This is a genomic window from Pantoea sp. C1E2 (assembly GCF_056491465.1).
The window spans coordinates 3,444,209-3,500,016 of sequence record NZ_JBSZHT010000002.1 but is presented as its reverse complement, the minus strand read 5'-3'; the positions used below and the strand labels follow the sequence as shown (position 1 = coordinate 3,500,016).

General features: G+C 53.7%; 55 protein-coding genes and 1 other RNA gene (2 of these 56 running past the window's edge). 32 read left to right on the top strand and 24 right to left on the bottom strand.

Annotation, left to right across the window (positions count from 1 at the left end; all coding sequences use genetic code 11):
* The 5 genes in view from ACXI0A_RS16720 to ACXI0A_RS16700 are tightly spaced (each overlapping or abutting the next) and all read right to left on the bottom strand, a layout consistent with a single transcriptional unit that may run on beyond the window.
* A protein-coding gene (locus ACXI0A_RS16720; RefSeq protein ID WP_476147613.1) for an ATP-binding cassette domain-containing protein crosses the window boundary here: on the bottom strand, positions 1-74 show its 5' portion. Its footprint begins 601 nt before the window's first position; the window shows 74 of its 675 coding nt (coding positions 1-74); the start codon lies at positions 72-74; its stop codon lies off the left edge, out of view.
* Complete coding sequence (locus ACXI0A_RS16715) at positions 67-900, bottom strand: ATP-binding cassette domain-containing protein (protein ID WP_476147615.1); 834 nt, start codon at positions 898-900, stop codon at positions 67-69. Before ACXI0A_RS16715 ends, ACXI0A_RS16720 begins: the two co-directional genes overlap by 8 nt.
* Positions 890-1,747, bottom strand: coding sequence for an ABC transporter permease (locus ACXI0A_RS16710; protein ID WP_224930424.1), 858 nt, complete (start codon positions 1,745-1,747; stop codon positions 890-892). The genes ACXI0A_RS16715 and ACXI0A_RS16710 overlap by 11 nt, the downstream gene beginning before the upstream one ends.
* Positions 1,744-2,796 (bottom strand): ABC transporter permease subunit, encoded by a 1,053-nt coding sequence (locus ACXI0A_RS16705; RefSeq protein ID WP_476147616.1) that lies wholly within the window; start codon positions 2,794-2,796, stop codon positions 1,744-1,746. The genes ACXI0A_RS16710 and ACXI0A_RS16705 overlap by 4 nt, the downstream gene beginning before the upstream one ends.
* Positions 2,796-4,364, bottom strand: a complete 1,569-nt coding sequence (locus ACXI0A_RS16700; protein ID WP_224930429.1) for an ABC transporter substrate-binding protein — start codon at positions 4,362-4,364, stop codon at positions 2,796-2,798. Before ACXI0A_RS16700 ends, ACXI0A_RS16705 begins: the two co-directional genes overlap by 1 nt.
* A gap of 763 nt (positions 4,365-5,127) precedes the next feature.
* On the opposite strand from ACXI0A_RS16700, the gene mgtA reads away from it, so the two are divergent.
* Positions 5,128-7,851 carry a magnesium-translocating P-type ATPase gene (gene mgtA / locus ACXI0A_RS16695; RefSeq protein WP_476147618.1) on the top strand — a complete coding sequence of 908 codons (2,724 nt, stop codon included), beginning with the start codon at positions 5,128-5,130 and terminating at the stop codon, positions 7,849-7,851.
* A gap of 118 nt (positions 7,852-7,969) precedes the next feature.
* Here the strand turns inward: mgtA and ACXI0A_RS16690 are convergent, their stop codons facing one another.
* The gene (locus ACXI0A_RS16690) at positions 7,970-8,437 is read right to left on the bottom strand and encodes a hypothetical protein (protein WP_476147619.1); all 468 of its coding nucleotides are present in this window, start codon (positions 8,435-8,437) and stop codon (positions 7,970-7,972) included.
* Positions 8,415-8,633: a hypothetical protein gene (locus ACXI0A_RS16685; protein ID WP_476147621.1), complete on the bottom strand. Its 219-nt coding sequence runs from the start codon at positions 8,631-8,633 to the stop codon at positions 8,415-8,417. Before ACXI0A_RS16685 ends, ACXI0A_RS16690 begins: the two co-directional genes overlap by 23 nt.
* A 220-nt stretch (positions 8,634-8,853) precedes the next feature.
* Between ACXI0A_RS16685 and ACXI0A_RS16680 the strand changes: the two genes are divergently transcribed.
* Positions 8,854-9,531, top strand: coding sequence for an SDR family oxidoreductase (locus ACXI0A_RS16680; protein WP_476147622.1), 678 nt, complete (start codon positions 8,854-8,856; stop codon positions 9,529-9,531).
* 39 nt (positions 9,532-9,570) lie between these two features.
* Here ACXI0A_RS16680 and ACXI0A_RS16675 read toward each other — a convergent pair whose 3' ends face one another.
* Positions 9,571-10,227: an epoxyqueuosine reductase QueH gene (locus ACXI0A_RS16675; RefSeq protein WP_476147623.1), complete on the bottom strand. Its 657-nt coding sequence runs from the start codon at positions 10,225-10,227 to the stop codon at positions 9,571-9,573.
* A 116-nt stretch (positions 10,228-10,343) separates the two neighbouring features.
* Positions 10,344-10,700 (bottom strand): hypothetical protein, encoded by a 357-nt coding sequence (locus ACXI0A_RS16670; RefSeq protein WP_224930440.1) that lies wholly within the window; start codon positions 10,698-10,700, stop codon positions 10,344-10,346.
* A 402-nt stretch (positions 10,701-11,102) separates the two neighbouring features.
* Here ACXI0A_RS16670 and ACXI0A_RS16665 point away from each other — a divergent pair, with 402 nt between their 5' ends.
* Positions 11,103-11,333 (top strand): hypothetical protein, encoded by a 231-nt coding sequence (locus tag ACXI0A_RS16665; RefSeq protein ID WP_476147625.1) that lies wholly within the window; start codon positions 11,103-11,105, stop codon positions 11,331-11,333.
* Between the two features lie 90 nt (positions 11,334-11,423).
* Here the strand turns inward: ACXI0A_RS16665 and ACXI0A_RS16660 are convergent, their stop codons facing one another.
* The 3 genes from ACXI0A_RS16660 to smpB form a co-directional block, all read right to left on the bottom strand.
* On the bottom strand, positions 11,424-12,278 hold the full coding sequence (locus tag ACXI0A_RS16660) for a PA4780 family RIO1-like protein kinase (protein ID WP_224930442.1): 855 nt from the start codon (positions 12,276-12,278) through the stop codon (positions 11,424-11,426).
* A 201-nt stretch (positions 12,279-12,479) separates the two neighbouring features.
* Positions 12,480-12,841, bottom strand: a transfer-messenger RNA (tmRNA) gene (ssrA, locus tag ACXI0A_RS16655).
* A 44-nt stretch (positions 12,842-12,885) separates the two neighbouring features.
* The gene (gene smpB, locus ACXI0A_RS16650) at positions 12,886-13,368 is read right to left on the bottom strand and encodes an SsrA-binding protein SmpB (protein WP_224930445.1); all 483 of its coding nucleotides are present in this window, start codon (positions 13,366-13,368) and stop codon (positions 12,886-12,888) included.
* 158 nt (positions 13,369-13,526) lie between these two features.
* Between smpB and ACXI0A_RS16645 the strand changes: the two genes are divergently transcribed.
* The gene (locus tag ACXI0A_RS16645) at positions 13,527-13,961 is read left to right on the top strand and encodes a type II toxin-antitoxin system RatA family toxin (RefSeq protein WP_034825580.1); all 435 of its coding nucleotides are present in this window, start codon (positions 13,527-13,529) and stop codon (positions 13,959-13,961) included.
* The gene (locus tag ACXI0A_RS16640) at positions 13,954-14,244 is read left to right on the top strand and encodes an RnfH family protein (protein ID WP_224930449.1); all 291 of its coding nucleotides are present in this window, start codon (positions 13,954-13,956) and stop codon (positions 14,242-14,244) included. The genes ACXI0A_RS16645 and ACXI0A_RS16640 overlap by 8 nt, the downstream gene beginning before the upstream one ends.
* 54 nt (positions 14,245-14,298) lie before the next feature.
* Here ACXI0A_RS16640 and bamE read toward each other — a convergent pair whose 3' ends face one another.
* The 3 genes from bamE to nadK all read right to left on the bottom strand — a co-directional run bounded on the left by bamE (position 14,299) and on the right by nadK (position 17,456).
* Positions 14,299-14,646, bottom strand: a complete 348-nt coding sequence (gene bamE, locus ACXI0A_RS16635) for an outer membrane protein assembly factor BamE (protein WP_224930451.1) — start codon at positions 14,644-14,646, stop codon at positions 14,299-14,301.
* 184 nt (positions 14,647-14,830) lie between these two features.
* Positions 14,831-16,492, bottom strand: a complete 1,662-nt coding sequence (gene recN, locus ACXI0A_RS16630) for a DNA repair protein RecN (protein ID WP_476147628.1) — start codon at positions 16,490-16,492, stop codon at positions 14,831-14,833.
* Between the two features lie 85 nt (positions 16,493-16,577).
* Complete coding sequence (nadK, locus tag ACXI0A_RS16625; protein ID WP_476147630.1) at positions 16,578-17,456, bottom strand: NAD(+) kinase; 879 nt, start codon at positions 17,454-17,456, stop codon at positions 16,578-16,580.
* Between the two features lie 122 nt (positions 17,457-17,578).
* Here nadK and grpE point away from each other — a divergent pair, with 122 nt between their 5' ends.
* Positions 17,579-18,157 carry a nucleotide exchange factor GrpE gene (grpE, locus tag ACXI0A_RS16620; RefSeq protein WP_476147632.1) on the top strand — a complete coding sequence of 193 codons (579 nt, stop codon included), beginning with the start codon at positions 17,579-17,581 and terminating at the stop codon, positions 18,155-18,157.
* A gap of 46 nt (positions 18,158-18,203) precedes the next feature.
* Here grpE and ung read toward each other — a convergent pair whose 3' ends face one another.
* The gene (gene ung / locus ACXI0A_RS16615; RefSeq protein WP_476147634.1) at positions 18,204-18,884 is read right to left on the bottom strand and encodes a uracil-DNA glycosylase; all 681 of its coding nucleotides are present in this window, start codon (positions 18,882-18,884) and stop codon (positions 18,204-18,206) included.
* Positions 18,885-19,148: 264 nt separating this feature from the next.
* On the opposite strand from ung, the gene grcA reads away from it, so the two are divergent.
* The gene (grcA, locus tag ACXI0A_RS16610; RefSeq protein WP_224930463.1) at positions 19,149-19,532 is read left to right on the top strand and encodes an autonomous glycyl radical cofactor GrcA; all 384 of its coding nucleotides are present in this window, start codon (positions 19,149-19,151) and stop codon (positions 19,530-19,532) included.
* 196 nt (positions 19,533-19,728) lie between these two features.
* On the opposite strand, the gene srmB is transcribed toward grcA, so the two are convergent.
* A complete protein-coding gene (gene srmB, locus ACXI0A_RS16605; RefSeq protein WP_224930466.1) occupies positions 19,729-21,057 on the bottom strand; it encodes an ATP-dependent RNA helicase SrmB in 1,329 nt (442 codons plus the stop codon).
* Positions 21,058-21,194: 137 nt separating this feature from the next.
* Between srmB and trmN the strand changes: the two genes are divergently transcribed.
* A complete protein-coding gene (gene trmN / locus ACXI0A_RS16600; protein ID WP_476147637.1) occupies positions 21,195-21,944 on the top strand; it encodes a tRNA(1)(Val) (adenine(37)-N(6))-methyltransferase TrmN in 750 nt (249 codons plus the stop codon).
* Here the strand turns inward: trmN and nadB are convergent.
* Entirely contained in the window at positions 21,929-23,548 is a 1,620-nt protein-coding gene (gene nadB / locus ACXI0A_RS16595) for an L-aspartate oxidase (protein WP_224932004.1), read from the bottom strand. The genes trmN and nadB overlap by 16 nt on opposite strands.
* A gap of 443 nt (positions 23,549-23,991) precedes the next feature.
* On the opposite strand from nadB, the gene rpoE reads away from it, so the two are divergent.
* From rpoE to acpS, 11 genes are all read left to right on the top strand, one after another.
* Positions 23,992-24,570, top strand: coding sequence for an RNA polymerase sigma factor RpoE (gene rpoE, locus ACXI0A_RS16590; protein ID WP_007886161.1), 579 nt, complete (start codon positions 23,992-23,994; stop codon positions 24,568-24,570).
* Positions 24,571-24,597: 27 nt separating this feature from the next.
* On the top strand, positions 24,598-25,257 hold the full coding sequence (rseA, locus tag ACXI0A_RS16585; protein ID WP_476147640.1) for an anti-sigma-E factor RseA: 660 nt from the start codon (positions 24,598-24,600) through the stop codon (positions 25,255-25,257).
* Positions 25,257-26,213: a sigma-E factor regulatory protein RseB gene (gene rseB / locus ACXI0A_RS16580; protein ID WP_224930473.1), complete on the top strand. Its 957-nt coding sequence runs from the start codon at positions 25,257-25,259 to the stop codon at positions 26,211-26,213. The genes rseA and rseB overlap by 1 nt, the downstream gene beginning before the upstream one ends.
* Positions 26,210-26,674 carry a SoxR-reducing system protein RseC gene (gene rseC, locus ACXI0A_RS16575; RefSeq protein WP_224930476.1) on the top strand — a complete coding sequence of 155 codons (465 nt, stop codon included), beginning with the start codon at positions 26,210-26,212 and terminating at the stop codon, positions 26,672-26,674. The genes rseB and rseC overlap by 4 nt, the downstream gene beginning before the upstream one ends.
* A gap of 218 nt (positions 26,675-26,892) precedes the next feature.
* A complete protein-coding gene (gene lepA / locus ACXI0A_RS16570; protein WP_224930478.1) occupies positions 26,893-28,692 on the top strand; it encodes a translation elongation factor 4 in 1,800 nt (599 codons plus the stop codon).
* Between the two features lie 9 nt (positions 28,693-28,701).
* The gene (lepB, locus tag ACXI0A_RS16565) at positions 28,702-29,673 is read left to right on the top strand and encodes a signal peptidase I (protein WP_224930480.1); all 972 of its coding nucleotides are present in this window, start codon (positions 28,702-28,704) and stop codon (positions 29,671-29,673) included.
* Between the two features lie 132 nt (positions 29,674-29,805).
* Positions 29,806-30,486: a ribonuclease III gene (gene rnc, locus ACXI0A_RS16560; RefSeq protein WP_200577600.1), complete on the top strand. Its 681-nt coding sequence runs from the start codon at positions 29,806-29,808 to the stop codon at positions 30,484-30,486.
* A 54-nt stretch (positions 30,487-30,540) separates the two neighbouring features.
* Positions 30,541-31,443 carry a GTPase Era gene (gene era / locus ACXI0A_RS16555; RefSeq protein WP_224930484.1) on the top strand — a complete coding sequence of 301 codons (903 nt, stop codon included), beginning with the start codon at positions 30,541-30,543 and terminating at the stop codon, positions 31,441-31,443.
* Between the two features lie 3 nt (positions 31,444-31,446).
* The gene (gene recO, locus ACXI0A_RS16550) at positions 31,447-32,175 is read left to right on the top strand and encodes a DNA repair protein RecO (RefSeq protein WP_224930487.1); all 729 of its coding nucleotides are present in this window, start codon (positions 31,447-31,449) and stop codon (positions 32,173-32,175) included.
* A 70-nt stretch (positions 32,176-32,245) separates the two neighbouring features.
* Positions 32,246-32,977 (top strand): pyridoxine 5'-phosphate synthase, encoded by a 732-nt coding sequence (gene pdxJ / locus ACXI0A_RS16545; RefSeq protein WP_224930490.1) that lies wholly within the window; start codon positions 32,246-32,248, stop codon positions 32,975-32,977.
* On the top strand, positions 32,977-33,357 hold the full coding sequence (acpS, locus tag ACXI0A_RS16540) for a holo-ACP synthase (protein WP_034825626.1): 381 nt from the start codon (positions 32,977-32,979) through the stop codon (positions 33,355-33,357). Before pdxJ ends, acpS begins: the two co-directional genes overlap by 1 nt.
* Here the strand turns inward: acpS and ACXI0A_RS16535 are convergent.
* Both ACXI0A_RS16535 and ACXI0A_RS16530 read right to left on the bottom strand, forming a co-directional pair.
* On the bottom strand, positions 33,354-33,602 hold the full coding sequence (locus ACXI0A_RS16535) for a YfhL family 4Fe-4S dicluster ferredoxin (RefSeq protein ID WP_476147644.1): 249 nt from the start codon (positions 33,600-33,602) through the stop codon (positions 33,354-33,356). The genes acpS and ACXI0A_RS16535 overlap by 4 nt on opposite strands.
* A gap of 412 nt (positions 33,603-34,014) precedes the next feature.
* Positions 34,015-34,854 (bottom strand): MurR/RpiR family transcriptional regulator, encoded by an 840-nt coding sequence (locus tag ACXI0A_RS16530; RefSeq protein ID WP_224930499.1) that lies wholly within the window; start codon positions 34,852-34,854, stop codon positions 34,015-34,017.
* A gap of 203 nt (positions 34,855-35,057) precedes the next feature.
* Between ACXI0A_RS16530 and yfhb the strand changes: the two genes are divergently transcribed.
* Together yfhb and tadA are read left to right on the top strand one after the other, a co-directional pair.
* Positions 35,058-35,696, top strand: a complete 639-nt coding sequence (gene yfhb / locus ACXI0A_RS16525) for a phosphatidylglycerophosphatase C (protein WP_224932005.1) — start codon at positions 35,058-35,060, stop codon at positions 35,694-35,696.
* A 56-nt stretch (positions 35,697-35,752) separates the two neighbouring features.
* Positions 35,753-36,247: a tRNA adenosine(34) deaminase TadA gene (tadA, locus tag ACXI0A_RS16520; RefSeq protein ID WP_224930502.1), complete on the top strand. Its 495-nt coding sequence runs from the start codon at positions 35,753-35,755 to the stop codon at positions 36,245-36,247.
* Here tadA and mltF read toward each other — a convergent pair.
* Complete coding sequence (gene mltF / locus ACXI0A_RS16515) at positions 36,244-37,701, bottom strand: membrane-bound lytic murein transglycosylase MltF (RefSeq protein WP_224930505.1); 1,458 nt, start codon at positions 37,699-37,701, stop codon at positions 36,244-36,246. The genes tadA and mltF overlap by 4 nt on opposite strands.
* 269 nt (positions 37,702-37,970) lie before the next feature.
* On the opposite strand from mltF, the gene purL reads away from it, so the two are divergent.
* From purL to glnB, 5 genes are all read left to right on the top strand, one after another.
* A complete protein-coding gene (gene purL / locus ACXI0A_RS16510; RefSeq protein WP_476147646.1) occupies positions 37,971-41,861 on the top strand; it encodes a phosphoribosylformylglycinamidine synthase in 3,891 nt (1,296 codons plus the stop codon).
* A gap of 698 nt (positions 41,862-42,559) precedes the next feature.
* On the top strand, positions 42,560-43,987 hold the full coding sequence (locus ACXI0A_RS16505; RefSeq protein ID WP_476147648.1) for an ATP-binding protein: 1,428 nt from the start codon (positions 42,560-42,562) through the stop codon (positions 43,985-43,987).
* A gap of 3 nt (positions 43,988-43,990) precedes the next feature.
* Positions 43,991-44,662: a two-component system QseEF-associated lipoprotein QseG gene (qseG, locus tag ACXI0A_RS16500; protein WP_476147650.1), complete on the top strand. Its 672-nt coding sequence runs from the start codon at positions 43,991-43,993 to the stop codon at positions 44,660-44,662.
* 2 nt (positions 44,663-44,664) lie between these two features.
* Positions 44,665-45,996 (top strand): two-component system response regulator GlrR, encoded by a 1,332-nt coding sequence (gene glrR / locus ACXI0A_RS16495; RefSeq protein ID WP_224930515.1) that lies wholly within the window; start codon positions 44,665-44,667, stop codon positions 45,994-45,996.
* Positions 45,997-46,200: 204 nt separating this feature from the next.
* The gene (gene glnB, locus ACXI0A_RS16490; protein WP_039329891.1) at positions 46,201-46,539 is read left to right on the top strand and encodes a nitrogen regulatory protein P-II; all 339 of its coding nucleotides are present in this window, start codon (positions 46,201-46,203) and stop codon (positions 46,537-46,539) included.
* A 49-nt stretch (positions 46,540-46,588) separates the two neighbouring features.
* On the opposite strand, the gene hmpA is transcribed toward glnB, so the two are convergent.
* Positions 46,589-47,773: an NO-inducible flavohemoprotein gene (hmpA, locus tag ACXI0A_RS16485; protein ID WP_476147652.1), complete on the bottom strand. Its 1,185-nt coding sequence runs from the start codon at positions 47,771-47,773 to the stop codon at positions 46,589-46,591.
* Between the two features lie 337 nt (positions 47,774-48,110).
* On the opposite strand from hmpA, the gene glyA reads away from it, so the two are divergent.
* Together glyA and ACXI0A_RS16475 are read left to right on the top strand one after the other, a co-directional pair.
* Positions 48,111-49,364, top strand: coding sequence for a serine hydroxymethyltransferase (glyA, locus tag ACXI0A_RS16480; protein ID WP_224930521.1), 1,254 nt, complete (start codon positions 48,111-48,113; stop codon positions 49,362-49,364).
* A 151-nt stretch (positions 49,365-49,515) separates the two neighbouring features.
* Complete coding sequence (locus ACXI0A_RS16475; protein ID WP_476147654.1) at positions 49,516-50,652, top strand: 3-phenylpropionate MFS transporter; 1,137 nt, start codon at positions 49,516-49,518, stop codon at positions 50,650-50,652.
* Here ACXI0A_RS16475 and csiE read toward each other — a convergent pair.
* On the bottom strand, positions 50,649-51,917 hold the full coding sequence (csiE, locus tag ACXI0A_RS16470) for a stationary phase inducible protein CsiE (protein ID WP_476147656.1): 1,269 nt from the start codon (positions 51,915-51,917) through the stop codon (positions 50,649-50,651). The two genes, ACXI0A_RS16475 and csiE, sit on opposite strands and share 4 nt — an antisense overlap.
* A 156-nt stretch (positions 51,918-52,073) precedes the next feature.
* Between csiE and ACXI0A_RS16465 the strand changes: the two genes are divergently transcribed.
* Entirely contained in the window at positions 52,074-52,700 is a 627-nt protein-coding gene (locus ACXI0A_RS16465) for a DUF1007 family protein (RefSeq protein WP_476147658.1), read from the top strand.
* On the top strand, positions 52,691-53,674 hold the full coding sequence (locus ACXI0A_RS16460) for a HoxN/HupN/NixA family nickel/cobalt transporter (protein WP_476147659.1): 984 nt from the start codon (positions 52,691-52,693) through the stop codon (positions 53,672-53,674). Before ACXI0A_RS16465 ends, ACXI0A_RS16460 begins: the two co-directional genes overlap by 10 nt.
* A 41-nt stretch (positions 53,675-53,715) precedes the next feature.
* Here ACXI0A_RS16460 and suhB read toward each other — a convergent pair whose 3' ends face one another.
* Positions 53,716-54,519 carry an inositol-1-monophosphatase gene (gene suhB / locus ACXI0A_RS16455; RefSeq protein WP_224930534.1) on the bottom strand — a complete coding sequence of 268 codons (804 nt, stop codon included), beginning with the start codon at positions 54,517-54,519 and terminating at the stop codon, positions 53,716-53,718.
* A gap of 121 nt (positions 54,520-54,640) precedes the next feature.
* Here suhB and trmJ point away from each other — a divergent pair, with 121 nt between their 5' ends.
* Together trmJ and iscR are read left to right on the top strand one after the other, a co-directional pair.
* Positions 54,641-55,384, top strand: coding sequence for a tRNA (cytosine(32)/uridine(32)-2'-O)-methyltransferase TrmJ (gene trmJ / locus ACXI0A_RS16450; protein ID WP_224930537.1), 744 nt, complete (start codon positions 54,641-54,643; stop codon positions 55,382-55,384).
* A gap of 135 nt (positions 55,385-55,519) precedes the next feature.
* Positions 55,520-55,808, top strand: partial view of a Fe-S cluster assembly transcriptional regulator IscR gene (iscR, locus tag ACXI0A_RS16445; RefSeq protein WP_224930540.1) — the 5' portion only. The gene runs 209 nt beyond the window's last position; 289 of the gene's 498 nt are visible here — the first part of the coding sequence; the start codon lies at positions 55,520-55,522; its stop codon lies beyond the right edge, outside the window.

Sequence of the window (55,808 nt, the reverse complement as noted above, 5' to 3'; positions counted from 1 at the left end):
GATACGTCGTGCACTACAGTGCGCAGTTCATAGCCCTGTTTATGCGACACGCTCAGATTGTTTAACTCAATCATTGCTGGCCTCCAGCGCAGCGCGATCCAGCACCGGTAAACGTTCACCGTGCGTGGATTTGCTCGGGCGACAGGACCACAGCGTGCGGGTGTAAGGATGGGTCGCATTGGAGAGTTGTGCCGCAGGTAGCGTATCCAGCAATTTGCCTTTGTACATTACCATCACGCGGTCGCAGTGCTCCGAGACCTGTTGCAGATCGTGGCTGATCAGCAGTAAGCCCATATTGCGTTGTTCTACCAAACGGCGAATCAGCGCCAGCACCTGATCGCGCATTGCATGATCGAGCGCCGAGGTCGGTTCATCGGCAATCAGCAGTTCAGGATCGGTGATCAGGGCAATCGCCAGCATCACGCGTTGTCCCATGCCGCCAGAGAGTTGGTGAGGATAACGTTTCATCAGCTGGCGTGGCTCGGGCAAACCCACTGCATCCAGCATCTCGCACACTTTCTCTTTGCGTTCGGCACGGCTCATTTTGCGGTGCAGCACCAGCGGCTCTTCCACTTGCCAGCCGATAGTACGCGTCGGATTCAGGGCATATTTCGGGTCCTGCATCACCATCGCCACTTTGCCGCCGCGCAGGGCGATCCAGTCACGTTCACGCAGGCTGAGGGCATCGGCACCCACCACCTGCAAGCGATCGGCCTGCAACTGCAATGCTGGCGACAGCAAGCCCATCAATGTACGTGCAGTCAGTGATTTACCCGAACCGGACTCACCCACCAGCGCCACGCGCTCGCGGCCAATCTGGAAGGCGATATTATCCACCAGCAGCGCATCTTCGCTGCGAATGGTCAGTCCTTGCGCATCAATTAACAGATCATTTGGCATGACGGGTATCCAGTCGGTCGCGCAGGCCATCGCCTGTCAGGTTAAACGCCAGGCTGGCGAACAGAATCGCACCGCCCGGTGCAGCGGCGACCCACCATTGGTCGAAGATCACTTTACTGCCTTCTGCCACCATCGAACCCCATTCAGCTGTCGGCGGTTGCACGCCCATGCCGAGGAAGCCGAGTCCCGCTGCAGAGAGAATGATGCCGCCGAGACTCAGTGCCGCACGCACTACGGCCGTCGGCAAGCACAGCGGCAGAATATGGCCGAACATCAAGCGCAGGCCGGTGATGCCCTGCATACGCGCAGCCGCCAGATAGTCACTGCGGCGCAGCGCTAAGGTTTCCGCACGCGCCTGACGGGCAAACGGTGGCCAACTGGTTAAGGCTAGCGCCAGCGCGCCATTCATCAATCCCGGACCGAGCATGGCGACCAGCGCTAACGCGATCACCAGATTCGGCAGCGACAGGAAGATATCCGTGATGCGCATCAGCACGCGTTCGGTCCAGCCGCCAACGTAGCCAGCGGTAATCCCGATTAGCAGACCCACCGGAATGGTCAGCACCAGAATCAGAGACACCAGCAGCAGCGTCGGGCGTGCACCGTAGATCACGCGTGACAGCAAATCACGGCCAAAGCCATCAGTGCCGAACCAGTGCAGTGCGGAAGGGGCCTGCAAACGCTGGGCGATTACTTGCGCGTTAGGGTCAAAGGGTGCCAGCAGCGGGGCAAACAGCGCCATCGCCACTACAATCACCACCAGCGTCAGGCCGATGGTCAGTGAAGTCACGCGCGCGCGGCGGCGACGCGGACGAACTGTTTCCAGTTCAGAGAGTTGTTGAGTCATCGGGTTCTCGGATCGGTTAACCAGGTGAGAGCATCGGCCACGGCGTTGAGCAGAATAAAGCAGCTGCCAATCAGCAGGGTCGAGCCGAGAATCGCTGGTGTATCAGAGGAAAACAGCGCGTTGGTCATATAGCGCCCGACACCCGGCCAGGCAAATACCGTCTCTGTTAACACCGAACCTTCCAGCAGCGTGGCGTAGGAGAGGGCGATCACCGTGATCAGCGTACCCAGCACGTTGGGGAAGATATGGCGCAGCAGGATGCGGCTGCGGCTTGCACCTTTGGCACGCGCCAGAATCACATACTCTTTGCTGCTCTCTTCCAACAGCGCGGCACGCAGCAGACGCGTAATACCGGCCATCGCCAGTAAACCAAGGATCACCACCGGCAGCCACAGATGGGCAATCGCATTTCGGAACATCTCAGGATCGCCGGACAGCCAGCTATCAATCAGCACGAAACCGGTTTTCGGCTCCAGTGTGTAGATCCAGATATCGTCCAGCTGTCCCGGCCCAGCAGACCAGTGCAGCACGGCGTAAAACAGCAGCAAGCCCAGCAAACCCAGCCAGAATACCGGCACCGAATAGCCAAGCAGCGAAATAAAACGTGCGACGTTATCGATAATGCTGCCCGGTTTCCACGCAGCCAATAACGCTAAGGCAATACCAAACACCGCGGCAAAGATCATCGCACAGGTGGCGAGTTCAATGGTGGCGGGGAAGGTGCGCATCAAATCAGCGCTGACGGGCTGATTGGTCAGATGCGAAAGCCCTAAATTCCCCTGCGCCAGATGGCTGATATAGCGACAGAACTGCACCAATACCGGCTGATCCAGACCCAAATCGTGACGCACCTGCGTGTAGGTGGCTTCGCTGGCATGATCGCCCGCGATCTGTTGCACCGGATCAACCGGTGACAGGTGCGACAACATGAAAGTGAACGCTAACAAACCAATCAAGGTCACCAGCAGCGATAACAGGCTGGTGACCAGGCGGCTGAAGCGTTGCCAGAGCGGCCGGGCGAACCCGGCCTGTGAAGCAGACACTGCCATTACTTAGAAACCTGCGAGTAATACACCATGTCTGGGTTAATCCCCTGCACATAGCCTTGCAGGTTATCGCGCAGCGCAATCAGGTTGCGTGCCTGCAAGCCAATCACATACGGCGAGTTCTTCAGTACTTCACGCTGCATGGCTTGATACAGCTCAACGCGTTTGTTGCTGTCGGATTCGGCGGTGGCGGCCAGCGTCTGCTTGCTCAACTCGGGAATGTGCCAGTCAGAGCGGTAAGCGATGGTTTTGCTGCCATCTTCCGGGTTGTAGGCGAACGATGCGGCGTTGGTATTCGGATCGAAGTAATCCGCTCCCCAGGCGTTCAGCGTGGCTTCGTACTGATGCGCTTTCACGCGAGTAGAGACTTCAGAACTCAGGCCCGGCTGCACTTCTACCTTCACGCCACCTTTGGCAAAACTGCCCTGCAGCGCTTGCGCGATGTCGAGGTACGGCGGCTGGTTGCTGGTCGAGAGTTTAAAGCTAACGTTGGTTAATCCTGCTTTCTTCAGAATCGCTTTGGCTTTTTCCGGATCGTAAGTGAACGGCGTGTCGTTAAGCGCACCGAGGAAACCTTTTGGCAGGAAGGTCTGATGCACTTCAAACTGGCCTTTCAGCAAGTCGTTAGCAATGCCTTTATAGTCGAACAGGTATCGCGCTGCTTCCCACAGGGCTGGATTCTTCAGCACGGGATTTTCACCGACGTTGAACTGAATGTAGTACAGCGAAGCCATCGGAATCGCTTCGGTCTTCACGCCCGCTTTGCCTTTCAGCGCTGCAATTTGGTCCGCGCCAAGGTTACGGGCGATATCCACATCGCCCTGTTCCAGCAGCAGACGGCGCGCAGCTGGCTCTGGCACGTTCTTGATCAGGATATTCTTCAGCTTCGGTGCGCCCGCCGGTGAGGTCGGGTTCGCGGTCAGCAGCACCACTTCATGCAGCACCACTTTACGAATCTGATATGGGCCGCTACCGGCTGAGTTGGTGCCTAGCCAGGCGTGGCCGAAGTCGCCGTTTTTAGCGTTCGCCTGCGCGGTTTTCTCATCCACAATTGAAGAGACTGGGGCCGATAGCAGGCTCAGTACGTAGGCCGGGCTGACGTTGGCGCTCCAGCTGATCTGCACATGGTTGTCATCGACTTTCTTCAGGAAGGTATCGACGTTGTCTTTATTCCAGCCGAGCTGCGTCAGGATAAAGGAAGGATCAAGGTTAAGTTTCACCACGCGACCCAGCGAGAAGATCACATCTTCCGGACGCAGCGGATTGCCGCTGGCGAATTGCGCGCCTTTGCGCAGTTCAAAGGTCAGGCTGCGGTTATCACTGCCTGGTGTCCACGAGGTGGCGAGCGTCGGCTTCAGATCGGTAGGGTTGGTAGGATCCGACTGAACCAAACGCTGATAGATGTTGGTGAATGCTTGCACTGTGGTGAGTTCAAAGCCCTGCGCCGGATCGAAGCTATCAGCATCATCAGTCGACTGCGCAATCACCAGCGTATCCTTGGGTGTTGCGGCCTGAGCGGAGAAGGCGGCTACCAGCGATAACGCCAGCAGTGAGGGAATAATTTTTTTCATGTTGTTTCCTTGCCTTAAAAAAGTAACGCGAGTTTACGAGAGCGCCGTAATGAAGAATAGTCAATTTATGGCTATGCATATGCTTTACGGTTCTAAGCGCGGTGGTTCGGTTATAAGCCTGTTAAATATGCAGTTATTGTTATCGCACTGTGCTGTGTTACAGACTCGCTAATTTTGGTCCTTACATCAACCAAATCACAACGGAAATTAAACTCGTTGCTGAACGGAAATAATTAACTTTACTTCAAATTCTTCAGGAATATAATGGCGCCAACTTCAAACAGGAGAATTCAGTTGGACAGTCACCCTTTTAGATGGCAACACAAGGCAAGCTGACGCGCGAATTCTTTTGTCGCTGCTTGCCAACACGGCGGGCAGCAATCCTCTCTCCTTTCTGATGATTGTTCCCCTTTAAACGACAGTAGCGGGTTGATGCCCGTGGGGATCTTATCATGCACATGATTTTAAACGCACTTTTCCCTCCGCCTCGATGCGCGCGCTGATCTTCAGCGTGCAGAATTTTGCTGCGCGTTAAACGGATGACCTCCGCATAACTGCGCACGTCTGAACATCGAATCTGTTATTCACTCGTTATATTAACGAGCGATTTTCTTCGCGCTTTATTTCCGGGAGGTGATATGGAAATTCCCGACAGGCTATTTTTAATAAGCTAACGCTAAACCGTTAATTAAGTTTCTCCCTGAATGTGTGCTTAACGTGCAGGGATATTTATTGCCGTAAAAAAGAATAGAGGAATGTCATTATGACTGACATGAAACTCAACCAGGACAAAAAAGCCTGGAGCAACGCACGCCCGCAGCGTCAGAAAACGCCGCGCTATCTGATTGAAGACGAAGCGGGTTTCACCGCCGATGAAACCCTGGTTCGCCTGCGCAGTGACGCACTGGGCCTGAGCGAACGTGAAGCCGAAGCGCGTCTGGAGGTTTATGGCCGCAATCAGGTGGCTCATGATAAAGCGCCGCACGCGCTGATTCAGCTGATTCGGGCATTTAACAACCCGTTCATTTATGTGTTGATGGCGCTGGCGGCGGTGAGCTTTTTCACTGATTACGTCCTGCCGCTGCGTAAAGGCGAGGAGACCGATCTGACCGGTGTCATCATCATTGTGACGATGGTAACGCTCAGCGGTTTGCTGCGCTTCTGGCAGGAGTTCCGTACCAATAAAGCCGCGCAGGCATTGAAATCCATGGTGCGCACGACCGCCACCGTGCTGCGCCGGGAATCTGCGCAGCAGCCACCGGCTAAACAGGAAGTGGATATTGCCACTTTAGTGCCCGGAGACATTATCTATCTGTCTGCTGGCGATCTGGTGCCTGCCGACGTACGTTTGCTGGATTCGCGTGACTTGTTTATCAGCCAGGCGATTCTCACCGGTGAATCTCTGCCGGTAGAGAAATATGACGTCACAGGTAACGTGACCAGTAAGGGCGCAGGCACCAGCGAGCAGGGCACCTCTCTGCTGGAACTCGGCAGCGTATGTCTGATGGGCACCAACGTCTCCAGCGGCAGCGCCAAAGCCGTGGTGGTGGCAACCGGTGGCGAAACCTACTTCGGCAGTCTGGCGAAATCGATTGTCGGCAACCGTACCCAAACCGCTTTTGATCGCGGTGTGAACAGCGTGAGCTGGCTGCTGATCCGCTTCATGCTGGTGATGGTGCCGGTAGTGCTGCTGATTAACGGGCTAACCAAAGGTGACTGGCTGGATGCTTCGCTGTTTGCGCTGGCGGTGGCGGTGGGTTTGACGCCGGAAATGCTGCCGATGATTGTCAGCTCGAATCTGGCGAAAGGCGCGATTGCCATGTCACGCCGCAAAGTGATTGTGAAACGGCTGAACGCGATTCAAAACCTCGGTGCGATGGATATCCTGTGTACCGATAAAACCGGCACGCTGACCCAGGACAACATTATTCTTGAGCATCATCTGGATTGCGCTGGGGTAGAAAACTCTCGCGTGTTGATGCTGAGCTGGCTCAACAGCCACTATCAGAGCAGCACGCCAAACCTGATGGATCGCGCGATTTTGCGGTACGGCAAGGATCGTGTAACGGCGGACATGGGCGACTATTACGCCAAAGTGGATGAGCTGCCGTTTGATTTTGTGCGTCGCCGCGTTTCTGTTGTAGTGCGCGATCGTCGTCTGAATCAACAAATGCTGATCTGCAAAGGCGCCGTGGAAGAGATGCTGAGCATCGCTACGGCTGAGCGTGAAGGAAAACTGGTTCAGCCGCTGGATGAAAAGCGCCGCGCTGAATTGTTAGCACTGGCCCACCAGTACAACGAGCAAGGCTTCCGTGTATTGCTGGTGGCGAGTCGTGTACTGGAGGAGCCGGGCTTGCAGCAGGCGCTGAGCGTCGCAGATGAACAAGGGTTAACCGTGGAAGGGCTGCTCACTTTCCTCGATCCGCCTAAAGAGAGTGCCGCCAAAGCCATCACCGCGCTGCGGGACAACGGCGTCAGCGTCAAAGTGCTGACCGGCGACAATCCGGTGGTCACCGCACGTATTTGCCAGCAGGTGGGCATCGACAGTGGCGATATCGTGACTGGCGATCAGATCGCGATGATGAGTGACGAGCAACTGGCTGAGGCGGCTGCGCACAGCGCGGTGTTTGCCAAACTGACGCCGCTGCAGAAATCACGCATTCTACGTGCGCTGCAGCAGCAGGGACACACCGTGGGCTTCCTCGGCGACGGGATTAATGATGCGCCTGCACTGCGAGATGCAGATGTGGGGATTTCAGTCGACAGCGCGGCGGATATCGCCAAAGAGTCTTCTGACATCATCCTGCTGGAAAAGGATCTGATGGTGCTGGAAGAGGGGGTGATGAAAGGGCGCGAGACCTTCGGCAACATCATCAAGTATCTGAACATGACCGCCAGCTCCAACTTTGGCAACGTGTTCTCGGTGCTGGTGGCGAGCGCCTTTATTCCGTTCCTGCCAATGCTGGCGATTCATTTGCTGATTCAGAACCTGATGTACGATCTGTCTCAGCTGGCGCTGCCATGGGACAAAATGGATCGTGAGTTCCTGCGCAAACCGCGCAAATGGGACGCACGAAATATCAAACGCTTTATGCTGTGGATTGGGCCTACATCATCGATCTTTGATATCACGACTTTTGCCGTGATGTGGTACGTGTTTGCTGCCAACACACCGGAAATGCAGTCACTGTTCCAGTCAGGTTGGTTTGTTGAAGGATTGCTGTCCCAGACGCTGGTGGTGCATATGCTGCGCACACAAAAAATTCCGTTCATCCAGAGCCGTGCTGCACTGCCGGTGCTGCTGACTACGGCGTGTGTGATGATTGCCGGCATTCTGCTGCCATTCTCCCCATTGGGACACATGGTGGGATTGACGCCGTTGCCATGGGCTTATTTCCCATGGCTGGTCGCGACCTTGTTAGGTTACTGCGTAGTCGCACAGGGCATGAAAATGCTCTACATCAAACGCTTCGGCCAGTGGTTCTAACCCCATGGAGGCATTATGCGGAATCGGAATCTTAATAAAGTGGTGTGCCATCTGCTGTTAATGATGGTGGTGATTGTCGTGCTAACGTTGGTGTTTCGTTAGTGAAACCAAGGGCAGGTTATCCTGCCCTTTTTTCATGAGACGTGATGAGCAGTTGCTTTTTGAATCCGGGGCTACGTTTAACGAATTGAGGATCGCCAATGAAAGGTAGTGCAAATTTGGGCGCATCTGCCACTTCCAGCGACCAGCGTGCTCCTCCGAGAAATTTAAATTCGATGTGATCCTGATGAATTGCGCACTGCTCGAAAAATCCTGAGCTGTAGGCATTCTCGATGTGAATGATTTCTTGCACTCCTTCACCGCGTTGATAAAGCACGATGCTCAGCGACTCTTCATACGAGATACCATCCGTGACAAACAAAACAAACCTTCCGGCGTTAATTTCAACGGCCGCCTCCAGCACGGATCCGGGAATCACGATGCCGCAGGGCTGTTGATCAATAATTAATTCACTTCGCGCCTGCGCGGTTTCAGCCGCCGGATGTTGTGGTGCAAGAGAAAGATTAAATACCTGCTTCATCTTCACCAAATTGCTCCCATTTGGTTGGCAATCGTAAGTCATCGGCCATTTTCTTAATCAGTTTCGAATACTCAATTCGCAGGCGGGGATCGATAGACAGGCGGGCGGCGATAGTCGATATATCGCCCTGCAAAGCACTGATTGCTTCATCAAATTTTTCACGCCCGTTAATATCAAGCGACTGCAACAGGGCAACATCCATGCGCATTCCTCACTGTGAACATAAAATGCACTCTAACAAAGTCGTAAACAGTGATGCAAGAATGAACAATCCTTAATTGTGAGCGTGCTAAGGCAGACCAGTTTTGTCTTAACTACATGATAAAATTATAGAATATTGAACATGAATCAACGGTTATTTGACTTAATTCAAAGGCTGTTGATTATCCACTGATTGGTTATCAGAAAGTTCTGAGGTGAAAATGAGCCAAACAAAACGCGCGTTGATTATCGGTGCTTCAAAGGGGATTGGACTGGCGGTGGTGCAGCAACTGCTGGCCGATGGCTGGGACGTAACCGCCACTTATCGCAGCACCACCGTTTCCTATCAGCATGAAAAACTGCGCTGGCTGCCACTGGATATCACTATTGCCACACAGAGTGAGCAGTTACTCCAGCAACTCAAAGGTGAGCAATTTGATCGCGCGCTGATCAATGCCGGTATTCTCGGCCCTGATTCGATGGAATTGATCGCCACCTCAGATGATGAACTGATACAGCTGTTTATGACCAATAGTGTTGCGCCCGTGCGCATGGCGGAAGGTCTGTTACCGTTACTGACGGAAAAACAGGGTGTGCTCGGCATCACCACATCTCGTCTCGGCAGCCTGACGGAAAACGCGGAAGCGCTTCGCCCTTACTACTCAGCCAGCAAAGTGGCGCTGAATATGCTGAGCCGTGCACTGCTTCAGCAGATGGATTCGCGTGGTACAACTTTGCTGTCACTGCATCCGGGTTGGGTGAAAACCGATATGGGTGGTGATGATGCGGATATCACTGCGGTGGAAAGTGCTCAGGGATTAGTGGCGCAGATGAACCGTTTTGCCGGGCAGGGCGGACATCACTACGTTGATTTCAGCGGCAGGCAATTAGCCTGGTGATAGTAAGCGCCTGCTGACCGATGCCAGCAGGCGATATCCTTATTCGTCTGGCTGATAATATTGCACGCCAATCTCAATACGTTCACGCCCGCTGGCCACGCGATGGCGATTGCTGTCGCGCAGTGAGTAGATGCAGCCGCAGTACTCCTGCTGATAGAAACGCTCGCGCTTGCTAATTTCGATCATGCGCGATGATCCACCACCTTTACGCCAGTTAAAATCCCAATACAGCATATCGGGATAGTGCGCTGCCGCACGCACGCCGCAGTCATTGATCTGCTTCATGTCCTTCCAGCGCGAAATGCCCAACGAGCTGGTGATCACCGGGAAGCCATTTTCATGCGCGTAAAGTGCAGTACGTTCAAAGCGCATATCGAAACACATGGTGCAGCGAACGCCACGCTCCGGTTCCCACTCCATGCCACGCGCCCGATCAAACCAGTTGTCTTTATCGTAATCGGCATCCACGAAGGGCACACCAAACTGCTCGGCAAAGCGGATGTTCTCCTCTTTACGTAGCTCATACTCTTTCAGCGGATGAATGTTTGGGTTGTAGAAAAAGATGGTGTAATCGATACCGGAAGCCAGCATCGCTTCCATCACTTCACCCGAGCACGGCGCGCAGCATGAGTGCAACAGCACTTTGTTCTGGCCGTTAGGTAATGGAATAGGTTGGCGTTTGAAGGTGTCAGACATGAGAGAAAATGGTTAATGAGTGTTGGGCGAAGTGTAAGTCGATATCGCGCCGGACGCAAAGTGGTAAAAACAAAAAAGGCCGCAATCGCGGCCTTTCTGGATGACTTCAGAAGAAATTATTCAGTCACTTTCTTCTTCAGATCGCTGGCACCTTCTTTGGTTTTATTCCAGCCTTTGTTGGCACCTTCTTTGGTGGCATCCCAACCTTTTTCAGTGCCTTCTTTGGTGTTGTTCCAGCCTTTCTGTGCGCCTTCGCTCACCTTACTGCTGGTGCTGTCGCTTTTACCTTGAACAGCGTGTTTAGCTTTCAGCTGCTGCTCTTCGCCTTGATGCTGCGCCTGATGCAGCTTCTCTTTGGCGGTATTGGCGCCCGCTTGCGCGTTCGCTACGGTTTCGTCAGTTGCATGTGTAGTGGCGGCAAAAGCCGAAGAAGCCAGCAGCAGGGCAGATACAGCAATAATTGTCTTTTTCATAAATATTCCCTCATCAATCGCTCTATGAGTTGTGAGCGTAGTTAACAATGGCACGCTCAACTCGAATTGGCTCCAGGAATAACCTTAATTGAATCATCGGGTTTGGATGGCGCGAAAAATGAGCATTTTAAGTCATGCTGCTATGTGCACAGCCTGGAGGCCCTAAAGGCAAGCCGATGAAAGTTGTGAGTCGCCTCTGTTTTAATGGATATGACACTGTATCTTTTTCTGGTAGCGGGTATTTTTTAGTACCGCTATCACCACAGAAAATGTCTTAAGGATGAGAGATGAAAAGTCGAGTTGTTGAAATACTGCAATATAGGTTGTAAACAGGCACAGGCAGAACTTTCCATCGAATCATGCGAGATATCAGTGTTCCTCTGCACGTCGAGCAGGGAATTGATGTCGTCGCTTACGGTTGTTCTCGCCATGATGCTGATAGCTATTTTCTTCTTCGTGCATTTGAAAATGAAGAGGAAATGCACGGTGTCCTGGAAGGATTTTATGCCAGCGAGGCGTTCAGGCCCGAGAGAAGCCATCGTTGAACGTATTGAGCTGAGTCTTAAATCTGTGCTGCTGCTTTCACCCAGCGCAATTGATGAGATGAGAAACAGCTTTTCAGCCAGTCAATGAGAGTGACGGGCTGCACATGTATCTGTTTAGCAGGCGAAATTTGAATAATGGGTTCACTATAACTAAAAGCCAGTGAATCAGGCTGGCTGACTATTCTTCATCCCGCTCTTTAGCCGCTCGCTGGCGATCGTAATACTCATCTTCCGCAGAAATAATTTCATCCAGCAATGAGTTCATATCTACATCATGGACTTCTTCCACAAACAGGCCGGTCAACACGGTTTCAGGCGTTAACTTGCCGTCTTCAAATAGCTGCCAGATTTCCTTCGCATAACGCGTTTCTAAAATCTGCGGGGCAAACTGACCGTAATATTCGGTGATGTTATTCACATCGCGCTCGAACATCGATTCGGCGTGGTTGTTTGCTGAAGCATCTACCGCTTGAGGCAGGTCGATGATCACTGGGCCATGTTCATCTTGCAGCACGTTAAACTCTGACAGATCGCCATGCACAATGCCGGCACACAACATGCGCACGATATTGCGAATCATAGTGGCGAAATCAGTCAACGCTTCCTGTTCTGACAACATCACATCGCTCAGTCGCGGAGCTACTGCGCCATCTGCATCAGTGACCAGCTCCATCAACAGCACACCGTCGAGGCACATATAGGGCTCAGGCACGCGAACGCCGGCTTTGGCCAGACGGAACAGCGCGTCGACTTCTGCGGTATGCCAGACTTCCTCTTGCTGCTTACGCCCGAATTTGGAGCCTTTCTGCATCGCACGCGCGCTACGGGAGTTGCGAACTTTACGCCCCTCCTGATATTGAACGGCTTGCTTAAAGCTGCGTTGCGAGGCTTCTTTGTAGACTTTGGCACACTGGACTTTGCCACCGCACATGACAGTGTAAACGTCAGCCTCTTTGCCGCTCTTCAAGCGCTGAAGCACGTTATCGATTAGGCCATCATCGACCAGCGGTTGGATTCGGTTTGGAATTTTCATGCGGCTTTATACCTTATTTAAGAGGCTTTCCGCATCAAGAACATGGTGAGTTACATGGGAAAAACCAAACGAGCATCGATAGTTGCAGAGGCCTGGTACATCATCCCACAAAACCACTTGCACAAAAAAGCCCGTAAGGCTTTAACCTTACGGGCTCTTAGGACTTCATCGAATGGCTCTGGTGCCATCGATGGAGAATTTTGGTGGAGCTGGCGGGAGTTGAACCCGCGTCCGAAATTATTACACCGTCGGTACTACATGTTTAGTCAGTCTTTACATTCGCCGGCCAGCTGCGGACAGACACGCCACTGACAAACTAGCCTGATTAGATTTAGTGCTTCAACCCCAGGCAAGGCATCCACACGATCTCTTTTGGGTTTGACTTCTCTTGATCCCCGTCTTAAGAGCGGAAGCTAGGGAGAGAAGGCTCTTGGCAGGTTATTAAGCTGCTAAAGCGTAGTTTTCGTCGTTTGCGACTATTTTTTTGCGGCTTTTTACGAGGCAAACCGCCCCTCGACATGCACCTAAGGCTTCACAATCCCGTCGAGTCCAGAATCAGCCCCAAGAACTTCTAATACTACAGAATAATGACGGATGAATCCAGTGCTTAACGCTTTGAATTCTTCATAATACGTGCTTTATCCATTTGCCATTCACGATCTTTCACATCGTTACGCTTGTCGTGTTCTTTCTTACCGCGCGCCACGCCGATTTTCAGCTTGGCCCAGGCGTTTTTCCAGTACATCGACAGTGCAACCACAGTAAAGCCTTCGCGATTGACACGACCGTAAAGCGAATCGAGTTCACGCTGCTTCAGCAACAACTTACGGCTGCGCGTAGGATCGCAAACAACGTGCGAAGAGGCGACCGCCAGTGGCTGGAACGTGGAACCGAACAGATAGGCTTCGCCATCGCGCAGCAGAATGTAGCTGTCGCTGATGTTGGCTTTACCGGCGCGGAGTGATTTAACTTCCCATCCCTGCAGCGACATCCCCGCTTCGAACTCTTCTTCAATGAAGTATTCGTGGCGAGCGCGTTTATTGAGGGCAATAGTGGCTGAACCGGGTTTGTGAGCTTTTTTCTTTGTCATAGTGCGGCGTAGTCTACATCACTCAGTCTGTGGGCGCATCCCCCTGTCCTGGGGGCGGTAAAAAACACTCTATTTTAGCACAGCTGGCAAACCCGTGAATTTTGTTTGGTGTCCGAAAATGGTATTATTCAACGGTTTTGTGATGAACAGGAACCATTATGGCCCAGATTAGCCGTTCGGCGTTGGTCCCCTATAGCGCTGAGCAGATGTATCAGCTCGTGAATGATGTGGACGCTTATCCTCAGTTTCTTCCGGGCTGCACCGGCAGTCGCGTGTTGGACAACAGCGGAAATCAGATGACGGCTGCGGTAGATGTCTCGAAGGCGGGCATCAGTAAAACCTTTACCACGCGAAATACCCTGATCAGCAATCAGAGCATTTTAATGCAGCTGGTTGATGGTCCGTTCCGTAAGCTGACCGGTGGATGGCACTTCACGTCTTTAGGCGATGATGCCTGCAAAGTTGAGCTGAGCCTCGACTTCGAGTTCACCAACATGCTGGTAGAAATGGCCTTTGGCCGTATCTTCAAAGAATTAGCCAATAGCATGGTGCAAGCGTTCAGCCAGCGCGCGAAAGAGGTTTACCGTGCCTGATATTAGCGTTGAGATCGTTTATGCGCTGCCTGAAAAGCAATATTTGCGTTCGGTAACCCTGGAAGAGGGCGCGACCGTAGAGCAGGCGATTAAAGCTTCAGGCTTGTTATCACTGCGCAAAGATATTGACCTGGCAAATAACAAGGTGGGTATTTTCAGCCGGCCAGTAAAATTGGGTGATGTGGTTCAGGATGGCGATCGCGTGGAGATTTATCGCCCATTGATTGCGGATCCCAAAGAGATGCGCCGTCAGCGTGCGGAGCGTTCCGCGACCAACAAATAGCGAAATAGCACACACAAAAAAAGGCGCTTAAGCGCCTTTTTTGTTGCCGCTCACTTAGCCTTCTTTGCCAGTGAGTTTCGGTTTGTTGTCGATATTGGTCAGCGTACCGTTGCTGTCGAAGGTCAGCGTCAGGGTTTGCTGCTTCACGCCTTCATGACCTGGTTCCTGACGGAACACGTAATACCAGACATTGCTGCCAAACGGATCGCGCATCATTGGTGTGCCGAGGGTGTAGGCAACCTGCTGCTGCGTCATGCCGGTGTGAATCTTCGAAACATCGTTGGCGACCAGGTAATTCCCCTGATTGATATCCGGACGATATACAACACGCTCAAGGGTGGAACATCCGGCGGTCATCATCAACATTACCACTGCCGCGGCAGTCAGCGTTTTACAGCGCATCTATACATTCCTTTTCTGGGGCCAAACGCCTTTCATCAGGCAGTTTTGTTGCCATCAAATTCTGAACTCTGCTTACGGCAGGATTTATTATGGCGATATGACTGCCGATGATAATAAACCTTTGTCCTATTGGAAACCTCTACAGAGCAAGCATATGACCACCAGGCCAGAAAAAAGTGCGGAATCAGGCTGCTAAAAGTTCTTTTGCGTTTGCCAGCGTGTTGCGTGTGACTTCGCTACCGCCTAACAGACGCGCCAGTTCCTGTAGACGTGCACGTTTATCCAGCGGCTGCATATGGGTTTCGGTCATCTCACCATTGGTCTCTTTGCTGACGTAGAAGTGTTGATGTCCGCACCCAGCGACCTGCGGCAGGTGCGTCACACACATTACCTGGGTGGATTCGCCGAGCTGACGCAACATCTGACCGACTACCGCAGCCGTTGGGCCGCTGATACCGACATCCACTTCATCAAAGATCATGGCCGGCGTTTCCATTTTCTGTGCAGTGATCACCTGAATCGCCAAAGCGATACGTGACAGCTCACCACCCGAAGCCACTTTGCCTAAAGGCTGCAACGGCTGGCCGGGGTTGGTGGTCACACGGAAATCGATGCGTGTCGCGCCATCCACCGAGAGTTGATCGGCTTTGAACTCCAGCTCAATGGCGAACTGGCCATGCGGCATGGAGAGGGTACGCATACTTTGGGTAATCAGCTGGCTCAACTCCTGCGCCGATTGTTCACGCAGCTGGTGCAATTGCTCAGCACAGGCAAACGCCGCCTGATGATGAGCCACCACTTCCGCTTGCAGCGTTTCCTGATCGCTCTCTTGCTGCGATAGCTGTTCTGCTTCGTCCAGCAACTGCTGATACAGCACCGGCAAGGTTTCAGGCGATATGTGGTGTTTACGCGACAGTGCAATCTGGCGTGACAGGCGTTGTTCCAGTTCATGCAGGCGATTCGGATCGAGATCCAGACGTTCACAATAGTGGCGCAGCTCATCGCTGGCCTCACTCAGTTGAATCGCTGCCTCTTCCAGCAAATTAAACACGCCGCTGACTTTGTCATCCAATGACACTAATTCACCCAGCATATTGCGCGCGCTATACAGCAAGCTTTGCAGGTTGGTGTCATCACTGTCGGCGAGGATTTGCAGTGCCTGCTGACTGGTCGAAAGCAGTTGGCCGCTGTTAGCAAGACGTTTGTACTCTTCATCAATCTGTTCAAATTCACCCGGCTGCGGGGCAAATTCGTTGAGTTCTTTCAGCTGATATTGCAGCAGTTCACGGCGCGCTTCACGCTCCTGTGATAGCTGTTGATGTTGTGCCAGCGCGCGGCAGCTCTGATGCCAGCGCTGGTAATGCTGACGCATCTCATCAAGCAGACCATCATGAGCCGCGTAAGCATCCAGCAGATGTTTCTGGTGATCCGGCTTGAGCAGCAGTTGATGCGCATGCTGACCGTGGATTTGTATCAGCAATTGACCGAGTTCACGCAGCTGTGACAGCGGCACCGAAGTGCCATTGATAAAGCCACGAGAGCGGCCATCGGCACTGATCACGCGGCGCAGCAGGCATTCGTTGCCTTCATCGAGCTGATTCTCCACCAGCCAGCGCTGTGCGGAAGGTGAGGCTTTGAGCTGGAAGCGCGCGCAGATATCGGCACGACTGGCACCCTGACGCACCATATCTGCTTCAGAGCGACCGCCCAGGCACAGGCCCAGCGCATCAATTGCGATGGATTTACCTGCGCCGGTTTCCCCTGTGATCGCTGTCATTCCACGATGAAAGTCGATCTCCAGTTCGCGAACGATAGCAAAGTTACTGATGGTCAGTTGTGCCAGCATGAAATCACCTGTATGTAAAAACAGCTATGGTTTTTCATACAGTATAAACTGGTTTTTTATACAGTAAAGTGGCTGGCGGTGATTTTCAGAACAATTTTTTTGACCAGCCTAACTTCGAGCTTAACGTATTAAAATAATTGTAATTTTTAGGATGGATTAGATTGAGGTGATGCGCGCTGCGGCGAATCAACACGTCTTCTCCTTCCTGTATTGGCAACGCAATCTGGCTATCACAGCTGATCTCCAGGTCGCTGCGCAGAGATGAAAAACGCAGGCGAATGGTACTGCTGCTGTTAATCACCAACGGGCGTGCGGAAAGCGTATGCGGGAACATCGGCACAATGGCGATGGCATCCAGCGATGGCGTCAGAATCGGTCCGCCCGCTGAGAGGGAATAGGCCGTTGAGCCGGTAGGCGTCGAGATGATCAAGCCATCCGAACGCTGAGAAAACGCAAAGACCTCATCGATATACACCTCGAATTCAATCATGTGTGCCACTTTTCCGGGATGCAGCACGACTTCATTGATGGCACTTCCAATCCTCGGCGAGCACGATTCTTTGCACACCTGCGCCTCCAGCAGGAAACGACTTTCGATAAAGTATTCACCCTGCAGCACATCGTCTAACTGTTGCTGTGCATTATCCGGGTCGAGATCGGTGAGAAAACCGAGGTTACCGCGGTTGATACCAATCACTTTGATGTCATAACGTGCCAGCACGCGCGCGGCGCCCAGCATATTGCCGTCACCGCCCACCACCACAGCTAAATCGGCGCGTTGACCAATCTCGGCCAGGCTGCCGGTTTCCACATCTTTCAAATTCAGTTCGCGCGCAATTTGCTGCTCGACGATCACCTCATAGCCTTTTGCTGTCAGCCAGCGCCAGAGCATTTCATGGGTGGTTAACGCAGTAGGATGGCGCGGATGGCCGACAATCCCAATGCAGTTAAAGTGTTTGTTCATTTAGCAGGTGTTCCTCATAAGCCAAAACGGCCAGGCAATGTGATGGGTTCACTTGAAACCTTCAAACTGATCCCCATAATAAGCCAACCAGCGAGATGAATGTGCAAAACGCGGAGAAATTCATGAGTAGTAAAGAACAGAACACCCCTAACGAGCAAGTCTCAGACGAAATTCAACAGGATCAGCAGCACGTGGATGCAGAGACGGCAACTGAGGTGGATCCGCGTGATGAGCGAATCGCGCAACTGGAAGCGGAATTAGCCCAGTCGCAAGGCGGCGTGCGTGAAGCACAGCTGCGCGCTCAGGCGGAGATTGAGAACATCCGTCGCCGTGCCGAAATTGATGTGGAAAAGGCGCACAAGTTTGCGCTGGAAAAATTTGCCAACGAACTGCTGCCAGTGATTGATAGCCTGGAGCGCGCGCTGGAAGTGGCTGATAAAGAGAACACCGAACTGGCTTCGATGATCGAAGGCATTGAGTTGACGCTGAAATCCCTGCTGGGTGCCGTGCGTAAATACGGTGTTGAAGTGGTCGGTGAAACTAACGTGCCGTTCAACCCGGATGTGCATCAGGCGATGTCGATGATTGAATCAGAAGACATGGCGCCGAACCATGTGCTGATGGTGATGCAGCGTGGTTATACCCTCAATGGTCGCCTGTTGCGTCCAGCGATGGTGGCAGTGACCAAAGCCAAAGGCTGATTGCCCTGCTGAATATAAAAACGGCCGCTGATTGCGGCCGTTTTTATTACTGCGGCAGAACAGGCATCCAGTCGATCGGTGTCTGGCCAGACTGGCTTAACAGCGCATTCGCTTGTGAAAAGTGTTTGCTGCCGAAAAAACCGCGGTGGGCAGAAAGCGGAGAAGGGTGCGGCGCTTTCAAAACATGGTGACGCTGGGTATCGATAATGCTCCCTTTCTTCTGAGCATGCGAACCCCAGAGCAGGAAAATCACCCCTTCACGATGTTGATTGATTGCGCTAATCACATTGTCCGTAAAGGTTTCCCAGCCGAATCGCGCGTGGGAATGCGCTTTGCTGGCTTCTACCGTCAGCACCGTGTTCAGCAGCATGACACCTTGTGTGGCCCAGCTCTCAAGGAAGCCGTGCTGTGGACGTGTAAAGCCTGCGATATCCTTCTCTAATTCTTTGTACATATTCAGCAGTGAAGGTGGAGTGGGCACGCCAGGAAGTACGGAGAACGCCAGACCGTGCGCCTGATTTGGGCCGTGATAGGGATCCTGACCCAGAATCACCACCTTAATGTCGCCCAGTTCCGTCAGACGAAAGGCATTGAACACGTCTTTCTGCGGCGGATACACGGTCACACCTGCTGCGCGCTCGTTGGCTACCGCTTTTAACGTTTCGACGAAGTAAGGTTTTTCTTTCTCTTCAGCCAGCACGTCGTGCCAGGTCAGCTTCTCAGCCATCTTTAACTCCCTGCAAAAATTTGCGCCTAGCTTAGCGTGTCGCACGCGGCAGCAGAAGGGTAAAAATAATTTGAAAAAATACAGAAAAAGTTTTCAGTCGTAATGGTTGTAAATCAATTTGTTAGCGATGAAGCGCATTTTGCTGGCCAGCATAATTGATACAGGTCAAAACGGCGATAAACCCTCGGTGATATATCAATGTGTCAGATCAATGGATACACCGCGTGATAGGAAACATCGCGCATTTAAGCCCTGGAGGTCACTATGATTACCGGTATTCAAATTACTCAGGCCAATAACCCACAGCTGTTGAACTCATTCTGGTTGCTGGATGATGAGAAAGCGGAAGCCCGTTGCCTGTGTGCAAAAGGCGATTTCACGGAAGATCAGATCGTTGCAATTAGCGATCTGGGCGAGATTGCTTACCGCGAAATCCCACTGGAGCAGAAACCCGAGGTACGTATTGAAGGGGGCCAGCACCTGAACGTCAACGTGCTGCGTCGCGAAACCTTAGAAGATGCGGTTAAGCATCCGGAAAAATACCCGCAGCTGACTATTCGTGTTTCTGGTTATGCGGTGCGCTTTAATGCGCTTACCCCTGAACAGCAGCGCGATGTGATTACCCGTACTTTCACTGAAAGTCTGTAATTGATCGGCTGACGAAAAGTCACACAGCAATACAGGCCGCGCTGATACCTTTCGGCGCGGCCTTTTTATTTTTAAACACTCTATAAGGGATAGCAGAGTAGGCCCTTGCCGGGAAAAATATAACCGAAGCGCTATTTTACCGAGCTAAAGACAAAAAAACGCCTCATCAGAGGCGCTTTATTGAGTGGGTGCTGATTTATTCTGCACCGCTCTCTGGTGTGCTGCTACCGCTTGCCTTACGACGTTTACCGACATTTTTGGTGTCGCGATGGCGTTGTTTAACGCGCGGTTTTTCAGCTTCTTTCTCTTTGCGCTCTTGACGCTTCGCAAGGGCTTTTTTCGACGGTTTACCCGTCACTTTGGCACTCGGTGCACGTGATTCAGGACGCAACTCATCAATTATGCGCGCTTTGATCGGCTCGTTGATATAACGGGTAATTTTACCCAGTAACACATGGTCATGTGCCTCAACCAGCGAAATCGCCGTGCCTTTACGGCCAGCACGCGCAGTACGACCAATACGGTGCAAGTAGATATCGGCAGTAAGTGGCAGGTCATAGTTGATGACGTGAGTGACGTCATCAATGTCGATACCGCGTGCCGCAACATCTGTCGCAATCATCACGTTGACGCGATTTTCGTTGATACGCTTAATCGCTTCATTGCGGTTTACCTGCACCATCTCACCTTCAAGATAGCTGGTGCGAATACCGGCTTCGTGCAGCCAGGTCACCAGTTCATGCAGACGTTCACGCTTACGCACAAACACAACCACGCGCTTGGCTTCAGGCTGTTTTAACAGGTGCACCAACAGCTTGGTTTTGTGCTCAAGGTTGTCAGCACGATAAAACCACTGTTGAATCTTCTTGCGTTCGCTTTTGCTGGGATCCGCTTCAATTGATACCGGATCGTTCAGCAGACGCTCGGCAAAATCCTTGATGTTTTCGCCTTCCAGCGTGGCGGAGAACAGCAAGGTCTGTTTACGCCAGCGGGTTTCCGCAGCGATGGTTTCGATATCCTGTGCGAAGCCCATATCGACCATGCGGTCGGCTTCATCCAGAATCAGCGTTTCTACGGCGCGACAGTCAAAGTTTTCTTCTTTGATGTACTGCAGCAGGCGACCGGTGGTGGCTACCACGATGTCCTGGTTTTCGCTGAACACTTCGGCGTGGTTCATATAAGCCACACCACCGGTGATGGTGGCGATATCCAGGTGCGTATGTTTGGCCAACTCACGTGCGTGATCGGCAACCTGCATCGCCAGTTCGCGGGTTGGCGTGAGGATCAGAATACGTGGCGGGCCCGATTTTTTGCGCGGGAAGTCGAGCAGGTGCTGTAAAGCGGGCAGCAGAAAAGCAGCGGTTTTCCCCGTTCCGGTTGGCGCCGAACCCAGAACGTCACGGCCTTCCAGCGCGGCAGGAATGGTCTCAGCCTGAATGGCAGTGGGGCGCGTGAAGCCTTTTTCCTGCAGCGCTTGCAGCAGGCTTTCGTCTAGTTCGAGTTCGGAGAATGTGGTTACGGTCATGGTCTACCTCAGTTTGGGGCGCTGATTATAGACAGAACAGACATAATCTTCATCTGTTTGTGTGCAGCAGGTGAAGGTGAATTCCCTTCACGACCACGTTACACTCCTCGCAGTAGATAATTCAACGGTAGTGAAGTATGTCTCAGGACCAGCCGCAGACGCGGGCAATGTTAAGAAAAGATGGTTTTACCTTTAAGCAATTTTTCGTGGCTCATGACCGCTGTGCAATGAAAGTTGGCACCGATGGCGTGTTACTCGGTGCCTGGGCGCCGGTGGCGGGCGCACGACGTATTCTGGATATTGGCTGCGGCAGCGGATTGATTGCGTTGATGCTGGCTCAGCGTACGCCACAGCAGGTGATGCTGGATGCGGTCGAGTTGGAAGCCAGCGCGGCCAACCAGGCCGAAGAAAACGTGCAGGCTTCTCCCTGGGCCGATCGAATCACGGTACATCAACAAGATATCGTCAGCTGGAGCGATCAATCGGAAAAACGTTACTCCCTTATCGTCAGCAACCCGCCTTTTTTTGCGCCGGGAACAGCATCAGCCAGCGCAGAGCGTGACAGCGCGCGCAGTACCACCACCCTGGATCACCCTACGCTATTGCGCTGCGCCGCTCAGTTAATCGAAGAAGAGGGGATTTTTTGCGTGGTGCTGCCCGAGGATGCGGGAGAAAATCTCATTCCGCTGGCGATGGCTGAAGGCTGGCATCTGCGATATCGCTACGATGTGGCGGCTTATGCGCATCGTCCGCCAAATCGTTTGGTGTTAGGTTTCTCGCCCACTGCTGGCGAAACGTTGCTGGAACGTCTCGCCATTCGTGATGAAGATAAGAGCTACTCGGCCGACTGGCTGAGTCTGGTCAGTGATTTTTATCTGTTCCGATAGCTATCTGGCTGGAGCTGCGTTGGTAACGCTTCAGGCAGTTGATCGGGAAAATCAGGCGTATAGTGCAGGCCACGGCTCTCTTTGCGTTCCAGCGCACAGCGCACCATCAACTCCGCCACCTGCACCAGGTTGCGGAGCTCCAGCAGGTTGTTGGAGAGACGGAAATGCGCGTAATACTCATCGATCTCCTGCTGCAGTAAATTAATCCTGCGCAGTGCGCGCTGCAGACGTTTGGTGGTGCGCACAATCCCCATGTAATCCCACATGAACAGACGCAGTTCATGCCAGTTATGCTGAATCACCACGCGCTCGTCCGCATCATCCACGCGGCTTTCATCCCAGGCCGGCAGTTGATCAACAGCGGCAACCTCCGGCAAGCGGCGAATCATGTCTTCAGCCGCCGACCAGCCATACACCAGACACTCCAGTAGTGAATTCGATGCCATTCGATTGGCACCGTGCAGGCCGGTGTAACTCACTTCGCCAATGGCATACAGCCCATCAACATCGGTGCGGCCTTGCTGATCCACCATCACGCCGCCGCAGGTGTAGTGCGCGGCAGGCACGATCGGAATGGGCTGCTTTGTCAGATCCAGCCCAAAGGTCAGCAATTTCTCGTAGATCATTGGGAAATGGGCACGCACAAAGCTTTCGGGCTGGTGGCTGATATCCAGATACATGCAATCGACACCCAGACGCTTCATTTCATGGTCGATGGCGCGTGCCACGATATCGCGCGGGGCTAACTCGGCGCGCTCATCGAAATCGGGCATAAAGCGGGTGCCATCCGGGCGCAGCAGCCATGCGCCTTCACCGCGCAGCGCTTCCGTCAGCAGGAAGTTCTGTGCCTGAGGATGGAATAAACAAGTGGGATGGAACTGATTGAACTCCAGGTTAGCGACACGGCAGCCAGCACGCCATGCCATCGCGATGCCATCGCCTGAGGCCACATCCGGGTTAGTGGTGTATTGATAAACCTTTGCCGCACCGCCGGTGGCCAGTACTACAGCACGAGCACGACAGGTTTCCACCTGCTCGCGATTACGGTTCCAGATCCACGCGCCCACCACCCGACGCTGACCCGGCAGGCCCAGTTTGTCGGAAAGAATTAAATCAACGGCGTTGGTGCGTTCAATGATGCGGATGTTGGGATGGCTCAGCGCCTGGCTTACCAGCGTGGTTTCTACCGCGCGACCAGTGGCATCGGCGCTGTGCAGAATCCGACGATGGCTGTGCCCACCTTCACGCGTCAGGTGGTAGCGCGCTTCGCCGTCACTTTGCGGTTCTTTGTCAAAGGCCACGCCATTATCAATCAACCACTGCACGCAATGGCGTGCATTACTGGCGATGAAGCTCACGGTTTCGCGTTCACACAAGCCGGCGCCAGCAATCAGGGTGTCTTCAACATGGGATTCAATGCTGTCAGTTTCATCAAACACCGCAGCGATGCCGCCCTGAGCATACAGCGTCGAACCTTCGTTAACCTGGGCTTTGCTTAACACAGTTACCTGGTAATAGGGTGCCAGACGCAGCGCCAGAGAGAGGCCTGCTGCACCGCTGCCCACAATCAACACATCACACTGGTAATCAGGAATTGACGTCATGGTGTTTAATTTACTAAACAGAAGGTTTCCCGAGCATAAGCCTGGAAGCCGGTTCTGTGAAGTATTTTGAACAAATCACGCGGTAAAATTATCCAGAGAGGCGATATAATCACGCGATTTCAGTAAGTTATGTCCGAAAATGAGCGCATCGTGTTTTTTATACCAAACACTCTGAAAATTCAGGTAATAAAGGTGAAAATTAGGGCGTCATAGGGTACTCTCCCAGCGATTATCGGTGCCGCAAAAGACACCAACGGCGTGGCAAGTCGCTACACTGAAAGACAATCAACAACAATGATGTCGTGGTTCCGATACGGAAATTATCTGGTCGTAGTGAACTTCAGGCCAACATATGACTCTAAGCGCATGCTTGCTCAGAACAATGAGATGTGCTGGCAGTTCACTTACGCATAAAAAAGAGATTTGGGGAGACATTACCTCGGATGAGCGAGCAGTTAACGGATCAGGTTCTCGTTGAGCGGGTTCAGAAGGGAGATCAAAAGTCATTTAATTTACTGGTTATTCGATACCAGCATAAAGTGGCGAGCCTGGTTTCACGCTATGTCCCTTCAGGCGATGTGCCTGATGTGGTTCAGGAATCTTTCATTAAAGCGTATCGCGCACTGGAATCTTTCCGTGGCGATAGCGCCTTTTATACATGGCTGTACCGTATTGCGGTAAATACAGCAAAAAACTATCTGGTGGCTCAGGGGCGTCGTCCGCCATCCAGCGATGTGGATGCCATTGACGCAGAAAATTTCGAAAGTGCAGGTGCGTTAAAAGAAATTTCGAACCCTGAGAACTTAATGTTGTCAGAGGAACTGAAACAAATTGTTTTTCGGACCATTGAGGCGCTTCCCGAAGATCTGCGTATGGCCATCACCCTCAGGGAATTGGATGGTTTAAGTTACGAAGAGATTGCCGTCATCATGGATTGCCCGGTCGGTACAGTACGTTCACGTATCTTCCGCGCCCGAGAGGCCATTGATAATAAAGTTCAACCGCTTATCCAACGTCAGTGATAACGGCTACTGGAAGGGTACCAAAGCATGCAGAAAGAAAAACTTTCCGCTTTAATGGATGGTGAAACTCTCGATAACGAGCTGTTGGGATCGTTGTCGAAAGACGTAGATCTTCAAAAAAGTTGGGAGAGCTACCATCTAATCCGCGACACCTTACGAGGTGATGTGGGTGAAGTGCTGCATTTTGATATCTCCGCGCGTGTTGCAGCGGCCATTGAAAATGAGCCATTGCGCAAAGTGACTCCGCTGATTCCTGAAGCGCAGCCTGAGCCATCACGCTGGGAGAAAATGCCGTTCTGGCGCCGTGGCGGCACCTGGACAGCACAACTGGCACAAGTTGGTGTGGCTGCCTGCGTATCGCTGGCGGTGATTGTGGGTGTTCAGCACTACAATACTCAGCCTGGTGGCAGCGCGACGGAATCTTCAGATTCGCCAGCGTTCAATACGCTGCCGATGATGGGTAAAGCTTCACCGGTCAGCCTTGGCGTCCCTTCTGATGCCTTTGACACCAACAGCTCTAACCAGCAGGTGCAGGAACAGCGTCGTCGTGTGAATGCCATGCTGCAGGACTATGAGCTGCAGCGCCGTCTGCATGCAGATCAGGTTCAGTTCGATGAAAAGAACGATCCTCAGCAGGCGCAAGCTAATGTTCCCGGAAATCAGTCGTTAGGAACTCAACAGCAGTAATGAAGCAACTTTGGTGTGCCGTTAGCCTGCTGGCAGGCAGCCTGCTTTGGTCCTCCACCGCCCCGGCGCAGACATCTGCTTCCGGGGCGTTGTTACAGCAGATGGAGCAGGCAAGCCAGAACCTCAACTACGAATTCGCCTACATCAATGTCTCCCGTCTTGGCATTGAATCTCTGCGCTATCGTCATGCAGTCATTGATAATCGTATCTTTGCCCAACTGTTGCAGATGGATGGACCGCGTCGTGAAGTCATCCAGCGCGGTAATGACATCAGTTATTTCGAGCCAGGACTTGATCCCTTCTCGTTACCGGGCAATCACATTATTGATGCGCTGCCTGCATTGATGTTTGCTGACTTCTCTCGTCTTGGCGATGCCTACGATTTTATTCCGGTAGGGCGTTCGCGCATGGCCGATCAAATGTGCGAAGTGGTGCGCATCGTGTCGCGTGATGGTACGCGCTACAGCTATGTCGTATGGCTGGATGTCGATACTAAATTGCCGCTGCGTATTGATTTGCTGGACCGTGATGGTGAAACGCTGGAGCAGTTCCGCGTCATCAGCTTTGCGGTGGATGAAGGCGTGCGTAATTTGATGCAGGGGCTGGAAAAAGCCAACCTGCCCCCAACGCTGTCATTACCGGCGGGCGATAAAGTGCAGCTCAGCTGGCAGCCTGGCTGGTTGCCAGCAGGTATGTCACTGATTTCGCAAAGTCGCCGCGATATGCCGGCCATGAATAAAACCGTAGAATCCCGTCTGTACAGCGATGGCTTATTCAGCTTCGCCATCAACATTACGCCTGCTGATAAAAGCAGTGTGTCGCAGTCATTGCGCACTGGGCGTCGTACGGTGCAGACAGAAGTGCGCGATAATCGTGAGATTACTGTGGTGGGCGAATTACCGCCTGCGACGGCCAAACGTATCGCGGACAGCATAGATTCAGGTGCACAAAAATGATGAGAGAATGGGCCACCGTGGTGGCGTGGGATAAAGGTATTGCCACGCTGCACTCGGAAGCAAAAACCTCCTGTAACAGCTGCTCAGCCCGCAAAGGCTGCGGCAGCCACGCGCTCAACCAACTCGGGCCGAAAAATGCCCATGTGATGACCATTGCCAGCCCGGAGCCTTTACAGCCCGGACAGCGCATTGAATTGGGTATCCGTGAAAGCAGCCTGTTAGGTTCAGCGCTGCTGGTTTACATGACGCCGCTTCTCGGTCTGTTTTTAGTGGCAGGTCTGTTTCAGATGCTGTTCCACAGCGATCTGGCGGCGGCTTGCGGTGCGCTGTTAGGCGGCATCGGTGGCTTTATTGTGGCTAAAGGTGTTTCCGGCGTGTTCGGCCATCGGGAAGCCTTTCAGCCGATCATTCTCAGCGTTGCGTTACCGCCCGATGCCATACGCGTGGAAAATGAAGGTTGATCCCTGCCAGGGCCGCGCAATGCGCGGCTTTTTCATTTAAGCTTACCCGCTGAATTCTGTTGCGATTCCCCACAGTTCCATTCTTTAACGCGCGGCGTTAACAGTGTAATATGCGTCGTCATTAATGAGGCTGACAGGGTTCCGGGTAAAGCTCACTTTCCTGAATGTGTCTGTGCTCAAGTTTTCCACTGATTTTTTACGTGAAGATATTCATATAAATGAAGCACATACGAAATTTCTCTATCATCGCACACATCGACCACGGCAAATCAACGCTCTCTGACCGCTTGATTCAGATTTGTGGTGGCCTCAGCGATCGTGAGATGGCGGCGCAGGTTCTGGACTCTATGGATCTGGAACGTGAGCGCGGCATTACCATTAAAGCGCAGAGCGTGACGCTCGATTACAAAGCGCTGGACGGTGAAACTTACCAGCTCAATTTTATCGACACCCCTGGCCACGTTGACTTCTCGTACGAAGTTTCCCGCTCATTAGCGGCTTGTGAAGGGGCATTGCTGGTGGTTGATGCAGGTCAGGGCGTTGAAGCACAGACGCTGGCGAACTGCTATACCGCCATGGAAATGGATCTGGAAGTGGTACCGGTTCTGAACAAAATCGACTTGCCTGCGGCCGATCCTGAGCGCGTGGCGGAAGAGATTGAAGATATCGTCGGTATTGATGCTGCTGATGCGGTGCGCTGCTCGGCGAAAACCGGCGTAGGCGTACCAGATGTGCTTGAGCGTCTGGTTCGTGATATCCCACCACCGGAAGGTGATCCAGAAGGCCCACTGCAGGCGTTGATCATCGACTCATGGTTCGATAACTACCTGGGCGTTGTGTCGTTGATTCGTATCAAAAACGGCACGCTGCGCAAAGGCGACAAAGTAAAAGTGATGAGTACCGGTCAGACTTATAACGCTGACCGTCTGGGCATTTTCACACCGAAACAGGTTGATCGTACTGAGCTGAACTGCGGTGAAGTAGGTTGGCTGGTGTGTGCGATCAAAGACATCATGGGCGCGCCAGTGGGCGATACCCTGACGCTGCAACGCAATCCAGCAGATAAAGTGCTGCCAGGCTTTAAGAAAGTGAAGCCGCAGGTTTATGCCGGTTTGTTCCCGATCAGCTCTGATGACTATGAAGCATTCCGTGATGCGCTGGGCAAATTGAGCCTGAACGATGCCTCACTGTTTTACGAGCCAGAGAGCTCTACGGCGCTGGGATTCGGCTTCCGTATTGGCTTCCTTGGTCTGCTGCACATGGAGATCATCCAGGAGCGTCTGGAGCGTGAATACGATCTCGATCTGATCACCACCGCGCCGACGGTTGTCTATGAAGTGGCCACCACCAATGGCGAAACCGTTTATGTCGACAGCCCTTCAAAGCTGCCGCCACTGAACAATATTGAAGAGCTGCGCGAGCCAATCGCCGAGTGTCACATGCTGTTGCCGCAAGAGTACCTCGGTAACGTGATCACGCTGTGTATCGAAAAACGCGGTGTGCAGACCAACATGGTTTACCACGGTAAGCAGGTTGCGCTGACTTATGAAATTCCGATGGCTGAAGTGGTACTCGACTTCTTTGACCGTCTAAAATCGACATCTCGCGGCTATGCATCGCTGGATTATAACTTCAAACGTTTCCAGACCTCTGACATGGTGCGTGTCGACGTGATGATTAACTCAGAACGTGTCGATGCGCTGGCGCTGATTACCCACCGTGATAACTCACAGTATCGTGGCCGCGACCTCGTGGAGAAGATGAAAGAACTGATCCCACGTCAGCAGTTCGATATTGCGATTCAGGCGGCGATCGGCAACCACATTATCGCTCGCTCAACGGTCAAGCAGCTGCGTAAAAACGTCATTGCAAAATGCTATGGCGGCGACGTTAGCCGTAAGAAAAAACTGTTGCAGAAGCAGAAAGACGGTAAGAAGCGAATGAAGCAGGTCGGCAACGTTGAGCTGCCGCAGGAAGCATTCCTTGCCATTCTGCATGTCGGTAAAGACAGCAAATAAGGAACTTTAATGGCTAATATGTTCGCCCTGATTCTGGTGATCGCTACGCTGATAACCGGTGTTATCTGGTGTATTGATCGCTTTAAATGGGCTCCGGCGCGTCGTGCTAAGCAGGCAGCTGCACAAGCGCAGGCGGGTAACGCATTGGACGGCAAAACGCTGTCCAAAGTAGCGGCTCAGCCAGGCTGGGTAGAAACGGCGGCATCGGTGTTCCCGGTGCTGGCGGTGGTGCTGATCGTTCGCTCATTTATTTTTGAGCCGTTCCAGATCCCATCAGGTTCCATGATGCCAACGCTGCTGATTGGTGATTTTATTCTGGTGGAGAAGTTTGCTTACGGTATCAAAGATCCGATTACCCAAACCACGCTAATCCCAACCGGTCATCCACAGCGCGGTGATGTGGCGGTGTTCAAATACCCGAAAGATCCGAGTGTCGATTACATCAAACGTGTGATCGGTTTGCCGGGCGACAAAGTGGTGTTCGATCCCTACAGCAAAACGCTGACGGTTAACCCAGGTTGTGGCACGGGCAAATGTGATACCGCGTTGCCAATCACCTATACCAACGTGGAGCCAAGCCGCTTCATTCAGACGTTCAGCGGCTTTGATGGTAATGAAACCGGTAACGGCTTCTTTGAAGCGCCGCAGGGTGAAACCATGAAGGGCGGCCTGCGTCTCGGTACGCGTAAAGAGACTTTAGGTACCGTCACGCACGATATTCTTCTGGTAAACGAAGCGCAAAGCCAGGCAAGCATGTATTATCAGCAGCCGGGTCAGCCTCAATCCACATGGATTGTGCCAGAAGGCCAATATTTCATGATGGGTGATAACCGCGATAACAGCGCCGACAGCCGCTACTGGGGCTTTGTGCCTGAGAAGAATCTGGTCGGTAAAGCGGTGGCTATCTGGATGAGCTTTGAGAAACAAGAAGGACAGTGGCCAACGGGCGTGCGCTTGAGTCGCATCGGCGGAATCCACTAAAAATTATGCCCACTGCGGTGGGCAACACGGTTGGCCTCTTTCGGGAGGCCACTGCACACTAAACAGAACGTGTTGGAAGCTCAGCCCTGTTTCGTATGCAGAGTTACAGACGCACAGATTAACTGGAATCGCATGAACCCCATCCTTATTAACAAGCTGCAGCGCAAACTGGGCTACACTTTTACTCATCCGGAACTACTGCAGCAAGCATTGACTCACCGCAGTGCCAGCAGTAAACACAATGAACGTCTTGAATTTCTTGGCGATTCCATTCTCAGCTATGTGATTGCTAATGCGCTTTATCACCGCTTCCCACGTGTGGATGAAGGTGACATGAGCCGCATGCGCGCCACATTGGTACGAGGCAATACCCTCGCAGAGATGGCGCGTGAGTTTGAACTCGGCGAGTGTCTTCGTCTCGGGCCGGGCGAACTGAAGAGTGGCGGTTTCCGTCGCGAATCGATTCTTGCTGATACCGTGGAAGCGCTGATTGGCGGTATCTTCCTCGATAGCAACATTCAAACCGTTGAGAAACTGATTCTCGATTGGTACCAAAATCGCCTTGATGAGATCAGCCCGGGCGATAAGCAAAAAGATCCGAAAACGCGTTTGCAGGAGTATCTGCAAGGGCGTCATCTGCCGCTGCCATCTTATCTGGTGGTGCAGGTCCGTGGCGAAGCCCACGATCAGGAATTCACCATTCACTGTCAGGTGAGTGGCATGGCAGAACCGGTGGTGGGCGTAGGTTCCAGCCGCCGTAAAGCAGAGCAAGCCGCCGCCGAACAGGCGTTAATTAAGCTTGGTCTCGAATAAAATACATAGTCATATTGCAGCGTCGACAGCGACGCTGCCCAAGTCAGGACTCGAATGAGCGAAATCGAAACACACAGCGGCTTTATCGCGATTGTCGGCCGACCTAACGTCGGCAAATCCACCTTACTGAACCAGTTACTGGGGCAGAAAGTGTCGATCACCTCGCGTAAACCGCAAACCACGCGTCACCGCATCATGGGCATTCACACCGAAGGCGCTTATCAGGCGATCTACGTGGATACCCCAGGGCTGCACATGGAAGAGAAGCGGGCGATTAACCGCCTGATGAACCGTGCTGCCAGCAGCTCAATTGGTGATGTGGAGCTGGTGATTTTTGTCGTTGAAGGCACGCGCTGGACGCCGGACGATGAAATGGTCTTGAATAAGCTGCGCGACGGCAAAGTGCCGGTGGTGCTGGCCGTTAACAAGGTCGACAACATTCAGGATAAAACCATTCTGCTGCCACACCTGCAGTTCCTGAGCCAGCAGATGAACTTCCTTGAGATCGTGCCGATCTCTGCGGAAAGCGGTAAGAACGTCGATGCGATTGCTGCTATCGCGCGTAAATGCCTGCCGAAATCTGACCATCACTTCCCGGAAGATTACATTACCGATCGTTCACAGCGCTTCATGGCGTCTGAGATCATCCGTGAAAAACTGATGCGCTTCCTCGGTGCGGAACTGCCTTACTCGGTGACCGTGGAAATCGAACAGTTCGTCTCTAACGATCGTGGTGGCTATGACATCAACGGTCTGATCCTGGTCGAGCGCGAAGGTCAGAAGAAGATGGTGATTGGCAACAAAGGCGCCAAGATTAAAACCATCGGCATTGAAGCGCGTAGAGATATGGAAGATATGTTCGAAGCCAAAGTGCATCTTGAACTGTGGGTTAAAGTGAAATCGGGTTGGGCGGATGACGAACGTGCACTGCGCAGCCTGGGCTATACAGACGAATAATTGATGGAAGGCTGGCAACGCGCCTTTGTGCTGCATAGTCGCCCTTACAGCGAAACCAGCCTCCTGCTCGATCTGTTTAGCGAAAGCGAAGGGCGCGTCCGCGTCCTGGCCAAAGGCGCACGCTCGCGCCGTTCGCAACTCAAAGGTGCACTCCAACCCTTCACACCGCTGCTGGTGCGTTGGGGGGGGCGTGGCGAAGTCAAAACGCTGCGTAGCGCCGAAGCGGTGTCACTGGCCTTACCGCTCAGTGGCATCACGCTCTACTGCGGGCTATACGTTAACGAACTGCTGTCTCGCGTCATTGAGCAGGAAATTCCTTTCTCCGATCTCTTCTTTGACTATCTCAATTGCATCCAGATGCTGGCCGCAGGCAACGGCACGCCTGAACCGGCGCTGCGTCGCTTTGAACTGGCGCTGCTGGGCCATCTTGGCTACGGCGTGGATTTCCTGCACTGCGCCGGCAGTGGTGAAGAGATCGATGACGGCATGACGTACAGCTACCGAGAAGAGAAGGGCTTTATCGCCAGCCTGGTCGTCAACCAGCGCAGTTTTACCGGCCGCCAGTTGCGTGCGCTGTGGGAACGCGATTTTCCCGATGCCGACAGCCTGCGAGCTGCCAAGCGCTTTACGCGTATGGCGCTTAAGCCTTATCTGGGCGGTAAACCGTTAAAGAGCCAGGAACTGTTTCGCCAGTTTGTCCCAAAAAAGAAGCCCGATGTGGCAAACGACTAGCGCTGGTCGTACCGCCTGATATTCTCAGCACGGTACACTGCAAACACACTGAACCTATTTAAGGATTGTCATGGCTGAGTTGCTGTTAGGGGTCAACATTGACCACATCGCCACCGTACGTAACGCACGTGGCACGAATTATCCCGATCCAGTCCAGGCGGCGTTTGTTTCTGAACAGGCGGGCGCAGATGGCATCACTGTGCACCTGCGTGAAGATCGTCGTCATATCACCGATCGCGATGTGCGTATTCTGCGCAACACCATCCAGACGCGCATGAATCTGGAGATGGCGGTGACCGATGAGATGATCGACATTGCCTGCGACATCAAGCCGCACTTCGTGTGTTTGGTGCCGGAAAAGCGCCAGGAAGTGACCACCGAAGGTGGGTTGGATGTGGCGGGTCAGCAGGACAAAATCAACGCTGCGGTTCGTCTGCTGAGCGACGCGGGGATTCTGGTGTCGCTGTTTATTGATGCCGATCACCGTCAGATCGAAGCGGCCGTTGCCAGCGGTGCGCCCTACATTGAGATCCACACCGGCGCCTATGCGGAAGCACCGGAAGGGCTGGAGCGTGAAGCCGAGCTGTCGCGCATTCGTAAAGCAGCCACATTCGCAGCCAGCCTCGGTTTGAAGGTGAATGCCGGCCATGGCCTGACCTATCACAATGTGCAACCCATTGCGGCATTGCCTGAAATGCATGAGCTGAACATTGGTCACGCCATCATTGGCCGCGCGCTGTTCAGTGGTCTGGCGGATGCGGTGTCAGAGATGAAGCAGCTGATGCGGGAAGCGCGTCGTTAATGGCGATTCTTGGACTCGGCAGCGACATCGTTGAAATCGAACGTATTGCCGGCGTGATTGAACGCTCCGGCGATCGACTGGCTCGACGCGTTTTGAGCGAAGCCGAGTGGCAGCAATATCAGGCGCACCAGCAACCGGTGCGCTTTCTCGCCAAACGTTTTGCGGTGAAAGAAGCGGCGGCCAAAGCCTTTGGTACCGGCATTCGAGGTGGTCTGGCGTTTAATCAATTCGAAGTGTACAACGATGCGCTGGGCAAACCGGGCTTACGCTTTTTCGAACAGGCAAAAGTGATTGCTAGCCAGTTGGGCGTGAAACATGTGCATGTGACGCTGGCCGATGAGCGCCATTATGCTTGCGCTACGGTGATCATCGAAGATTAAGGATGTAGCACCACAAACTTCTCCCACAGCGCCTCACGGGTTTCCGGGTGCTGTGGATCAGTAATAATGGTGTTATCAATTGGGCAGACGCTTTGGCAGGTCGGCACATCATAATGACCCACGCATTCGGTGCAGCGGTCAACATCAATCTCATAGATCGCCTCACCTAAACTGATGGCCTGGTTCGGGCATTCAGGTTCGCACATATCGCAATTGATGCATTTCGCCGTAATGAGTAAAGCCATGATCGCCGTCAGCCAGAGAAAGAAGGCGCGCACCTTATCATAAAACCGGCTTTTAAGGACGCAGGGTTTATTGCGCTGAATCAAACAAAGTGGGGATAGAACTCACTGAAGCAAAATTCATCAAAGGTTAGATAGGAATTAGGAAAACTCCGAGTTATCATTTTGTGCGGTAATTATCAGCGTAAACGCTTGTCGTAAGCACTATGAAAAAAATTAACTCGTTGAAAGAAATGTTTGTAAAGCAACAATGTATTCATTGCGGAGTTGCGCGAGGTTGGCTGGCTCGCTGGATATCAGACGATGCCTCTTTATGCGATGAGTGCCTGCACAACCTGCAACACGCGAGTCGCCAGGCCTGCCGTCACGATTCTACGCCGCAAAGCAAAAAGGCCGGATAACGGCCTTTTTCGCGTCACACCAGTTTTTTTACCAACTCTTCACTGTGCCGGATGTGGCTTGAGGCACGTTCAGGATCGTGCTGCACCAATGCCATAAACAGCAGATCGGTCAGCGCCAGCTGTGCACTGGTCGATGAGATCGCGGCACTGCGCGTGCTTTGCTCCTCGGCAACCGTGTACAAGCAAATCGAAGCGCACTGTTGCAGTGAGTTGGGGGTAAAGCCGGTAAACGCCAGCACGTCGACACCCAGCTGCGCCGCTTCCTGGGCCGCAAGGTTAATCTCTCTTCGCTCACCGGTATAAGAAATGGTGAGCAGCACATCCCCCGGCGCCATTGCCTGAACGCTCGCCAGCAAAGCATGCATATCCTGCTCGGCGACCGCGTTGATGCCAATCTTCATCAGCTTCCATGAGAAGTCTTTCGCCACTAATCCAGATGCGCCAATGCCTACCAAAAGAATGCGATTGGCATTTTTCAGCAGTTGCAGCGTTTGTAGCAACTTCTCTTCGCTGTTGATATCCAGCGTGGCGCGGATGGCCGATATCTTCTCTGCCAGCAGCTTCTCGCCCACCACTTTTAGAGGATCGTCGCTGAGAATGTGGTTATGAACGGTAATCGCGTCGCGATCTGCTAGCGACTCACTCAGCGCCAGTTTCAGCGCAGGAAATCCTTTATAGCCCAATTTCTGGGCAAACTTCACTACGCTCGACTGGCTGACGCCCGATTCCTCAGCCAGTTTTTGTGAACTCAGATGCCGTGCCCGATCCGGCTGCGACAGCAAAAAATCCGCCAGTCGACGCTCATTTAGCGCCAGTCGAGGGTAGAGCTGGCGAATTCGCAGCAATGAACTCATGTTCGATCCTTAATCCTTCTAATCCCGCTTGAGCTTAGTCTCTTTTACACCGTCAGGTTTTAATGACAGCACGCCGATACAAAGAATAAACTATTCAGCTGGCATTGTGGCGCCAGGAATTAAAAATGACCGCTTTCGCCCCCGTCGTTGAAGCTGGCTACACTGTAGGGCAAGCCGTAGAAAGGAAAGATAAGGAGTGGAGTTTGACAAAGGGTACGCAACGCCGCGTGGTGTTTTTCGATCTTGATGGCACGCTGCATCAGCAGGACATGTTTGGCACCTTTATGCGTTATCTGCTGCGACGCCAGCCGATCAACGTGCTGCTGGTGGTGCCGCTGTTGCCGGTGATTGGTTTGGGGATGCTGTTTAAAGGGCGCGCTGCACGCTGGCCAATGAGCTTGCTGTTATGGGCCATTACCTTCGGTCACAGTGAGCCGCGCCTGCGCCAGCGTGAAGCGGAGTTCGCGACATGGTTCCGCCAACGTGTCACCGCCTTTCCGGTGGTGCAACAACGTCTGACTGATTACCTCAGCAGCGATGATGCAGATGTGTGGCTGATCACCGGCTCACCGCAATCGCTGGTAGAGCAGGTCTATTTTGATTCCGCCTTCTTGCCGCGCGTACAACTGATTGCCAGCCAGATGCAGCCAGGTAATGGCGGACGAGTGCTGGCGATGCGTTGTCTCGGCCATGAAAAGGTGGCACAGCTCGAAGAGAAGATTGGCACGCCATTACAACTCTACAGCGGCTATAGCGACAGCAAACAGGATAACCCGCTGCTGTTCTTCTGCCAGCACCGCTGGCGGGTCACACCGCGTGGTGAGCTGCAACAGCTGGAGTGAATCATGCGGCAATTCCGTCTATAATGCGCCGCCTTTAAATCCGCAGGAGCTGCCTGGTGAACCCACAAACTGATGAACATTGGATGCGCCATGCGCTGGAGCTGGCGCGCCGCGCGTGGGAACAGGGCGAAGTGCCGGTGGGCGCGGTGTTAGTGCAGGGCGATAAAGTAATAGGCGAAGGCTGGAACCGACCGATTGGTCAGTGCGATCCCACCGCGCATGCCGAAATCATGGCGCTGCGTCAGGGCGGTAAAATCCTCGAAAACTATCGCCTGCTCGACACCACATTGTATGTGACGCTGGAGCCCTGCGTGATGTGCGCCGGGGCGATGGTGCACAGCCGCATTACGCGACTGGTGTATGGCGCAAAAGATGAGAAAACCGGCGCAGCGGGTTCACTCATGGATGTGATTGGCCATCCAGGCATGAATCATCAGATTCAGATTGATTGCGGTGTGCTGGCAGAAGAGTGCGCCGGGATGTTGAGTGATTTCTTTCGCATGCGCCGAGAGCAAAAGAAAGCGCTGCGTCAGGCGCAGCGCGAAGGTTAGTTCATCGCAATCTTTGGTTCGACCGCCGGGTAACCGGCGCCTAACTCCGCTTCCAGCGCCGACTGCTGCGCTAAACGTTTATCCTGCTCTTGCAGGTAGCCCACCAGACTGATCTGATACTTACGGATATTCTCGACGTAGTTATAGGCTTCGTGGCCGCGTGCATAACCATAGGTGGTCTGAGCGTAGTAACGCTTTTGGCTCAGCATCGGCAGACGTAATTTCACATCAGCCCAACTGTCTGGATTACCGCCCTGTTTTGCCGTCAACTTACGCACGTCGAGCATGTGCGCATAACCCATGTTATAGGCCGCCAGTGCAAACCAGATGCGTTCATCGTCAGGAATCGTCTCTGGCACCTTCTCCATCATCCGCTTCAGGTATTCACTGCCACCGCGAATGCTTTGCTCGGGATCGAGGCGATCGTTAACGTCGAGGCTGTCAGCGGTGTTACGCGTTAGCATCATCATGCCGCGCACGCCGGTGGGCGAAGTCGCCTGCGGATTCCAGTGCGACTCCTGATACGAAATCGCGGCCAGCAGGCGCCAGTCCATGCTCGCTGCATACTTCTCAAACAGCGGTTTGATATCCGGCAACGTGTTATCAATCGCGCGCAGGAAGGTGCGGGTGTCCACATAATCAAAAGTACCCACGTGACCGAGATACTTCTCTTCGAGGCGCGCCATCGTGCCTTCTTCGCCCATCTGGCTGTAAAAGTCGAGCATCGCCGCATTCAGGCTGTCGTCATCGTTGCGGGGCAGATACCAGGTGACCGGTTCTTCGTCAGTGATGTCGAACGCCACCGCCAGCTGCGGATGGATGCGCTGTAACAGGCCGATGGTGACCGAATCGCCCACGGTGTAATCCAGCTTGCCATCGGCGACGGCTTCCAGCAGCGCTTTCTGTCCCTGATCGGTGGAAATCGCCCAATCGAGATCGGGATAGCTGTCAGCTTTGGCGGAACGTAAAGTTGACAGATATGCCGAACCGGACTGCACAATCAGGCGGCCTTTCAGATCGCCGAGATTCTTCGGCCGTGGCTTATCAATGCGGTACACCAGCTGTTGCGATACCGAGTAATAGCTCGGTCCACTTTGATAGTGGGCAAGGCGCTCACCGTTATAGATCAAGCCAGCTGCGAGCAAATCCGCCTTACCATCATCGAGATCGTCAAACAGATCGCCGAGGTTCGGACGCACCGTGACCTCAAGTTTGACGCCAAGATAATCGGCGAAGCGTTTCGCCAGCTCGTAATCCATACCGGCTGGTGCATTATTGATGGTGTAGTAAGTCAGCGGGGAGTTGACGGTACTGATGCGCAGCACTCCACGTGATTTAATCTGTGATAACGCGTCATTTCCGCCCCCGTACCAGGGGATGGAAGGCCACAGTGCCAGCGCAAGCAGCACGGTGATCAGACCGATAAACAGATAGTTTATTTTCAGGCGTTTCAAATAGTTGTCTCGTAATGGCTCACAGGCCTCTGTCTTTTTAAGGCAGTATTTGTGTTGTTTTTACTCCCAGAGCGAGGGGCATTTTGCGCAACAAAGCGCAGCAGGGCAACTTATATAGCAAGAATTGTGCAAAATTCAGCCAAATGCTGTGTGCCAGATTTTATGCGCAAACGGTTTCGTAACCCGCGCGCTTTCTCTATAATACCGCCCGTTTTCCCTGTTGCGCCCAATGAAGCGTCGCCCGGCGCTTCAAAGACGAGAGATCTTTGATGATGGAAATTCTGCGTGGTTCGCCCGCTCTGTCGGCATTTCGTGTTAATAAACTGCTGACCCGCTTTCAGGACGCTCACCTGCCAGTGAGTGATATTTACGCCGAGTACGTCCATTTTGCCGATGTCAGCGCACCACTCAGTGCGGATGAACATGCCCGCCTGCAACGTCTGCTGAAGTACGGTCCTTCTCTCGCCGAGCACGCGCCACAAGGGCGTCTGTTGCTGGTGACGCCGCGTCCCGGCACCATTTCTCCGTGGTCTTCAAAAGCCACCGACATTGCCCACAACTGCGACTTGCCTCAGGTTCTTCGCCTTGAGCGCGGTATGGCATTCTATGTGCAGGCACCACAGCTGACTGAAGCGCAATGGCAACAGCTGGCCAGCCTGCTGCATGACCGCATGATGGAGACCGTGTTTGGTGACCTGAATGATGCGCAGCAACTGTTCGCACACCACGAGCCACAGCCGCTGAAAAGCGTGGACGTGCTGGGTGTGGGTCGCATTGCGCTGGAACAGGCCAATACCACGCTGGGCCTGGCGCTGGCCGATGACGAAATCGACTATCTGCTGGATGCTTTCACCAAACTGGGCCGCAATCCGAACGACATCGAGCTTTACATGTTTGCTCAGGCAAACTCAGAGCACTGCCGTCATAAAATCTTCAACGCCGACTGGATTATCGACGGTGAAAAGCAGCCGAAGTCGCTGTTTAAAATGATCAAGAACACCTTTGAACATAACCCTGAGCACGTGCTGTCTGCTTATAAAGACAATGCCGCTGTGATGGAAGGTTCAAAGGTGGGCCGCTTCTACGCCGATGCGCAGAAGGGCGAATACACCTTCCATCAGGAAGATGCGCATATCCTGATGAAGGTTGAAACCCATAACCACCCAACCGCAATTTCACCGTGGCCTGGCGCTGCGACCGGTTCCGGCGGTGAAATCCGTGATGAAGGTGCTACCGGACGTGGCGCGAAACCGAAAGCGGGTCTGGTCGGTTTCTCCGTCTCCAACCTGCGTATTCCGGGCTTTGAACAGCCGTGGGAAGAAGATTTCGGTAAGCCGGATCGTATTGTCACCGCGCTGGATATCATGACCGAAGGCCCACTGGGTGGCGCAGCGTTCAACAACGAATTTGGCCGTCCGGCATTGAACGGTTACTTCCGTACCTATGAAGAGCGCGTGAACAGCCATAATGGCTCAGAACTGCGTGGCTACCATAAGCCGATCATGCTGGCGGGCGGTATTGGTAACATCCGTGCTGACCACGTGCAGAAGGGTGAGATCGTTGTTGGCGCGAAACTGATCGTACTCGGTGGCCCTGCGATGAACATTGGTCTGGGCGGCGGTGCAGCCTCTTCAATGGCGTCTGGTCAGTCTGATGCGGATCTGGATTTTGCATCGGTACAGCGTGACAACCCGGAAATGGAGCGTCGTTGCCAGGAAGTGATCGACCGTTGCTGGCAGCTGGGCGAAGCCAACCCGATTCTGTTCATCCACGATGTGGGTGCAGGCGGTCTGTCTAACGCGATGCCAGAACTGGTCAGCGATGGTGGCCGTGGCGGTAACTTCAACCTGCGTGACATCCTCAACGATGAGCCAGGCATGAGCCCGCTGGAAGTGTGGTGTAACGAATCCCAGGAACGTTACGTGCTGGCAGTGGCACCGGCTCAGCTGGCGCTGTTTGACGAGCTGTGCAAGCGTGAACGTGCGCCTTATGCGGTGATTGGTGAAGCCACCGAAGAGCTGCACCTGAACCTGGCGGATAGCCACTTCGATAACAATCCTATCGATATGCCGCTGGACGTGCTGCTGGGCAAAACGCCGAAGATGACGCGTGATGTTGCCACTCAGCAAGCTAAAGGCGATGCGCTGGTGCGTGACGGGATTACCGTGGCTGACGCCGTTAATCGCGTACTGCATCTGCCAACCGTGGCAGAGAAAACCTTCCTGATTACCATCGGTGACCGTTCGGTAACCGGTATGGTGGCGCGTGACCAGATGGTCGGCCCATGGCAGATCCCGGTGGCCAACTGTGCAGTCACCACCGCCAGCCTGGACAGCTATCACGGCGAAGCCTTCTCACTGGGCGAACGTGCGCCAGTAGCCTTGCTGGACTTCGCTGCCTCAGGCCGTTTAGCGGTCGGTGAAGCGCTGACCAACCTGGCCGCCACCTCCATTGGTTCCCTGCAGCGCGTGAAGCTGTCTGCGAACTGGATGGCTGCAGCGGGTCACCCAGGCGAAGATGCCGGTTTGTACGCGGCAGTGAAAGCGGTTGGCGAAGAGCTTTGCCCAGCGCTGGGAATCACTATCCCGGTCGGCAAAGACTCGATGTCGATGAAAACCCGCTGGCAGCAGGGCACTGAAGAACGCGAGATGACCTCACCGCTGTCGCTGGTCATCACCGCCTTTGCACGTGTAGAAGATGTGCGTCGCACCGTGACGCCTCAGCTGCAAGCAGACCAGGATAACCTGCTGATGCTGGTTGATCTGGGCAACGGCGCTAACACCCTGGGTGCTACCGCGCTGTCACAGGTCTATCGTCAGTTAGGCGATAAGCCAGCCGACGTGCGTGATGCATCTCAACTGGCGGGCTTCTTCAACGCCATTCAGGCGCTGGTGGCCGAGCAGAAACTGCTGGCTTACCATGACCGCTCAGATGGCGGCCTGCTGGTAACGCTGGCAGAAATGGCCTTCACTGGCCACTGTGGTATCGAAGCCGACATCGCCGCGCTGGGCAACGATGCGCTGGCAGCACTGTTCACCGAAGAGTTGGGTGCAGTGATCCAGATTAATGCAGCCGATCGCGCCGCCGTTGAGCAAGTGTTTTCCGACCATGGCCTGAGCAGCAATGTACATGTGATTGGCCAGGCGCTGCCGGGCGATCGCTTTGTGATTCGTTCTGGTGACAGTGCGGTGTACAGCGAAAGCCGTAATACGCTGCGTACCTGGTGGGCAGAGACCACCTGGCAGATGCAGCGTCTGCGTGACAACCCAGCCTGTGCCGATCAGGAACACGAAGCGAAGAAAGCCGATAACGATCCAGGTCTGAACGTCCATCTGACCTTCAAGCCAGAAGAAGATGTCGCTGCACCGATGATCGCCACAGGTGCGCGTCCACGTGTTGCCGTGCTGCGCGAGCAAGGCGTGAACTCCCACGTTGAGATGGCGGCTGCCTTCCACCGTGCTGGTTTCACCGCTGTCGATGTGCACATGAGTGATCTGCTGGCGGGCCGCCGTGGTCTGGAGGAGTTCCAGGCGCTGGTAGCATGCGGTGGCTTCTCTTACGGTGACGTATTAGGTGCAGGTGAAGGTTGGGCGAAATCGATTCTGTTCAACGGCCGTGTGCGTGACGAATTCGAAAACTTCTTCCACCGTCCACAGACGCTGGCGCTGGGCGTGTGTAACGGCTGCCAGATGATGTCGAATCTGCGTGAGCTGATTCCGGGTAGCGAACTGTGGCCACGCTTCGTCCGTAACCAGTCAGAGCGTTTTGAAGCACGTTTCAGCCTGGTCGAAGTGGCTGCGAGTCCATCGCTGCTGCTGGACGGCATGGCCGGTTCCCACATGCCTATCGCTGTTTCACACGGTGAAGGTTTCGTGGAAGTGCGTGATGGTGCACATCTGGCCCAGCTGGAAAGCAAAGGTCTGGTGGCGCTGCGCTTCGTGGACAACTTCGGTAAAGTCACCGAAAATTATCCAGCCAACCCGAACGGCTCGCCGAACGGTATCACTGCGGTAACCAACGAGAGCGGTCGCGTCACCATTATGATGCCGCACCCAGAGCGCGTGTTCCGCACCGTGAGCAACTCCTGGCATCCGGCAGAGTGGGGCGAGGACAGCCCGTGGATGCGTATCTTCCGTAACGCACGTAAGCAACTGGGCTAAATTAGCCAGTAGCATCAGAGGCCGCCGCAGGGCGGCCTTTCTTTTGCCCGGCTGGTCCAGACTCACTCACTCACTCACTCACTCACTCACTCACTCACTCACTCACTCAATCAATCAATCAATCAATCAATCAATCAATCAATCAATCAATCAATCAATCAGGTACTTTGAGCTGGCTTGCGAAAACTGTCTGAAATCGGCGACAAATGCGCAGGTAGAGTGTCGCTAAATGGTGACATTTAAATCATTGATTTATAATGCCTCAATTTTTCATCTTTGAACTCGTTGCTGATCAGCGACACTTTCATCAGACCAGCCGGTCCGCTTTTTCTTAAAATACTGCGGCACACCTCGCATTACTCTGATAATTAATGCTATTTCATTTCTGGCACGATAGTTGCTATACTTACTTCGTTGCTCATTCACCTGTCTATGATTGCCCCGCACTGCGGTTGAGCTCATAAAATTCGAATGACGCACCAAACGGAGCCTGCCGTCCACCCAACCGATAATCGCTTGCTTTGCAACGTTATCAAGCATCGGACGCAACGTTGAGTTAGGCTCCACCTATTCTGCAAGCGATGCTGCGGCGTCGCTCTCACGGCAGCCCAAAAGGGCTGCCGTTTTCCTTTCTGTACTTTCTTCCCTTTTGATACTTCGTTAGCATGCCAGCAGCTCACATTTAAGGAAGCGCGGTAGTGAAGAGATGGCGTCTGTTTCCCCGATCCCTGCGGCAGTTGGTCTTGATGGCTTTTTTGCTGGTCCTGTTGCCATTGCTGGTGCTGGCCTGGCAAGCCTGGGAGAGCCTGTCTGCGCTCAGTAATCAGGCGGCGGATACCAACCGCAATACCTTCACTGACGTCCGCCGCAGCGAGGCGATGGCGCGCACGGCGCTCGAGCTGGAACGCAGTTATCGTCAATATTGCGTGTTAGGTGATGCCACCTTGCAAAAGCTCTATCAGACGCAGTGGACGCGATACGGGCAGATGCTCACCAGCCATGCAGATAGCCTGCCGGATCTTCCTTCCTTCAAAGCGCTACAGGAGACCTTGCCGCAGCTCGCAAGCGTGCAGTGTGATAATGGTAACCCAGTGGCAAAAGCCGCCACGGCTCTCGAACATTTCTCAGATGCCAATGCGCAAATGGTGCAGGCGACGCGTGAAGTAGTATTTTCTCGCGGCTTGCAACTCCAGCGTGAAATCGCCGACCGCGGCCAGTTTTTCGGCTGGCAGGCGCTGATTCTTTTCCTGATTAGCCTTGCGCTAGTATTGCTGTTTACCGGCATGATTATCGGCCCGGTAAAACGCGTAGAACGGATGATTAACCGACTGGGGCAAGGCAAAGCGCTCGGTGACAGCGTGAGTTTTCGCGGTCCGCGTGAAATCCGCTCACTTGGCCAGCGTATCGTGTGGCTTAGCGAGCGTCTGAGCTGGCTGGAGGAGCAGCGTCATGAATTTTTGCGTCATCTCTCGCACGAACTGAAAACCCCGCTTGCCAGCTTGCGTGAAGGCACGGAATTATTGGCCGATCAGGTGGCTGGGCCGCTCAATCCGGAACAGCAGGAAGTGGTGGCAATCCTCGACACCAGCAGCCGTCATCTGCAACGTCTCATCGAACAACTGTTGGATTACAACCGCAAACTGGCGGATGGTCCGATGGCGCTCGAGCCGGTGGCGCTTCATGACATCGTTGATTCGGTCGTTAAAATCCATTCATTGCCCGCCAGTGCGCGTCAGATCACCACGCATGTTGATCTTCAGGTGGCGCACTGTCTGGCAGAGGCAACATTGCTGCAAAGGGTCATCGATAACCTCTATTCGAACGCCGTGAACTACGGCAGCGAATCCGGTAACATCTGGCTGCAGAGCCAACAGAAAGGCAACCAGGTGTGGATTGAGGTGGCGAACACCGGCACACCGATTCCGGCTGAAGAGCAGGCGATGATCTTTGAGCCCTTTTTTCAGGGCAGCCAGCAGCGTAAAGGGCCAGTTAAGGGCAGCGGGCTGGGTTTAAGCATCGCCAAAGATTGTCTGCGCAGGATGCAAGGCGATTTGCAATTGGTAACGCGCAAGGATGCGGATGTCTGTTTTCGAATCATTTTGACGACCAGTGCCGGGAATGCCTGATTAATGAAACACACCCTGATTAAAATTTTTAGCTGCGCGTTGGTGGCATTCGGCTTGAGTGCCTGCCAGACCGCGCCGACGAGCAGCGCGTTGCACGACGGCACCAATCTTCCTGAGCCGGAAGTGCGGCTGCCTGATTATCTGGCAACCGATTGTCAAAACGTATGGAAGATTGAATCGCCAGCTGCGATGAGCAATCCACTTTACTGGCAGCGTGCTATCGACTGCGGCGAGCGTTTATCGCCTGCGGAAGCCCGGGCTGAAGCGCGTCGCTGGCCGGTTCAAGGCTGGTCGCGTGCTTTTAAACAAGGCATTCTGCTGGCAAATGGCAATGTGACGCCCTTTGAGCGCCGCCAGTTCGTCGATACGTTAGATGGTTACAGCGCATCCTATCCTGCCTCCGTGCGCCCGTTATTGATTTTGTGGCGCAGTAACCAGGCGGCGCAGTTGGCATTAAGCGCTGAACGCAGCCGCTATGCTGCACTTCAGCAAAGTCACGATTCCGAGCTGGATGGCCTGCGCCAGCAGCAAACCAAATTGCGGCAATCGCTGGAGGATACTCAGCGTAAGCTTGAGCGCCTGACTGACATCGAACGCCAGCTGTCGTCTCGTAAACCGGCGGACAGCAGCGACACATCGCACGGTGCCAGTGATGCACAAAGTGAGGATCAGTGACCATGAAACAGTCTGCACGTTTACTGCTGGTGGATGATGATCCTGGCCTGCTGAAGCTGCTCGGGATGCGTTTAAGCAGTGAAGGTTTTCAGGTGACCACCGCCGCAAGTGGCCCGGATGCTTTGCGCCAGTTGCAAAAAGAGAAAGTTGATCTGGTGATCAGCGATCTGCGCATGGATGAAATGGACGGGCTGGCGTTGTTTGGCGAAATCCAGAAACGCCATGCAGGCTTGCCGGTGATCATTCTCACGGCACACGGCTCTATTCCTGAAGCGGTTTCCGCGACGCAGCAGGGCGTGTTCAGTTTCCTGACGAAGCCAGTGGATCGTGACGCGCTGTATAAAGCCATCGATGAAGCGCTGGCACAGCGTGCGCCAGTCAGCGATGACACCTGGCGTGAAGCGGTAGTAACGCGCAATCCTCAGATGCTGCGTTTGCTGGATCAGGCGCACATGGTGGCGCAATCCGACGTTAGCGTGTTAATCAATGGCCAGAGCGGCACCGGCAAAGAGGTGCTGGCACAGGCGATTCATGCCGCCAGCCCACGTGCAAATAAGCCGTTTATCGCCATCAACTGCGGTGCTTTACCAGAGCAACTGCTGGAATCTGAACTTTTTGGCCACGCCAAAGGGGCCTTCACCGGCGCCGTGAGCGCGCGAGAAGGGCTGTTCCAGGCGGCAGAGAGCGGCACGCTGTTCCTTGATGAAATTGGTGATATGCCGCAGGCGTTGCAGGTCAAACTCCTGCGCGTATTACAGGAGCGAAAAGTACGTCCGCTCGGCAGTAATCGGGATGTCGATATCAACGTGCGTATCATCTCTGCCACCCATCGCGATCTGCCAAAAGCGATGGAGAAAAAGAGTTTCCGCGAAGATCTCTACTATCGCCTCAATGTGGTGAATCTGAAAATACCGGCGCTACATGAACGCGCTGAAGATATTCCGCTGCTGGCGAATCATCTGCTGCGCCAGTCGGCTGAACGCCATAAACCCTTCGTGCGCAGCTTCTCAGTGGATGCGATGAAACGTTTAGTGGGAGCCAGCTGGCCTGGCAACGTACGTCAGCTGGTGAACGTGATCGAACAGTGTGTTGCGCTGAGCACGTCACCGGTGATCAGTGATGCGCTGGTTGAGCAGGCGTTAGCGGGTGAAAATACCGCGTTGCCGACTTTTGTTGAGGCTCGCAATCAGTTTGAGCTGAACTATCTGCGCAAGCTGCTGCAGATGACCAAAGGAAATGTCACTAACGCCGCGCGTCTGGCTGGACGTAACCGTACTGAATTCTATAAGCTGCTGTCACGCCATGAGCTGGACGCCAGTGAATTTAAAGAGTAGCTTGCTGCGGCATATTGATTCATCCATTGACTACCCTAAATAGTTCGGGTTGCAGGATGGCGGCACACGATAACTTTCCGATGAACTGATTCAATTTAGTGATTCGGGTGAAAGAGAGCAGCCAACCCCTCTGCGACTTGAAGTAGGACGGGTTATACTATTTGTTATCCGTCCATCATGGAGGGAGTGAAAAAAGGATCCGTCATGAAAAAGATCGATGCAATTATTAAACCATTCAAACTCGATGATGTGCGCGAAGCTCTGGCCGAAGTGGGCATCACCGGGATGACGGTCAGTGAAGTAAAGGGCTTTGGTCGCCAGAAAGGCCATACTGAGCTGTATCGTGGTGCAGAGTACATGGTCGATTTTCTGCCAAAAGTGAAAATCGAAATGGTGGTAGGTGATGACATCGTCGACACCTGCGTTGAAGCCATTATGAAAACCGCGCAGACCGGTAAAATCGGCGACGGCAAAATCTTTGTGTTCGATGTGGCGCGCGTGGTGCGTATTCGTACCGGTGAAGAGGATGAAGAGGCGATTTGAGCCCCTTCGCTAGCCTGTTTAAAAGCCTGCATTGCGCAGGCTTTTTTGTTTACAGCACTTTGTGTGGGCCAAAGACTTCATAATGGATGCGATCGGCACCGACGCCGGCATCAACCAACTGACGCGCGACAAACTGCATAAATGGCAGCGGTCCGCACAGCCAGAACTGGCGGTCAGCCTGATTCAATTCGCTGGAAATGCCCGCGAGATCCATTAATCCCCGCGCATCATAACGGCCACTGTCCTGGCTTTCAGGCTGGCGATACCAGATATGGCTGGAGAAGTGTGGCAGGCGTGCGCCTGTGGCTTGTACTTCATCCGCAAAAGCATGCTGCGAACCACATTCGGCCGCATGCAGCCAGTTAACCGCGCCCGCATACTGCTGCTCGGCCAGGCTGGCTAACATCGCCAGCATCGGGGTTTGACCCACACCCGCAGAAATCAGCGTGATCGGCGCTTTTGCTTCAGTCTGCAGATAGAAATCACCCGCTGGTGCAGCACATTGCACAATATCACCCACCTTCGCATTAGCGTGGAGCCAGCCAGAAACGCTGCCGTGCTCCTCGCGCTTCACCGCAATACGGTAGGATTTAGCGTTGGGTAAATGGGTGAGTGAATACTGGCGATGCTGGATATTCTCATTACCTTCAGGTCGCAGACTAACGGCCAGATATTGTCCGGGCAGAAAATCGGCTACGGGCTGACCATCGTTGGGTACCAGTTCAAAGCTTTTGATCACAGAGCTTTCATTGTTGATAGCGCGGATACGGAAGTCACGTGCGCCACGCCAGCCGCCGACTTTCTCTTCCGATTCGCGGTAGATAGCCTCTTCACGCTGGATAAAAACATCGGCAAGCACGCCGTAAGCTTTTCCCCACGCCTGCAAAACGTCATCGCCGGGATTAAGAAGCTCTTCGATGGTCGCCAGCAATGTTTCACCCACCACCGCATATTGCGCCGGCTGAATATTCAGGCTGGTGTGTTTCTGCGCAATCTTCTCTACCGCCGGCAGCAGCACCGCCAGATTCTCCAGGTTGCTGCCATACGCAACAACGGCATTAAACAGCGCCTCACGCTGATTACCGCTGCGCTGATTATTCATATTGAAGACGTTTTTCAGTTCCGGATGTTGCGTTAATAAACGCTGATAGAAATGTCCGGTGAGTTGCGGGCCAAGCTGAGCAATAGCGGGCAGGGATGACTTAACGGTAGCGATAGTTTGCGCATCTAGCATGGTGAATGCCTCACAGTGAAGTTAAACATGTATTTTAAATACATCTTATGATCGTTCACCTGGCCTGTAAATCCCCTGTTTTGCTTGCGGGTTAAGCACTGAAGCTGGAAGCTGGCCCACAAACCTGAAAAATATTCCCCTCCAGCGTGAGCAAATATCGTGATTTACAGGCTTGCAAAAATGCGTAAAAAACCCGTTCCAGCGCCGTGCCAATCGTTTGCGTAAAAAGAGGGGATTGGCGCTACCGTCACCTGTCAAAACCGTTTACACTGTTGGCCTTCGCCCCTTGCCGGGGCTTAAACTGCCGTTAAAAAGTTAGCTAGTCAGGAGATGCCGGATGTTAAAGCGTGATATGAACATTGCCGATTATGATGCCGAGTTGTGGCAGGCTATGGAGCAAGAGAAGGTGCGTCAGGAAGAGCACATTGAACTGATTGCTTCTGAAAACTACACCAGCCCACGCGTAATGCAGGCGCAAGGTTCACAGCTCACCAACAAATATGCGGAAGGGTATCCGGGCAAACGCTACTACGGCGGATGTGAATACGTTGATATCGTTGAGCAGCTGGCCATCGACCGCGCCAAAGAGCTGTTTGGCGCAGATTTTGCCAACGTGCAGCCACACTCTGGTTCTCAGGCTAACTTCGCGGTTTACACTGCGCTGCTGCAGCCGGGCGACACCATCCTCGGTATGAACCTGGCGCACGGTGGTCACCTGACCCACGGTTCTCCAGTGAACCTGTCTGGCAAGCTGTATAACGTCATCCCTTACGGCATCGACGAAACCGGCAAAATCAACTACGACGAACTGGCTGAACTGGCTCAAACCCATAAGCCAAAAATGATCGTGGGTGGTTTCTCCGCTTATTCTGGCGTGTGCGACTGGGCAAAAATGCGCGAAATCGCTGATAGCGTGGGCGCATACCTGTTCGTTGACATGGCGCACGTTGCCGGTCTGATCGCGGCTGATGTGTACCCGAACCCGGTTCCACATGCTCACATCGTCACCTCAACCACCCACAAAACCCTCGCGGGTCCACGTGGCGGTCTGATTCTGGCGAAAAACGGCGACGAAGACCTGTACAAAAAACTGAACTCCGCGGTGTTCCCGGGTGGTCAGGGTGGTCCGTTGATGCACGTAATCGCTGGTAAAGCGGTGGCGTTCAAAGAAGCGATGGAGCCAGAGTTCAAATCTTACCAGCAGCAAGTGGCTAAAAACGCCAAAGCAATGGTTGAGGTTCTGCTGGAGCGTGGCTACAACATCGTTTCAGGCGGTACTTATAACCATCTGTTCCTGATCGATCTGGTGAGCAAAAACCTGACCGGTAAAGAAGCGGATGCTGCTTTGGGCCGTGCCAACATCACCGTTAACAAAAACAGCGTACCAAACGATCCGAAGAGCCCGTTTGTGACCTCAGGTGTTCGTATCGGTACCCCAGCAGTCACCCGTCGTGGCTTCAAAGAAGCAGAAGTTCGCGAACTGGCTGGCTGGATTGCTGACGTGCTGGACAACATCAACGACGAAGCGACCATCGAGCGCACTAAGCAGAAAGTGCTGGATATCTGCGCGCGTCTGCCTGTGTATGCCTGATTTGGCACGCTGATGTGATGAAAGAGGATGGCGCTGGCCATCCTTTTTTTATGCGCGCTATCCGACCTTTTATTTCACTTTTTCCCAAGCGTCTGACAAAGTAGCGGCCCAACGGGCTGCGGGCGCAGCCGACATGCCTGTGGGAGGCAAAATGACCATCGGATCGGCCAGATGGCTGGGACTCAGCTACTTCACCTACTTCTTCTGTTACGGCATCTACTTACCTTTCTGGAGCGTCTGGCTCAAAGGTATTGGCTTGGATGCTGAAAAAATCGGCCTGCTGCTCGGTTGCGGTATGGTGGCGCGATTCGTTGGCAGTTTATTGATTGCCTCGCAGGTCAAAAATCCTTCTCAGCTGATTGTCGCTTTACGTTTACTGGCCTTAATGACGTGCCTGTTTGCTGTCGGATTCTGGTTTGGCGGCCAATGGTTATGGCTGCTGCTGGTCATGGTGGGCTTCAACCTGTTCTTCTCACCGCTTGTGCCGTTGAGCGATGCGCTGGCAGCGACCTGGACACAGCAAATCGGCCTTGCCTATGGCCCGGTGCGTTTATGGGGATCGCTGGCGTTTGTAATTAGCTCCGCACTGACCGGCATGTTAGTCAGCGCATGGTCATCACAGGCGATTTTGGTCTTACTGAGCATGGGTGTGCTGGTGATGCTGTCTGGCATGATGCTGCCGCCGGAAACGCGCCCGCAGGGCGATGCACGGCAGGGAGCCAGCGGCGGGTGGTCGGCGTGGCGCGATCTGCTGCGTGAGAATGCGGTGTGGCGCTTTATGTTGTGCGTGACATTGATGCAGGGGGCGCACGCGGCCTATTACAGCTTCAGCGCCATCTGGTGGCAGGAGGCGGGTTACTCGGCCACCGTGATTGGCTATTTATGGTCGTTGGGTGTGGTGGCCGAAATCGTGGTCTTTGCTTTCAGCAACCGACTGTTCCGCCGCTGGAGTGCCCGTGATCTGCTGCTGCTTTCGTGTGTCTGTGCGTTAGTGCGCTGGGTGATGCTGGGATCCAGCACCGCGCTGCCACTGTTAATCGCTGCGCAGATTCTGCACTGTGGCAGCTTCACCGTGTGCCATCTTGCGGCGATGCGCTTTATCGCCGCGCGTAAGGGCGCTGAGGTGATTCGTTTGCAGTCACTTTACTCTGCGCTGGCGATGGGCGGCGGGATTGCGGTGATGACGATGATCAGCGGCGTGCTGTTTACCCATTTACAGGGGCATCTGTTCTGGGTGATGGCACTGGTGGCGCTTCCGGCACTGTTCCTGCGTCCTCGCGCCGCTTAAGCTTCCAGCAATTGACGAATACGCTGCTGCTGATGATAGCTCAGCGGCAGCTCAGCATGGATCAGCGGCGGTGAAAACAGCGGTAAAGACGTGGCGTAAGGTGTGATCACCAGCGCCACGTCACGCGGTGCACCTTCACGCTGAAAGTGCAGCATATCCTGGTAAGTAATGTTGATCGGCAGCAGCGTTATCTCGCGGATTTGCTGCTCCAGCAATTGTTCCATTGCCGCATCCGCGCCGGTCAATAGCAGCACCTGCTTTTCCTGCAGTGCACTCTCCTGCATCAACCAGGCACCAAATAATACCGCCACCAGACTCACTTCCTCTGCGCTGAATTGCGTACCGAAATCACTGCTGAAGTGGTACAGCGCACGTTCGGTGGTGCGCAGCAAACGCGGATAAAGGTGCGCCACATCCAACGCCACACTGTTATCGATGCCAATGGCAAAGTGGCTGCGATCCAGCGCCTGCGCCAGATGAGTGAACAGCTGCAATTTCAGCTGGTGATGGTTCTTGATCCGCGTCTGCGCCAGCTGTTCAAAACGGGCAATTAACGCTTCCACCGCCAGCATGAGCTTCTGCGATTGATGGTCATCAAGCTGATGCCCATCCGGCGCATGGATCAAACTAAACAGCAGCGTCCAGAAGTCGGTTTCGCTGACGTGCGGTGCCAGATGGCAGCGTTTCTGCCAGTGGTGAATGACATCATCGGCGGCAGCACGCTCGGTTTTAGCTGACAGCCACGTCCGCTGTTTTTCACTAAACAGTGCATTTTGCCGTTGGCACAGTGCGTATTTCATAAAGATTTGCAGAAACAGGCGATCGCGCGGGGTGAAATTGCGGGCCAGTCGCAGGCTGCAATGTTGAATCAATGCCTGCAGATTGGTTTCATCCCACAGCGCTTTTTCGATATTGAGTACTTTCAGGCGTTGACGCAGCACGGGAGCAAAATGCTCGCAGACGAAATCCTGCGACAGGCGCAGCGCGCGTCGCAGCCAGTGGAGCAGGCAGAGCCGCCTGTCCAGTTCCGTCCCATGTATGCGGAAGCTGCCATCCACCATCTGGTGTAACTCCAGTTGATGGAAGCGCTGTATCTCATCACCGACATCCGCGATATCCTGTCGTGAGACAACAGGATCAACACCATTTAACTGGCAGAGCTTTTCAAGCGTTAGCGCGGGAGCAGGCAGAAACAGTAGCAATAGCAGATGGCAACGACGCTGGGCACGGCTGAAGAGTGGTGCAGATGAAGGTGCAGAACTCATCAATAGTATTATCCGCGGGTCATTTTTGAGCTAAGAATAGCTAACTCCGCGCGGTAACCCTTCACTTTGTCGTGACTTTTGCTCAGAGCTTTTAGGCGGGTCACAGTTTTTCTGGACCAGTATAATCTTCACTTGAGAATTGTTACTTTATAACACATGAAAATTGCACTCATTCCCTTTACGCTGTTGTTCAGCGCTGCAGCCTGGTCACATCCGCACAGCTTTATTGATATGAAAAACGAGTTTGTCAGTGAGAATGATCATCTGACGGGCATGAAGATGGTGTGGACCATGGATGAAATTACCTCAGCCGATCTGCTCTACGATGCTGGAAAAGCGAAACCCGGGGATGTGGTATGGAAAAAGCTGGCGGCGCAGGTGATGGCGAACGTGTTGGGGCAACACTACTTCTCAGAGGTGTGGCAGGACAAAACGCGGGTGAAGTTCCTGAATTTGCCCAAAGAGTACAATTTGTCGCGCAACGGCAACAAAGCGGTGCTGGAGTTTATTGTGCCGTTTGGCGAACCGCAGTCGCTGAGTGCGAAACAGTATCGTATCCAGACCTTCGACCCGAGCTACTTTGTTGATATGTATTACGATAACCCACAGGCATTAACCATGGACGACGGCGTGAAAGCACACTGCCAGATAGACTTTCACACCCCGAAACCGGATGACTCGCTGAAGCAATATGCGTTGTCACTGGATAAAGCCGATGCGCCGCCGGAAGACATGGATCTCGGCCAGCAATTCGCGCAGACGGTCACCCTGACATGTCATTGATTTCACTGCCTTCTCGATCACGCAGACTGTGGCCTCTTTGGTTGCTGGCCATAGTGATGCTCGCTGCCGGATTTACCCTGTGGCAGCACTGGTCGCAAATATTGCTACAAAGCGTGCTGTGGCAGAAAGTCCTGAATCGCGAGATGACTCAGCTCCTGCAGCAAGTGGCAGAGCAGCCTCAGCAGGCGGGCGTGACCTTAATGCTCTTCAGCCTGGCGTATGGTGTGCTGCACGCATTAGGCCCTGGCCACGGTAAAGTGGTGATCAGCACCTTTCTGGCGACGCATCCCGCGAAGCTAAAAACCAGCATGAAACTGACGCTTCTGGCCGCGCTATTGCAAGGTGGCGTGGCAATTGGTTTGGTAACAGTGATGCTGGTGGTATTACAAACCTCATCGCGGCAAATGCATCTCGGCAGTTACTGGCTGGAGAAGGGCAGTTATCTGCTGGTGATGGCATTAGGCATCTGGGTCGGCTGGCGTGCGCTGCGGACATTATTTCCGCTATTACGTCCCGTGCCGGCGAAGATTCAGATTCACGCCATTCGCCCGCATCACCAGCATGATGAGCACTGCGGATGCGGTCATGCACATCTGCCGAGTGCGGAACAGATGGAACGCGCAGTAAGCGGCAAAACCCAGGCGCTGGTGGTGTTCTCCATGGGCATGCGCCCGTGTTCTGGCGCCATCATGATGCTGCTGTTTTCCAAGGTGATTGGGGTTTATGCGTGGGGCGTTGCCTCTGCGGTGGCGATGGCCATCGGAACCGCGGTGACCGTTTCGGCAATGGGCTTTCTGGTACAGCGGTCGCGGCGCTTAGCTGAGAAGCTGGGTGCGGCAAACGGCGATTCGCAACGCGCGAAAGTCGTGATGTCTGCACTGGCGTTAATGGGCGGGGTGGTGCTGGTGTTAGCAGGGTGGTTACTGTGGCAGAGCGCACAGCCGATGATGAGTAGCGGGTTACGTCCGTTTTAACGGCGTAAAAAAGGCGGATATGATATCCGCCTTTTTCGTGCTTAGCGCTTCAGCGCTTCGCTCAGTTCTTCACGCATAGAAGCCAGCATGGCTTTCACGACGCGTGGGTTACCCGCAACGAGGTTACCGGACAGCATGTAACCATGGTTGCCGGTGAAGTCAGTCACCAGACCGCCCGCTTCACGCACCAGCAGTTCACCGGCAGCGAAATCCCAGGGCTTCAGGCCGATCTCGAAGAAACCGTCTACGCGGCCAGCGGCCACGTATGCCAGATCCAGCGCAGCAGAGCCAGTGCGACGGAAGTCAGCACACTGAGTGAACAGTTTGCCCACGATGTTGATGTAAGGGGTTGCGTGCTGTTTCAGCTTGAACGGGAAACCGGTTGCCAGGATGGTGCCATCCAGGTCACGCGCGGTGCTGCCACGCAGACGATAACCATTCAGCTGTGCGCCCTGACCGCGTACAGCGGTGAACAGTTCGTTGCGCATTGGATCGTAAACCACAGCCACTTCAGTGCGGCCTTTGATGCGCACAGCGATAGATACAGAGAAGTGTGGTAAACGTTTGATGAAGTTGGTGGTGCCATCCAGCGGATCGATTACCCATTGAATGTCCTGATCATCGCCCGCCAGTTCACCGCTTTCTTCGGTGATGATGGAGTGTTGCGGGTAGGATTTACGAATCACTTCGATAATCAGACGTTCTGCGTCACGGTCAACATTGGTAACGAAGTCGTTGCTGCCTTTCTGGCTGGCTTCGACAGCGTCCGGGGTTTCATAATTCTTGGCAATTAAATTTCCGGCCTTGCGCGCTGCGCGCACGGCGATGTTGAGCATCGGATGCATCGGTATCTCTCGCTGGATGTTAAAGAACGGGGAAAACGGCGCGGAGTATATCAGCGTGTTCAGCAAATGTCCTACTTTTATGTTAGGATGCGCGCCATCATTTTCTCACCTGCTCACTAATATGCTGCATAACATCCGAATCGTACTGGTAGAAACTTCGCACACCGGCAACATGGGTTCCGTGGCCCGTGCCATGAAAACCATGGGCTTAACCAATCTGTATCTGGTCAACCCGCTGGTGAAGCCTGACTCACAAGCCATCTCCCTCGCTGCGGGTGCCAGTGATGTGATCGGCGAAGCGAAGATCGTTGATACGCTGGACGAAGCGATTGCCGGCTGTAGCCTGGTTGTCGGCACCAGCGCACGTTCTCGCTCGTTGCCATGGCCGATGCTGGATTCACGTGAATGCGGTATCAAAAGTGTGGAAGAGGGTCAGCAGGCACCGGTGGCACTGGTGTTTGGTCGCGAACGCGTTGGCCTGACCAACGAAGAGTTGCAGAAATGCCACTATCACGTGGCCATTCAGGCAAACCCGGAATACAGCTCGCTGAACCTGGCGATGGCGGTGCAGATCATCGCCTACGAAGTGCGTATGGCATGGCTGGACGCGCAGGAGAAAGCCAACCCACAACCGCAGGAAGAAGAGTCACCGTATCCGCTGGTGGACGATCTGGAGCGTTTCTATCAGCACATCGAAAAAATGATGCTGGAGAGCGGCTTTATCCGCGAAGGCACGCCAAGCCAGGTGATGAGCAAACTGCGCCGTCTTTATACCCGCGCGCGCCCGGAACGTGATGAACTTAACATCCTGCGCGGCATGTTGGCATCCTTCCAAAAGCCTAAAGGTGATAAGGGTAATAGTTGACTAAAACAGTTGGTTAAATAGTTGAGTAAATTACTTGGTTAAATAGTTGACCGTTTTACTCAGGAATGGCAGACTGGCGTCAATTCATCAGATAGCCCGCCGATACCCGGACGGACGCTTACGAGGTTGTATGCTATGAGACTGACATCCAAAGGACGTTATGCCGTAACCGCTATGCTGGACGTTGCACTGCACTCGAACGAGGGCCCGGTGCCGCTGGCTGACATTTCTGAGCGTCAGGGCATTTCGCTCTCCTATCTGGAGCAGTTATTCTCACGTCTGCGTAAGCACGGTTTAGTGGCCAGCGTTCGTGGTCCAGGTGGCGGTTATCTGCTAGGTAAAGATTCTGGCGCGATTGCCGTTGGCGCGGTCATTACCGCTGTTGACGAATCCGTTGATGCCACCAAGTGCCAGGGCAAAGAAG

What these genes read in the sequence shown, in the direction of transcription:
- ACXI0A_RS16715 (WP_476147615.1), bottom strand. Translation starts at nt 900, where the DNA reads ATGCCAAATGATCTGTTAATTGATGCGCAAGGACTGACCATTCGCAGC.
- ACXI0A_RS16710 (WP_224930424.1), bottom strand. Translation starts at nt 1,747, where the DNA reads ATGACTCAACAACTCTCTGAACTGGAAACAGTTCGTCCGCGTCGCCGC.
- ACXI0A_RS16705 (WP_476147616.1), bottom strand. Translation starts at nt 2,796, where the DNA reads ATGGCAGTGTCTGCTTCACAGGCCGGGTTCGCCCGGCCGCTCTGGCAA.
- ACXI0A_RS16700 (WP_224930429.1), bottom strand. Translation starts at nt 4,364, where the DNA reads ATGAAAAAAATTATTCCCTCACTGCTGGCGTTATCGCTGGTAGCCGCC.
- mgtA (WP_476147618.1), top strand. Translation starts at nt 5,128, where the DNA reads ATGACTGACATGAAACTCAACCAGGACAAAAAAGCCTGGAGCAACGCA.
- ACXI0A_RS16685 (WP_476147621.1), bottom strand. Translation starts at nt 8,633, where the DNA reads ATGGATGTTGCCCTGTTGCAGTCGCTTGATATTAACGGGCGTGAAAAA.
- ACXI0A_RS16680 (WP_476147622.1), top strand. Translation starts at nt 8,854, where the DNA reads ATGAGCCAAACAAAACGCGCGTTGATTATCGGTGCTTCAAAGGGGATT.
- ACXI0A_RS16675 (WP_476147623.1), bottom strand. Translation starts at nt 10,227, where the DNA reads ATGTCTGACACCTTCAAACGCCAACCTATTCCATTACCTAACGGCCAG.
- ACXI0A_RS16670 (WP_224930440.1), bottom strand. Translation starts at nt 10,700, where the DNA reads ATGAAAAAGACAATTATTGCTGTATCTGCCCTGCTGCTGGCTTCTTCG.
- ACXI0A_RS16665 (WP_476147625.1), top strand. Translation starts at nt 11,103, where the DNA reads ATGTCGTCGCTTACGGTTGTTCTCGCCATGATGCTGATAGCTATTTTC.
- ACXI0A_RS16660 (WP_224930442.1), bottom strand. Translation starts at nt 12,278, where the DNA reads ATGAAAATTCCAAACCGAATCCAACCGCTGGTCGATGATGGCCTAATC.
- smpB (WP_224930445.1), bottom strand. Translation starts at nt 13,368, where the DNA reads ATGACAAAGAAAAAAGCTCACAAACCCGGTTCAGCCACTATTGCCCTC.
- ACXI0A_RS16645 (WP_034825580.1), top strand. Translation starts at nt 13,527, where the DNA reads ATGGCCCAGATTAGCCGTTCGGCGTTGGTCCCCTATAGCGCTGAGCAG.
- bamE (WP_224930451.1), bottom strand. Translation starts at nt 14,646, where the DNA reads ATGCGCTGTAAAACGCTGACTGCCGCGGCAGTGGTAATGTTGATGATG.
- recN (WP_476147628.1), bottom strand. Translation starts at nt 16,492, where the DNA reads ATGCTGGCACAACTGACCATCAGTAACTTTGCTATCGTTCGCGAACTG.
- nadK (WP_476147630.1), bottom strand. Translation starts at nt 17,456, where the DNA reads ATGAACAAACACTTTAACTGCATTGGGATTGTCGGCCATCCGCGCCAT.
- grpE (WP_476147632.1), top strand. Translation starts at nt 17,579, where the DNA reads ATGAGTAGTAAAGAACAGAACACCCCTAACGAGCAAGTCTCAGACGAA.
- ung (WP_476147634.1), bottom strand. Translation starts at nt 18,884, where the DNA reads ATGGCTGAGAAGCTGACCTGGCACGACGTGCTGGCTGAAGAGAAAGAA.
- grcA (WP_224930463.1), top strand. Translation starts at nt 19,149, where the DNA reads ATGATTACCGGTATTCAAATTACTCAGGCCAATAACCCACAGCTGTTG.
- srmB (WP_224930466.1), bottom strand. Translation starts at nt 21,057, where the DNA reads ATGACCGTAACCACATTCTCCGAACTCGAACTAGACGAAAGCCTGCTG.
- trmN (WP_476147637.1), top strand. Translation starts at nt 21,195, where the DNA reads ATGTCTCAGGACCAGCCGCAGACGCGGGCAATGTTAAGAAAAGATGGT.
- nadB (WP_224932004.1), bottom strand. Translation starts at nt 23,548, where the DNA reads ATGACGTCAATTCCTGATTACCAGTGTGATGTGTTGATTGTGGGCAGC.
- rpoE (WP_007886161.1), top strand. Translation starts at nt 23,992, where the DNA reads ATGAGCGAGCAGTTAACGGATCAGGTTCTCGTTGAGCGGGTTCAGAAG.
- rseA (WP_476147640.1), top strand. Translation starts at nt 24,598, where the DNA reads ATGCAGAAAGAAAAACTTTCCGCTTTAATGGATGGTGAAACTCTCGAT.
- rseB (WP_224930473.1), top strand. Translation starts at nt 25,257, where the DNA reads ATGAAGCAACTTTGGTGTGCCGTTAGCCTGCTGGCAGGCAGCCTGCTT.
- rseC (WP_224930476.1), top strand. Translation starts at nt 26,210, where the DNA reads ATGATGAGAGAATGGGCCACCGTGGTGGCGTGGGATAAAGGTATTGCC.
- lepA (WP_224930478.1), top strand. Translation starts at nt 26,893, where the DNA reads ATGAAGCACATACGAAATTTCTCTATCATCGCACACATCGACCACGGC.
- lepB (WP_224930480.1), top strand. Translation starts at nt 28,702, where the DNA reads ATGGCTAATATGTTCGCCCTGATTCTGGTGATCGCTACGCTGATAACC.
- rnc (WP_200577600.1), top strand. Translation starts at nt 29,806, where the DNA reads ATGAACCCCATCCTTATTAACAAGCTGCAGCGCAAACTGGGCTACACT.
- era (WP_224930484.1), top strand. Translation starts at nt 30,541, where the DNA reads ATGAGCGAAATCGAAACACACAGCGGCTTTATCGCGATTGTCGGCCGA.
- recO (WP_224930487.1), top strand. Translation starts at nt 31,447, where the DNA reads ATGGAAGGCTGGCAACGCGCCTTTGTGCTGCATAGTCGCCCTTACAGC.
- pdxJ (WP_224930490.1), top strand. Translation starts at nt 32,246, where the DNA reads ATGGCTGAGTTGCTGTTAGGGGTCAACATTGACCACATCGCCACCGTA.
- acpS (WP_034825626.1), top strand. Translation starts at nt 32,977, where the DNA reads ATGGCGATTCTTGGACTCGGCAGCGACATCGTTGAAATCGAACGTATT.
- ACXI0A_RS16535 (WP_476147644.1), bottom strand. Translation starts at nt 33,602, where the DNA reads ATGGCTTTACTCATTACGGCGAAATGCATCAATTGCGATATGTGCGAA.
- ACXI0A_RS16530 (WP_224930499.1), bottom strand. Translation starts at nt 34,854, where the DNA reads ATGAGTTCATTGCTGCGAATTCGCCAGCTCTACCCTCGACTGGCGCTA.
- purL (WP_476147646.1), top strand. Translation starts at nt 37,971, where the DNA reads ATGATGGAAATTCTGCGTGGTTCGCCCGCTCTGTCGGCATTTCGTGTT.
- qseG (WP_476147650.1), top strand. Translation starts at nt 43,991, where the DNA reads ATGAAACACACCCTGATTAAAATTTTTAGCTGCGCGTTGGTGGCATTC.
- glrR (WP_224930515.1), top strand. Translation starts at nt 44,665, where the DNA reads ATGAAACAGTCTGCACGTTTACTGCTGGTGGATGATGATCCTGGCCTG.
- glnB (WP_039329891.1), top strand. Translation starts at nt 46,201, where the DNA reads ATGAAAAAGATCGATGCAATTATTAAACCATTCAAACTCGATGATGTG.
- hmpA (WP_476147652.1), bottom strand. Translation starts at nt 47,773, where the DNA reads ATGCTAGATGCGCAAACTATCGCTACCGTTAAGTCATCCCTGCCCGCT.
- glyA (WP_224930521.1), top strand. Translation starts at nt 48,111, where the DNA reads ATGTTAAAGCGTGATATGAACATTGCCGATTATGATGCCGAGTTGTGG.
- ACXI0A_RS16475 (WP_476147654.1), top strand. Translation starts at nt 49,516, where the DNA reads ATGACCATCGGATCGGCCAGATGGCTGGGACTCAGCTACTTCACCTAC.
- csiE (WP_476147656.1), bottom strand. Translation starts at nt 51,917, where the DNA reads ATGAGTTCTGCACCTTCATCTGCACCACTCTTCAGCCGTGCCCAGCGT.
- ACXI0A_RS16465 (WP_476147658.1), top strand. Translation starts at nt 52,074, where the DNA reads ATGAAAATTGCACTCATTCCCTTTACGCTGTTGTTCAGCGCTGCAGCC.
- ACXI0A_RS16460 (WP_476147659.1), top strand. Translation starts at nt 52,691, where the DNA reads ATGTCATTGATTTCACTGCCTTCTCGATCACGCAGACTGTGGCCTCTT.
- suhB (WP_224930534.1), bottom strand. Translation starts at nt 54,519, where the DNA reads ATGCATCCGATGCTCAACATCGCCGTGCGCGCAGCGCGCAAGGCCGGA.
- trmJ (WP_224930537.1), top strand. Translation starts at nt 54,641, where the DNA reads ATGCTGCATAACATCCGAATCGTACTGGTAGAAACTTCGCACACCGGC.